At 70.7% G+C, this 57671-nt stretch carries 51 protein-coding genes, 1 pseudogene and 2 riboswitches (2 of these 54 cut by a window edge); of the genes and pseudogenes, 22 read left to right on the plus strand and 30 right to left on the minus strand.

Annotation, left to right across the window (positions count from 1 at the left end; translation table 11 throughout):
- A protein-coding gene (locus BJ982_RS04485) for an enoyl-CoA hydratase/isomerase family protein (RefSeq protein ID WP_184876814.1) crosses the window boundary here: on the minus strand, positions 1-378 show its start. It extends 639 nt beyond the left edge of the window; only the first 378 of its 1017 coding nucleotides appear in the window; its start codon is at positions 376-378; the stop codon falls past the left edge of the window.
- 549 nt (positions 379-927) lie between these two features.
- A riboswitch (cobalamin riboswitch) is annotated at positions 928-1122 on the plus strand.
- Between the two features lie 167 nt (positions 1123-1289).
- Here BJ982_RS04485 and BJ982_RS04495 point away from each other — a divergent pair.
- From BJ982_RS04495 to BJ982_RS04510, 4 genes are read left to right on the plus strand one after another with little or no spacing between them, the layout of a single operon-like run.
- The gene (locus BJ982_RS04495) at positions 1290-2492 is read left to right on the plus strand and encodes an ABC transporter substrate-binding protein (RefSeq protein ID WP_184876816.1); all 1203 of its coding nucleotides are present in this window, start codon (positions 1290-1292) and stop codon (positions 2490-2492) included.
- On the plus strand, positions 2489-3565 hold the full coding sequence (locus BJ982_RS04500) for an iron chelate uptake ABC transporter family permease subunit (RefSeq protein WP_184876818.1): 1077 nt from the start codon (positions 2489-2491) through the stop codon (positions 3563-3565). The genes BJ982_RS04495 and BJ982_RS04500 overlap by 4 nt, the downstream gene beginning before the upstream one ends.
- A 2-nt stretch (positions 3566-3567) precedes the next feature.
- The gene (locus BJ982_RS04505) at positions 3568-5379 is read left to right on the plus strand and encodes an ATP-binding cassette domain-containing protein (RefSeq protein WP_184876820.1); all 1812 of its coding nucleotides are present in this window, start codon (positions 3568-3570) and stop codon (positions 5377-5379) included.
- Positions 5376-5927: a DUF7676 family protein gene (locus BJ982_RS04510; protein WP_184876822.1), complete on the plus strand. Its 552-nt coding sequence runs from the start codon at positions 5376-5378 to the stop codon at positions 5925-5927. Before BJ982_RS04505 ends, BJ982_RS04510 begins: the two co-directional genes overlap by 4 nt.
- 25 nt (positions 5928-5952) lie before the next feature.
- On the opposite strand, the gene BJ982_RS04515 is transcribed toward BJ982_RS04510, so the two are convergent.
- The 3 genes from BJ982_RS04515 to BJ982_RS04525 are packed head-to-tail and all read right to left on the minus strand — an operon-like array spanning position 5953 to position 9613.
- Positions 5953-7692 carry an ABC transporter ATP-binding protein gene (locus tag BJ982_RS04515; RefSeq protein WP_184876824.1) on the minus strand — a complete coding sequence of 580 codons (1740 nt, stop codon included), beginning with the start codon at positions 7690-7692 and terminating at the stop codon, positions 5953-5955.
- Positions 7689-9404: an ABC transporter ATP-binding protein/permease gene (locus BJ982_RS04520; protein WP_184876825.1), complete on the minus strand. Its 1716-nt coding sequence runs from the start codon at positions 9402-9404 to the stop codon at positions 7689-7691. The genes BJ982_RS04515 and BJ982_RS04520 overlap by 4 nt, the downstream gene beginning before the upstream one ends.
- On the minus strand, positions 9401-9613 hold the full coding sequence (locus BJ982_RS04525) for a hypothetical protein (protein WP_184876827.1): 213 nt from the start codon (positions 9611-9613) through the stop codon (positions 9401-9403). The genes BJ982_RS04520 and BJ982_RS04525 overlap by 4 nt, the downstream gene beginning before the upstream one ends.
- A gap of 356 nt (positions 9614-9969) precedes the next feature.
- Positions 9970-10174: riboswitch (cobalamin riboswitch) on the plus strand.
- A 233-nt stretch (positions 10175-10407) separates the two neighbouring features.
- On the opposite strand from BJ982_RS04525, the gene BJ982_RS04530 reads away from it, so the two are divergent.
- The 11 genes from BJ982_RS04530 to BJ982_RS04580 all read left to right on the plus strand — a co-directional run bounded on the left by BJ982_RS04530 (position 10408) and on the right by BJ982_RS04580 (position 22489).
- Complete coding sequence (locus BJ982_RS04530) at positions 10408-10788, plus strand: (2Fe-2S) ferredoxin domain-containing protein (protein ID WP_184876829.1); 381 nt, start codon at positions 10408-10410, stop codon at positions 10786-10788.
- A 291-nt stretch (positions 10789-11079) separates the two neighbouring features.
- Complete coding sequence (locus BJ982_RS04535; protein WP_184876831.1) at positions 11080-11781, plus strand: (2Fe-2S)-binding protein; 702 nt, start codon at positions 11080-11082, stop codon at positions 11779-11781.
- A 327-nt stretch (positions 11782-12108) separates the two neighbouring features.
- A complete protein-coding gene (locus tag BJ982_RS04540) occupies positions 12109-13530 on the plus strand; it encodes a SagD/YcaO family ATP-dependent cyclodehydratase (protein ID WP_184876833.1) in 1422 nt (473 codons plus the stop codon).
- Between the two features lie 45 nt (positions 13531-13575).
- A complete protein-coding gene (locus BJ982_RS04545; RefSeq protein WP_184876835.1) occupies positions 13576-14598 on the plus strand; it encodes an LLM class F420-dependent oxidoreductase in 1023 nt (340 codons plus the stop codon).
- On the plus strand, positions 14595-15995 hold the full coding sequence (locus tag BJ982_RS04550; RefSeq protein WP_184876836.1) for an MATE family efflux transporter: 1401 nt from the start codon (positions 14595-14597) through the stop codon (positions 15993-15995). Before BJ982_RS04545 ends, BJ982_RS04550 begins: the two co-directional genes overlap by 4 nt.
- Before the next feature lie 325 nt (positions 15996-16320).
- Positions 16321-16815, plus strand: coding sequence for a MarR family winged helix-turn-helix transcriptional regulator (locus tag BJ982_RS04555; RefSeq protein WP_184876838.1), 495 nt, complete (start codon positions 16321-16323; stop codon positions 16813-16815).
- A 137-nt stretch (positions 16816-16952) separates the two neighbouring features.
- Complete coding sequence (locus tag BJ982_RS04560) at positions 16953-18581, plus strand: AMP-binding protein (RefSeq protein ID WP_184876840.1); 1629 nt, start codon at positions 16953-16955, stop codon at positions 18579-18581.
- A complete protein-coding gene (locus BJ982_RS04565) occupies positions 18578-19531 on the plus strand; it encodes an NAD(P)H-dependent flavin oxidoreductase (RefSeq protein WP_184876842.1) in 954 nt (317 codons plus the stop codon). The genes BJ982_RS04560 and BJ982_RS04565 overlap by 4 nt, the downstream gene beginning before the upstream one ends.
- Before the next feature lie 439 nt (positions 19532-19970).
- On the plus strand, positions 19971-20795 hold the full coding sequence (locus tag BJ982_RS04570) for a MoaF C-terminal domain-containing protein (protein WP_260413686.1): 825 nt from the start codon (positions 19971-19973) through the stop codon (positions 20793-20795).
- A gap of 137 nt (positions 20796-20932) precedes the next feature.
- Entirely contained in the window at positions 20933-21970 is a 1038-nt protein-coding gene (locus BJ982_RS04575) for an alpha/beta hydrolase (RefSeq protein WP_184876846.1), read from the plus strand.
- A 153-nt stretch (positions 21971-22123) separates the two neighbouring features.
- Complete coding sequence (locus BJ982_RS04580) at positions 22124-22489, plus strand: cupin domain-containing protein (RefSeq protein WP_184609287.1); 366 nt, start codon at positions 22124-22126, stop codon at positions 22487-22489.
- Between the two features lie 98 nt (positions 22490-22587).
- Here BJ982_RS04580 and BJ982_RS04585 read toward each other — a convergent pair.
- From BJ982_RS04585 to BJ982_RS04640, 12 genes and pseudogenes are all read right to left on the minus strand, one after another.
- Positions 22588-23433 (minus strand): annotated as a pseudogene (locus BJ982_RS04585) (ABC transporter ATP-binding protein); the annotation flags it as partial.
- 211 nt (positions 23434-23644) lie between these two features.
- The gene (locus tag BJ982_RS04590) at positions 23645-24703 is read right to left on the minus strand and encodes an ABC transporter ATP-binding protein (protein ID WP_184876849.1); all 1059 of its coding nucleotides are present in this window, start codon (positions 24701-24703) and stop codon (positions 23645-23647) included.
- A gap of 34 nt (positions 24704-24737) precedes the next feature.
- Entirely contained in the window at positions 24738-25625 is an 888-nt protein-coding gene (locus tag BJ982_RS40245; RefSeq protein ID WP_184876851.1) for an ABC transporter permease, read from the minus strand.
- Positions 25626-25743: 118 nt separating this feature from the next.
- Positions 25744-26682, minus strand: a complete 939-nt coding sequence (locus BJ982_RS04600) for an ABC transporter permease (protein ID WP_184876853.1) — start codon at positions 26680-26682, stop codon at positions 25744-25746.
- Positions 26682-27740 carry an LLM class F420-dependent oxidoreductase gene (locus BJ982_RS04605; protein ID WP_184876855.1) on the minus strand — a complete coding sequence of 353 codons (1059 nt, stop codon included), beginning with the start codon at positions 27738-27740 and terminating at the stop codon, positions 26682-26684. The genes BJ982_RS04600 and BJ982_RS04605 overlap by 1 nt, the downstream gene beginning before the upstream one ends.
- A gap of 39 nt (positions 27741-27779) precedes the next feature.
- Positions 27780-28523: an enoyl-CoA hydratase/isomerase family protein gene (locus BJ982_RS04610; protein ID WP_184876857.1), complete on the minus strand. Its 744-nt coding sequence runs from the start codon at positions 28521-28523 to the stop codon at positions 27780-27782.
- Between the two features lie 30 nt (positions 28524-28553).
- On the minus strand, positions 28554-30200 hold the full coding sequence (locus tag BJ982_RS04615) for an ABC transporter substrate-binding protein (protein WP_184876859.1): 1647 nt from the start codon (positions 30198-30200) through the stop codon (positions 28554-28556).
- 173 nt (positions 30201-30373) lie between these two features.
- A complete protein-coding gene (locus BJ982_RS04620; RefSeq protein WP_184876861.1) occupies positions 30374-31180 on the minus strand; it encodes an enoyl-CoA hydratase/isomerase family protein in 807 nt (268 codons plus the stop codon).
- Between the two features lie 71 nt (positions 31181-31251).
- A complete protein-coding gene (locus BJ982_RS04625; RefSeq protein WP_184876863.1) occupies positions 31252-32181 on the minus strand; it encodes a phosphotriesterase family protein in 930 nt (309 codons plus the stop codon).
- Entirely contained in the window at positions 32166-32879 is a 714-nt protein-coding gene (locus tag BJ982_RS04630; RefSeq protein WP_184876865.1) for a CoA-transferase, read from the minus strand. The genes BJ982_RS04625 and BJ982_RS04630 overlap by 16 nt, the downstream gene beginning before the upstream one ends.
- Before the next feature lie 107 nt (positions 32880-32986).
- Positions 32987-33742, minus strand: coding sequence for a CoA transferase subunit A (locus BJ982_RS04635; RefSeq protein ID WP_184876867.1), 756 nt, complete (start codon positions 33740-33742; stop codon positions 32987-32989).
- Positions 33742-34467, minus strand: a complete 726-nt coding sequence (locus BJ982_RS04640; RefSeq protein ID WP_184876868.1) for a GntR family transcriptional regulator — start codon at positions 34465-34467, stop codon at positions 33742-33744. Before BJ982_RS04640 ends, BJ982_RS04635 begins: the two co-directional genes overlap by 1 nt.
- A 158-nt stretch (positions 34468-34625) precedes the next feature.
- Between BJ982_RS04640 and BJ982_RS04645 the strand changes: the two genes are divergently transcribed.
- The gene (locus BJ982_RS04645; protein ID WP_184876870.1) at positions 34626-35381 is read left to right on the plus strand and encodes a GntR family transcriptional regulator; all 756 of its coding nucleotides are present in this window, start codon (positions 34626-34628) and stop codon (positions 35379-35381) included.
- A gap of 128 nt (positions 35382-35509) precedes the next feature.
- Here the strand turns inward: BJ982_RS04645 and BJ982_RS04650 are convergent, their stop codons facing one another.
- The 11 genes from BJ982_RS04650 to BJ982_RS04700 form a co-directional block, all read right to left on the minus strand.
- Positions 35510-36934, minus strand: a complete 1425-nt coding sequence (locus tag BJ982_RS04650; RefSeq protein WP_184876872.1) for an aldehyde dehydrogenase family protein — start codon at positions 36932-36934, stop codon at positions 35510-35512.
- Positions 36935-36974: 40 nt separating this feature from the next.
- Complete coding sequence (locus BJ982_RS04655) at positions 36975-38039, minus strand: LLM class F420-dependent oxidoreductase (RefSeq protein ID WP_203959505.1); 1065 nt, start codon at positions 38037-38039, stop codon at positions 36975-36977.
- 49 nt (positions 38040-38088) lie between these two features.
- Positions 38089-38853: an enoyl-CoA hydratase/isomerase family protein gene (locus BJ982_RS04660; RefSeq protein WP_184876874.1), complete on the minus strand. Its 765-nt coding sequence runs from the start codon at positions 38851-38853 to the stop codon at positions 38089-38091.
- 36 nt (positions 38854-38889) lie between these two features.
- On the minus strand, positions 38890-39822 hold the full coding sequence (locus BJ982_RS04665; protein ID WP_184876876.1) for an alpha/beta fold hydrolase: 933 nt from the start codon (positions 39820-39822) through the stop codon (positions 38890-38892).
- Positions 39823-39957: 135 nt separating this feature from the next.
- On the minus strand, positions 39958-40893 hold the full coding sequence (locus tag BJ982_RS04670) for a phosphotriesterase family protein (RefSeq protein WP_184876878.1): 936 nt from the start codon (positions 40891-40893) through the stop codon (positions 39958-39960).
- Positions 40878-41765, minus strand: coding sequence for a MaoC/PaaZ C-terminal domain-containing protein (locus tag BJ982_RS04675; RefSeq protein WP_184876880.1), 888 nt, complete (start codon positions 41763-41765; stop codon positions 40878-40880). Before BJ982_RS04675 ends, BJ982_RS04670 begins: the two co-directional genes overlap by 16 nt.
- A gap of 3 nt (positions 41766-41768) precedes the next feature.
- Entirely contained in the window at positions 41769-42554 is a 786-nt protein-coding gene (locus BJ982_RS04680) for a citryl-CoA lyase (RefSeq protein ID WP_203959504.1), read from the minus strand.
- A gap of 100 nt (positions 42555-42654) precedes the next feature.
- Positions 42655-43593, minus strand: a complete 939-nt coding sequence (locus tag BJ982_RS04685) for an SDR family NAD(P)-dependent oxidoreductase (protein WP_221482273.1) — start codon at positions 43591-43593, stop codon at positions 42655-42657.
- A gap of 1 nt (position 43594) precedes the next feature.
- On the minus strand, positions 43595-45100 hold the full coding sequence (gene tcuA, locus BJ982_RS04690) for an FAD-dependent tricarballylate dehydrogenase TcuA (protein WP_184876884.1): 1506 nt from the start codon (positions 45098-45100) through the stop codon (positions 43595-43597).
- Positions 45101-45739: 639 nt separating this feature from the next.
- On the minus strand, positions 45740-47215 hold the full coding sequence (locus tag BJ982_RS04695; RefSeq protein WP_184876886.1) for an MFS transporter: 1476 nt from the start codon (positions 47213-47215) through the stop codon (positions 45740-45742).
- A complete protein-coding gene (locus BJ982_RS04700) occupies positions 47212-47433 on the minus strand; it encodes a hypothetical protein (RefSeq protein ID WP_184876888.1) in 222 nt (73 codons plus the stop codon). Before BJ982_RS04700 ends, BJ982_RS04695 begins: the two co-directional genes overlap by 4 nt.
- Before the next feature lie 527 nt (positions 47434-47960).
- Here BJ982_RS04700 and BJ982_RS04705 point away from each other — a divergent pair.
- On the plus strand, positions 47961-48758 hold the full coding sequence (locus BJ982_RS04705; protein ID WP_275411782.1) for an SAM-dependent methyltransferase: 798 nt from the start codon (positions 47961-47963) through the stop codon (positions 48756-48758).
- A 126-nt stretch (positions 48759-48884) separates the two neighbouring features.
- Here the strand turns inward: BJ982_RS04705 and meaB are convergent, their stop codons facing one another.
- The 3 genes from meaB to BJ982_RS04720 are packed head-to-tail and all read right to left on the minus strand — an operon-like array spanning position 48885 to position 51782.
- Positions 48885-49889, minus strand: a complete 1005-nt coding sequence (meaB, locus tag BJ982_RS04710) for a methylmalonyl Co-A mutase-associated GTPase MeaB (protein ID WP_184876892.1) — start codon at positions 49887-49889, stop codon at positions 48885-48887.
- Between the two features lie 19 nt (positions 49890-49908).
- Positions 49909-50895 carry an aldo/keto reductase gene (locus BJ982_RS04715; RefSeq protein WP_184876894.1) on the minus strand — a complete coding sequence of 329 codons (987 nt, stop codon included), beginning with the start codon at positions 50893-50895 and terminating at the stop codon, positions 49909-49911.
- A complete protein-coding gene (locus BJ982_RS04720) occupies positions 50892-51782 on the minus strand; it encodes a carbon-nitrogen hydrolase family protein (protein WP_184876895.1) in 891 nt (296 codons plus the stop codon). The genes BJ982_RS04715 and BJ982_RS04720 overlap by 4 nt, the downstream gene beginning before the upstream one ends.
- A gap of 73 nt (positions 51783-51855) precedes the next feature.
- Here BJ982_RS04720 and BJ982_RS04725 point away from each other — a divergent pair, with 73 nt between their 5' ends.
- The 5 genes in view from BJ982_RS04725 to BJ982_RS04745 are tightly spaced (at most 53 nt apart) and all read left to right on the plus strand, a layout consistent with a single transcriptional unit that may run on beyond the window.
- A complete protein-coding gene (locus BJ982_RS04725; protein WP_184876897.1) occupies positions 51856-53256 on the plus strand; it encodes an amidase in 1401 nt (466 codons plus the stop codon).
- 53 nt (positions 53257-53309) lie between these two features.
- Positions 53310-54878, plus strand: coding sequence for an AMP-binding protein (locus BJ982_RS04730; RefSeq protein WP_184876899.1), 1569 nt, complete (start codon positions 53310-53312; stop codon positions 54876-54878).
- A complete protein-coding gene (locus BJ982_RS04735) occupies positions 54871-56049 on the plus strand; it encodes a thiolase family protein (protein ID WP_184876901.1) in 1179 nt (392 codons plus the stop codon). Before BJ982_RS04730 ends, BJ982_RS04735 begins: the two co-directional genes overlap by 8 nt.
- On the plus strand, positions 56040-56477 hold the full coding sequence (locus BJ982_RS04740; RefSeq protein WP_184876903.1) for a Zn-ribbon domain-containing OB-fold protein: 438 nt from the start codon (positions 56040-56042) through the stop codon (positions 56475-56477). The genes BJ982_RS04735 and BJ982_RS04740 overlap by 10 nt, the downstream gene beginning before the upstream one ends.
- Before the next feature lie 35 nt (positions 56478-56512).
- Positions 56513-57671, plus strand: the 5' portion of a protein-coding gene (locus BJ982_RS04745) for a methylmalonyl-CoA mutase family protein (protein WP_184876905.1). 407 nt of this gene lie beyond the right edge of the window; only the first 1159 of its 1566 coding nucleotides appear in the window; it begins with the start codon at positions 56513-56515; its stop codon lies off the right edge, out of view.

Genomic DNA, 57671 nt, shown 5'->3' on the forward strand with positions numbered 1-57671 from the left:
CTCGGTGACCACGCGGACGCCGCCGTGCGCCGACACCCCGACGCCGCCGCCCATGACGAGGCCGTCCATCAGCGCCACGTACGGCTTGCCGTACCGGGCGATGTGGGCGTTGAGACGGTACTCGTCGCGCCAGAACGCTGCCGTGGCGGCGCCGCCCCGCGGGATGTCGTGGTAGATGGCGCGGATGTCTCCCCCGGCGCACAGGCCGCGCTCACCGGCGCCGCTGATGAGCACGGCCTCGACCGCGTCGTCGTCCTCCCACGCGTGCAGCGCGGCGTCGAGGTCACGGACCATCTCGTGGGTGAGGGCATTGAGCGCCTTCGGCCGGTTGAGCAGAACCTGCCTGAGCCCGCCAGAGCGGGTGGTCTCGATGTCCATCAGGCGGCCCCGGTCAGTCCGCGGGCGACGATGACGTGCATGATCTCATTTGTCCCTTCGAGGATCTGGTGAACCCGCAGACCGCGCAGATCTTCCCGATGCCGTACTCGGTGAGGTAGCCGCATCCGCCGTGGAGCTGCAAGGCACGGTTGGCCACGGCGAACCCGGTGTCGGTGACGAAGCGCCAAGGAGATCCGAGGATGGGCACGCGACATGGGCGTGCGTGAGCGTGCACGGGGTCAGGGTTTTGTGGCCGCCGTCACAGTCGGATCACCAGGGTCGCGGGCGCGTGCTTCCTGCTGAAAATATAGTTGGACGTCCTACTAAGTCCACACCCGGGGCAGATTTCCCCCGGCGGCCAGACCCGCGACGACGGGGCCGCCGACGAGAGGTGAAGGTCCGCGGAGTGATCGCCATAGGGTGACCGGCACGGTCACGGCGGCTCCTCCGCGTTACGGAAGATTCGCGCCACCCCTGGCTAACGCGGTGTGAACTTCACATTCCTGACATCTCGCCATACAACGATGGTTCACGGTATTTCCCGTAAAGATACTCTTTATAGGTTGGCGTATCCATGCGACCATGACGGGAAAGGCGGCAGCGGATCGAGGAAACCGGTGAGAATCCGGTACGGTCCCGCCACTGTGATCGGCGAGCGCGTCCATCACACCATGCCCGGATGCGGAGCGGGCAGGCAAGGCGCGAACCGAGAGTCAGAATACTCACGCCGTCGCCTCCTCAAAAAATTTGGGGCGGATCTCCCCAGAAGAGGATGGTGGTTGTCGTGCCCAAATCCAGCTACGCCGCCTTTTCAAGCCCGGCATTCGGGTCTCTCCTGGTGATCCGATTTTCCGCCCGCTCCGATCGCCGTCGCGGAATGGTCATCGGGGCCAGTCGCCAGGAGAACGTCAATGGGCCTTCCCCGCCCGATCGGCGGCACGCTGATCACCGTCCTCGTCCTCGCCACCGCCTGCGCGATTTCCGAATCCACCGCGGCCCCGTCGCGCACGGCGCCCTCTGACGGCCGCTGCGTCACCTCCTACGATCCGGGAAAGGACTATTTTCCGGTCAAGCAGACGCTGAGGCACGCGACCAATTTCACGCTGACCTACGCCAAGAACTACCAGATCGTCACCGTCGAGCAGCCTTCTCCGCAGGCGAAGCCCGAGACCTACGTGCTGGTGCGCTGCGGCACCCCGGCACCCGGGCCGGCCGTTGCGCCGGCGGGCGCGATCGTGGTCGAGACACCGATCCGGACGCTGTTCTCCGCCTCCACCACGCACCTGCCGTTCCTCACCGAACTGGGCGTGCTGGACCGGCTCACGGGCGTCGCCTCTGCCGGGTACATCTCCTCCGCCCAGGTGCTGGCCCGTGTCGGAGCGGGGGCCGTCACCGAGTACGCCGCCGGGCGGGAGATCGATACCGAGAAGGTCGTCGCCGCCCGGCCGGACGTGCTGATGACCGGCGGCATCGAGGACAAGGTGTACGGCAGCCTGCGGCAGGCCGGGATCAAGGTCGTCGCCAACGCCGAGTGGCTGGAGTCCACCGCGCTGGGGCGTGCGGAATGGATCAAACTGGTGGCCGCGCTCACCGGGACGGAGGCCAGGGCCGGCGAGGTGTTCGGCAGGGTCGAAGCCGACTATGCCGCACTGGCCGCGAAGGCGAAGGGCGCGGCCCCGGTCAACGTGCTGCTGGGCCAGATGTACCAGGGCCAGTGGTCGATGCCCGGCGGTGGCAGCTACGTCTCGGCGCTGGTCAAGGACGCGGGGGGAACCCACGCTTGGGCGGGCACCCCGGGCGCCGGTAGCACGACACTGGACCTGGAGGCGGTGCTGTCCAAGGCCCGGGGCGCGAAGGTATGGCTGGCCACCGCCGACGAGTGGAGGACCTTGGCGGACGTACGCAAGGCCGACAGCCGATACGCCCGGTTCGCCGCCTTCACCGCCGGGGAGGTGTGGTCGGCCAACAAGGTGATCGGTCCCGGCGGCGGCAACGACTTCTACGAGCGCGGGGTCGCCCGCCCCGACCTGATCCTGGGTGATCTGGTCGCGATCCTGCACCCGGAGATCGCCCCCGGCCATGCCTTCACCTTCTACCGGAAGCTGGCGAAATGACCGCGGTGACGGCGGCGGCCGTTCCCACGGGGTATCGCCGCCACAGGGTCGTGCTGTCGGCCATGGCGGTGGCGGTGCCGATCGCGTTCACGCTGGCCGTCGCGCTCGGCTCGACCTGGATCCCGCTGGATGACGCGCTGCGCGCCCTGATCCACGACGCCACGGCCCTCCCCGGCGTCCAGGAGATCATCTGGACGGTGCGGCTGCCGCGTGCGATCACCGCCGCGCTCGCCGGAGCGGCGCTGGCCGCCGCTGGAGCGCAGATGCAGACGTTGTTCCGCAATCCGCTGGCCGAGCCGTACATCCTCGGGGTCAGTTCAGGGGCGAGCCTCGGGGTGGCCTTGGTCATCGCCGGCTGGGGCGGGGTCGCGGGCACCTTCACCGCCGGCGTCGCGGGGCTGGGCCGCGCCGGGGTCGTGGTGGCCGCCTCCGGTGGCGCCGCGGCCGTGCTGGGCCTGGTGCTGGCATTGTCGCGGCGCGTGTGGTCGGTGGTGACGCTGCTGGTGATCGGCGTGATGGTCGGCTCGGCCGCGACCTCGGTCATCACGCTGCTGCTGGTCTACACCGACCCGCAACGTGCCCAGCAGTTCATCAGCTGGGGGCTCGGCAGCTTCGCGGGCCCCACCTGGGCCGACCTGGCGGTGTTCGGCCCGGTGTGCGCCGCCGCGCTGGGCGGCGCACTGGCCGGGGTCAAGCCGCTCAACGCCTTGCTGCTGGGTGAGACCTACGCGCGCACCATGGGCGTGCGGGTCCGGCTGGTGCGCACCCTGACCCTGCTGACCTCGTCGGTGCTGGCCGGGGCCGTGACCGCCTACTGCGGGCCCATCGCCTTTCTCGGCCTGGCGGTCCCCCACGTGGCCAGGCTCGCGCTGGGCACCGCCGACCACCGGGTGCTGATGCCGGGCGTGGTACTACTCGGCGCGGTGACCGCGCTCATGTGCTGCGTGGCCACCCAGGCGCCGGGCAGCGGCGTCGTGCTGCCGCTGAACGCCGTGGCCACGATCCTCGGCGCACCCGTGGTGATCGCCGTGCTGGTGCGCAGCCGCGTGGCCCGCACCGGACTGGCGGTGTGAGGATGAGCGTTCACGACCGGGCGGAAGGGCTGCGCCTGCGAGCTCTCTGCGTCGGATACCCGGCCCGGCGCGGGCGCCCCGAGCGGCGCGTGCTCGCCGGTCTGGACGCCACCGCCGCCCCCGGCGAGCTGACCGTGCTCATCGGCCCGAACGGCACCGGGAAGTCCACGCTCCTGCGCACCATGGCCGCGATCCAGCCGCCGTTGACGGGCCGGGTCCTCGTGGACGGCATCCCCGTCGACTCGATCCCTCCCGCCGAACTCGCGCGCCTGATGGCCGTCGTACTCACGGAGCGTGACCTGCCCCCGCTGCTGAACGCCCGAGAGCTGGCCGGGCTGGGCCGTCACCCCCACACCGGGTTCATCGGACGGCTGTCGGCACGCGACCACGAGATCGTCGCGTGGGCACTGGCCTCGGTCCGCGCGTCGCATCTGGCAGGCCGGGCGCTGACCGAGCTGTCGGACGGTGAGCGCCAGCGTGTGCTGGTGGCGCGAGCTCTGGCGCAGCAGCCGTCGGCGATCCTTCTGGACGAGCCGACCGCCTTCCTCGACGTCACCTCCCGGGTCGCGCTCATGGGCCTGCTGCGCCGCCTCGCCCGCGAGAGGGACCTCGCCATCGTGGTGTCCACGCACGATCTGGAGCTGGCGCTGCGAGTCGCCGACCATATCTGGCTGCTCGACCCGGACGGCCGTCTGCACACCGGGACGCCGGAAGAACTGACCCTGCGGGGAGTGGTCGGCGCGTCCTTCGACGGCGAGGACCTGTCCTTCGACCCGGCTGCCGGAGTGTTCGCCCTCCATGTGACCACCGCCGGCAGGATGCGGGTGACCGCCGACGGCGTCCAGCGCCTGCTGGTGGAACGGGCGCTGGCGCGCGAGGGCTGGAGCACGGCCGGGGACCAAGCCGTCGACATGGCGGTGGAACACACCGAACAGGGCTACGAGGCCGCCTTCGACGGTGGGATCGTCCGGTTCGCGACCCTGCCCGAGCTTGCCGCCTGGAGCCGCGAGCCGGCGGCCAAGCTCGCCGCGGCACCGCCAGGACTGCGTCCTGCCGGCCGTGAGGCGATCGGCCACGCGGTCCTCGACACCTCAGGCGTCGGCGGGTTCTTCGCCATCGAACTCGTCCCGGTCGAGCCCGGGTGGCGGCCCCTCACCGACCTGTTCACCACCCCGGACGTCCTGAAGGACAAGATCGCAGAACTGGCCGCCCGGTTCGCCACCGCCGACATCCGTGCGGTCGCCTCGCTGCTGTTCCAGCACCTGGCCGCCCGCCTGTGGTCACCGTCCCTCGGCATCGCCGTGACGCACGACATGGTCGCCGACCTGACCCCAGGTCTGCACTGGCGGGCCGCCTCCGGAGGGCCGCTGCCCCTGCGCGCCGGTCGCCTGACCGGGTGGCAGGTCGCCGACCCGGCTCGTCTCGCTCCGGAGCTGTACCGCACCGTGGTCACCGACGTGCTGGAACCTCTGGCGGCGACGGTCCAGACGATCGTGAGGGTCTCGCCGCGCGTCCTGTGGGGCGACTCGACCTCCGCGCTGGCCAACGCCCTGCGCATCCTGGTGCTGCGCCGCCCGGCCCTCTCCGGTAAGGCCGCCGCGCTGGGCCAGGAACTGTTGGAGATGGGGCTGCTGAGCGACACCGGCCGCATGGCCGAGCCTGTGCCGGGCCAGTTGTTCTTCGCCCGCCGGAATTGCTGCCTCTACTACCGCCTGTGCGGTGGCGGGATCTGCGGCGACTGCGTCCGGCTCCGTCCCGATGACCTTCACGAGCACTGGGAAGAAGTCATACGAGAGTCCGAAGGAGCGCCATGAGTCACACCGTCGTCGAAGAACAGGGCACCGGCACCCTGCACGTCTGGGCGCTGCCCACCGACGAGCAGTCCCTTCTGTCCCTGGTCACCACCCTGTTCGAGAAGTATTGGCGGCACATCTGGTTCGGCGTGATCATCCAGGGCGCCGCCTGGGAGGTCGCCGCGCCCAACGCGCCGGAGCGGATCGGCATGTACGACGGGTACGTCACCGTCGACTTCGGCCGATGGCACTTCCACCTGTGCATCGGCGAGCACACCGCCAGCGGCCCCGAGCTGGGGCGGATCCGCCGCTGCGCCCGCGCCGAGCTCTACCGCTCCATCAACGCCGACGACGGCAGCCCCGTCTCCTGGGGCGTACGCCTGTTCAACGGCCTCGACGAGCAGCTCATGACCGTGCTCCTGCCCAACCCCTTCCTCACCGACCGCCAGCAGATCCTCCATCCACCGGACTTCACCAGGCTGGCCGCCTGGGACGAACTCCGCGCCACCTACCTCGACCTCGCCCCCGACCCACTCGACCGAGCGGGCAAAGGCTTCGAACACTCCTGAGCACCACTGCGTTCGTGCTGCCGGTTCATGTCCGTCCGGATCCGATGAGCTGGGAGGCCATCAGGGTGGTGTAGACGCCGGGCCGGTCGATCAGTTCCTGGTGGGTGCCCACGTCGGCCACGCGGCCGTCTTCCAGGACGACGATCCGGGTGGCGGTGAGGATGGTCGACAGGCGGTGGGCGATGACCAAGGTGGTGCGGTTGTGACGCACGCCGGCCATGGCCGCGGCGACCTCCTGCTCGCTTTCGGTGTCGAGGTTGGAGACCGCCTCGTCCATGATCAGGATCGGCGCGTCCTTGAGGATGGCTCGCGCGATGGCGATGCGCTGACGCTGGCCACCGGACAGACGGGCGCCGAGCTCGCCCGGCAGGGTGTCGTAGCCGTCGGGAAGGCCGACGATGAACTCGTCGGCCTGAGCGGCTCGCGCGGCGGCGACGACGTCCTCGCGACTCGCCTCGGGCCTGCCCAGGCGGATGTTGTCGATGAGCGGGATGTTGAACAGGTAGACGTCCTGCGGCACCAGGGTGATGAGCCGGCGCAGATCGTCTTGAGGGAAGTCGCGGATGTCGTGGCCGCCGATGGTGATCGATCCGGCGTCCACGTCCCACAGCCGCATGAGCAGGCTGGCGCAGGTGGACTTGCCCGCGCCGGAGTGGCCGACCAGTGCGACGGTCTCGCCAGGTGCGATGTCGAAGGAAATGTCGCTCACCGCGTCCGGCAGCGCCGTGCCGTACCGGAAGCGCACACCGGAGAAGGCGACGTGCGGCGAGATGGGGCCGGACGGCGGCGCGGTGACCCGGTCGGTCACCGGAGCAGGGGTGGTCAGAATCGTCATGATGCGGTCCCCCGCGGCGATGACGAGGTTGAGGTCGCGGGCGACGTCGGTGACGGCGATGACGGGGGCGAAGGTGGTCGCGGCCAGCACGACGGCGACGGGGAACAACGTCCTGTCGAGGCTTCCGGCGGTGACGAGCAGAGCCGCGGTGATCAGGACCGCGAGCAGGCCCAGAGTGGTGAACGCGTTGGTGACGGCGTGTTCCAGGCCCGAGCGGCGGCCGTGGGCGAGCTTGGCGGCCAGCAGCCGCTCGTCCTGTTCGGCGATGCGGTCGAGCTGACGGTCGCCGGCGCCCGAGGTGATCAGTTCGCGCAGGCCTTGGAGGGTGTCGACGGCCTCGGCGTTGAGCTCGCCGAGGCGGGCGCGCACTTCGGTGCCCTGGGCTTCGGCGTCGCGGCGCAGCCGGGCGGGGACGAGCGCCAGCAGGAGCAGTGCGGGCGTGAGCGCGAGGGCCAGCGCGGGATGGAAGACACCAAGAGCCGTGAGCGCGGCGACGGGGACGGTGACCGCGCTGACGAGCGGGCTGAGCGTGTGAGCGAACCACAGCTCGAGTTGCTCGACGTCGGAGATCGCGGCGGTGCCCAGGTCGCCTGAGCGGCGTTCGAGCAGGTAGCCGGGCGCGAGGCGATCGAAGGCGCCATAGACCCTGCCACGCACGTCGGCCAGGACCCGGAAGGCGGCCATATGGGCGAGGTAGGACTCCAGCCACGGCGTGACGGCGAGCAGCGGAAGAAGGACACCGAGTGTGATCAGCCCACCACGCAGATCCGCGGGCGAGGCGCCGTTGATGGCCTGGCTGACCACCCACGCGCCGACGCCCGCGGAGGCGAGGATCACGAGGTGCTGGGCGATGCCGCTGAGGATCGCCGCGATCAGCAGCCACCGGTGGGGGCCCAGCAACCGGGCGAGCGGGAGCAGGCGGCGGATCATGACGCGGCTCCTTCCTGGGCGGCGATCAGGCGGGTGTAAGCTCCGCCCCGGTCGAGCAGGCCGGCGTGGTCGCCCACTTCGACGATCCGCCCCTCGGACATGACGATGACCCGGTCGGCGTCGCGGACGGTGGACAACCGGTGGGCGATCATCAGGGTGGTGCGGCCTCCGGTCAGCGCGTCCAGAGCCTGCTGGATGCCGGATTCGTTGGCGGCGTCCACGCTGGAGGTCGCCTCGTCCAGCACGAGGATCGGAGCGTCCTTGAGCAGAGCGCGAGCGATGGCGACGCGTTGCCGTTCGCCGCCCGACAGCTTCAGCCCTCGTTCACCCACGACGGTGGAAAGGCCCTGGGGCAGGTCGTGGACGAACTCCGCGCGGGCCGCGCGGACGGCGGCCTCGAGCTCGGCGTCGGCCGCGTCGGGTCTGGCCAGGGTCAGGTTGTGCCGGACCGTGCCGTGGAAGAGATAGGTGTCCTGTGACACCACGGCGATGAGCGAGCGCAACTCTTCCAGGGGGAGGTCCCGGATCTCGGTGCCGTCGATCGTGATCCGGCCGTCGATCGTGTCGAAGAAGCGCAGCAGCAGGGCGGCGACCGTGGTCTTGCCCGCGCCCGATCGGCCGACCAGAGCGACACGCTCACCGGGCGCGATGTCCAAGGAGAAGTCGTCGAGGGCGGGCTTGGCCCGCTCGCGGTAGGTGAGCGTCACCGCGTCGAAGGTCACCGCCGGCGGCCCGGCGCGCTCGAGGACACGCGTTCCCTGAGGTTGTACCGGGGCGTCCAGCACCTCGAAGACCGCGGTCAGCGAGGGAACCGCGTTGTAGCTGGAGTGGTAGGCCGACTCCAGTTCACGTAGCGGCCGGAAGCACTCGGCGGTGAGCATGAGGATCAGCAGCAGCTCGGTCACGGTCAGCTCACCCGCGACCAGTCGCATCGCGCCGACGCCCAGTGCCACAGCCGTGCCCAGCCCGATGACGAAGGCCACCCCTCCCAGGTAGAGCACGACGATGGCCATCAGCCGGATGGAGTCACGGCAGAACGTCTCCGCCAGCCTCGCGAGCTCGGCGCCGCGCCGGCCGCTGGCGTTGAACGCCTTGAGCGTCGCCATGCCCTGCAGGGCGTCGAGGTTCTCGGCGTACAGACCTTTGTAGCCGCGGAACCAGGCGTCGTTGCGCTCCTTGAGCACCCGATCCGAGACCAGGGGCAGCACCGGCATCAGCGCCGCGCACGCCAGCACGACCACACCGATGACCGGGTCGAGCACGAACAGGAACGCGGTCACTCCGACGGCGCCGACCAGGGCCGCGACCATCTGCGGCAGGAATCTGCCGACATAGGCGTCCACGGTCTCGATCCCGTCGACCAGTGAGCTCTGCGTCGATCCGGTCCGCCCGCGTTGCGCCCAGCCGGGCCCGAGCATCAGCAGCTTGGCGGTCAGCCGCCGCCGCAGTTCCTTCTTGATCCGAGCCGATGTCCGCAGCGCGACGCCTTCCCGTACCGCGAGCGCCAAGCTGCGCACGAGTTGCAGGGCGACGATCCCGGCGACGGGCCAGACGATCGAGGCCGCGTCCTGGCCCGAGAAGATCCTGGCCAGGGATTGGGCGATCAGCACACCCTGGCCGACGTAGGTCGCGGTGATGGCCAGCAACAGGCCGACCAGCCCGGCCAGGCGTCGGCGCACGGACGGTGACAGGCGCAGCAGTCGGGCGATCACCGCTCCTCCTTGAGCTCGAAGACGAGCTGGGCGCGGGGTACGGCGCGCACGCCGTACCCCCGGGAGATCCGCTCGACGGTCAGCACCTCCTCTTGTGGACCGCAGGCCGGAATCGGGCCACTGTCCGTGCGGGAGAGCCGGTCGCGGTACGCGGCGGCCCGGTTGAGGTCGTGCGGCGCGGCCGGCGTGCTGATGCCCAGCGCACGCACCAGAAGAGGGATCTCCGGTTGGTGGCGCTGCCGATCAGGTGGTAGGCCGGCGCGCCGGCCGCGCCGCTTGGGGGCGCGGCCCGAACCCCGCACCTTGCCGGGACCAGCGAAGACACCAACAGGGCGAGCACCCCTCATGAGCCCGAACTCCTTGCAAGAGATTCACAGGCGGGAGGCATTCGCAAAATAGGCACGACTTCCCGGCGTGGTCAAGACCACACGCCAGGTGGCCCCGTGCTCCACCGCGGCCGGACGTGCCCTATGACTACGCCGCCCTGGAGCCGGATCACCGGGAGACCCGGAGCCGCGCCGAGCACCCCGCGGCCTACGCTCGATGGCCCGGTGAGCGGACACGGAATATCCGTGCCTTTGCGGGTGGTGCGGCTTGTGCGACCATGGGCGCGAAGGCGACGGCGGAACGAGGAAGCCGGTGTGAATCCGGCGCGGTCCCGCCACTGTGATCGGCGAGCGGACCCCGACAACGCCACTGCCCCGAGGGGTGGGAAGGCCGGGGCGAGCTTCGACCCGAGAGCCAGGAGACTCACGCGGTCGCCTCCTCACGGAATTGGGGCGGATCTCCCCAAGAGAGGAACGGTGATCGCCGTGCCGCATGTCCGGCATGTCCCTTTCGTTTATCCGCGCTGGTGCAAAAGCGGGCGTCCCCGTGTCGGGTTTGCCCGCCATCGAGGTACGGCGGCGGTCCGATCCTCACGGACCCTTGTACTCCGGCCAGATCCCCTGCCGTGGCCAGGCCCCGATGCGCTCGACCGCACCGGTAGAGGGTGCGGGCGCGCATGACGAGAATCGCCATCTGCCGGGGCTGCTGCTGCGGCACCGCGCGCAGGGTCCCCGGCCTTGACCACGACGCGCAGGTCGCGCGCCTGGCAGAGGTCGCCGAGGTGCGCGTCACCGACTGCCTGGACGTCTGCGACCAGGCGAACGTCATCGTGGTACAGCCCTCACCCGCGGGGCGGCAGGCGGGCGGGCGGCCGGTGTGGCTGGGCCTGGCCAACCAGCCGGAGGCGGCCGACGACATCGCCGCCTGGATCCGCGCCGGCGGTCCCGGCCTCGCCGATCTTCCTGGCATCCTCACCCTCCACGTCACGGCCCCGCCGCGGCGTATCCGCACCGCCGGCGTTGTGAGCGACTCAGGACATGCCGATCACGCGTCATGAGCGGCGCGGTGGTCGCCCTCGGCGCGCCCGGCGAGGTGCTCGCCCCGGCGCCGCTCGCCGAGGTCCATCGCGTTGAAGCCGAGGTGATCACACACCCGTTAACGGGAACTCCACAGGTGACTCTGATAACCCGCGGCCAGCCGCATCCGAGGAGTGATCCACCGGCCTGAACCTTTCTTTGGCCGGCGATGCCGGAACGAATGCACTTACCGCGTTCCGGCGTATTTCCCATGCACTCCAGTCCCTAATTCCACACAAATCCACCGAAACCAGAAAATGGAGTTATAAGCCATGGGTTCTCTTCGGCCGGCCTCGCCGGAATCGATCACCGCCGCCCTCGCGGACGTTGCTTCGGTCGGCTCGTTCTTCCGGATCGCCGTGTCGGGTGACGGCGCCGGATGGCATCCGATCGAGGAGGACTACGCCCGCGGCGTATCCGACCTGGTCACCAGTGTCGCCACCCGCTATGGCGCCAAGGAACCGCGAATCGGCGCCTCCATCATGCAGCTCGGGCACGCGGCCCGATTGTGGTCGCCCATGCTCGCGTGCGCCCTCGTCCACGGCGTCGTGCCCGACCTGACCCGCCTGCACCGAGCCGACGACGGGCCGGCCCTGCGGCTACCGGCCTCCTCCGGCTGGCATGTCGACGCGAACGCCCAGCTCACCCGAATTCTCTATCGATCGGTGGTGGTCACGCACCTGGAGGCGCTCGCCGCCGGGTTGCGCGTCAAGGTCGCGCCGCGCCTCCTGTACGGCAACGCGGCGTCCGCGCTGGCCGAGGCGGGCCGAGCCGTCCTCGCCGCGCGCCCGGACCTCGCCGGCCCGACGTACCGTCTCACGACGGACCTTCTCGGCATCGGGCGGCTGGCCGGGCTCGGCGACGTCACAGGCCCAGATCTGACGTTCCGGCGCAGAAGCTGCTGCCTTTATTACCGGGTCCCCGGCGGAGTCAAGTGCGACGACTGCTCTCTGGACGGAAAACACCGCCGATGAACCGGACCGCGTTCGGCATTGAGTTTCGCGCCGCGCCATGCATAAACTCGATGCAAGGAGTTCGCAGTTGCATAATGGTCGCAATAAGGGCGGCCATATGCCGAGCCGAAGGAGGACGCACATGGCGCACCACGGTTTCGTCGAGCCCGAAGACCCTCAGTCGGGCGTCAGGTCCCACACGCCGGCGGTGGACTCGCCGTTCGAGTGGCGTGAGGAAGCCGACAGCGAGTGACCAGAAGGCGGGTGGGCCGCCGGTTCGGCGGCCCACCCGCCGCGTACCGGCATCCGGGCCGATCCAGGCGTCCTTCCAGAGGGAGGAGCGATCACATGAGGAACCCGATGGCCGAGCCGGAAACACCGGCCGGCCCGGCCGCGGCGGACGAGGCCGAGGGCATGGAAGAGGTGGCCGCCCGTCTCGGCACGGAGGGTGGGCTGGGCCTCATCCGGCGCCTCACCAGGGATCACCCCCGCCTGGACCTCGTCGCGACCTGTGTCTCCTACAGCGCCCGCCTTTCCACCCCTCCCGGATCGGCCGCCGTCATCGACACCGTCACCGGCGGAGCCGCGTTGGCGGATCCGGCCCGTGCCCGGTACGCGGCCATCGGAGAGGCCGTGGAGCGGTACTGCGGCAACGCCGTCCCCGCCGAACTGCCGACCGGCTCCTACGAGCGCCTTGCCCGCGAGGGCCGGCCGGTCGCGGACCCGCGGACATTCGCGCTCTACTCCCGCGCCCAGCACGCCCAACGGGGGTTCCCGTTCGTCCCCATGACCCCCGACCTGGAGATCGCCTGGGCCCACGGCGAGGATCTGAGCGACGGGCGGCAGATCCTGGTTCCGGCGTCGCTGGCCTACGTCAACTACTTCCGCGGGACACGCGCCGCCGAGGCGCCCACCAACTACCCGATCCTGGCGGGGACCGCCGCCGGCCTCACCCCGGAGCGAGCCCGGTTCGCCGCGCTCCTGGAAGTCCTGGAACGCGACGCCGTCACCGTCTGGTGGACGAGCGGGGCGCCCGCCGCACCACTCGTGGCCGGCACGGGCGGCCGTCTCGGCTTCGCGCTGCGGGAGGCGGAGCAGGCCGGTCTGGACGTCACCCTGCTGCGCATCCCCTCGTCCTTCGACGTCCCCGTCGCCGGGGCGTTCATCGAGGACCGCGCGCGACGGCTGGTCGCCTTCGGCAGCGCCTGCCGTCCGACCGCCGAGGCCGCGGCCGCCAAGGCGCTCACCGAGGCCGTCGGCATGCACGCGACCGGCTTCGAGCTGCTCGACCGGGACGGCCCCTTCTGGCGGGCCGTCGACGCCGGCCGGATCAGCCGCCACCCCTACCGGGCGCACCGCGCCGACCGTGCCTATCTGGAGGACTTCCGGCCGGACTGGCGGGACGTCAACGACGTCCGCCTCCACGTCCAGGTCTACCTCGACGCGCGCATGCAGGACACCCGCCTGGACCGCCTGCGCACCCCTGCGGCTCCCGCGGCGTCGCCCGATGACGCGGGAGCGGCCGGCCCGCTCGGCTCGCTCACCGCCCATGGGCTGCGCGCGATCGCCGTCGATCTCACGACCCCGCAGGTGCGCGCCGCGGGCATGCACGTGGCCCGGGTCATGGTGCCCGGCCTGTACTGCAACGCCCCTGCCGCGTTCCCCTTCCTCGGCGGCGACCGGCTCCACCGCGAACCCGCCGCGCGTGGGTGGGTGCCCGGCCCGCTCACCGAAGACGATCTCGTACGGGATCCGCTGCCGTTCTCCTGACCACGACCCCTTCGACTCTCCGGCAGGCATACGGAAGGAGCGCGCATGCGCCTCGGGCTGGCTCTCGGCTACGGCGGGGAACCGATGGAACATCTGCTTCCCGTCGTCGAGCACGCCGAGCGGATCGGCGTCGACTCGATCTGGAGCGTGGAGGAGTACGGCCCCGACGCCGTCAGCGTCCTCGGGTACCTGGCCGCGCGCACCGAACGGATCGAGCTGGGCACCGCGATCATGCAGATCCCCGCCCGTACGCCCGCGGCCACCGCGATGACCGCCATGACCCTCGACGTGCTGTCCAAGGGTCGCTTCCAGCTCGGTCTCGGACTGTCGGTCCCGTGGATCGTCGAAGGCTGGCACGGCCAGCCGTACACCCGGCCCCTCCAGCGGACCCGCGAGTACGTCGAGATCGTCCGCAAAGCGATCGCGCACGAGGAACGCGTCGAGCACGGCGGTGAGATCTACCGGCTCCCCTACCGCGGACCAGGCTCGACCGGCCGGGCCCGGCCGGTGCGCTCGGAGATGAACCCGCTGCGTCCGCACATTCCGATCTATCTAGGGGCCATCGGCCCGCGCAACGTCGCCCTCACCGGAGAGATCGCCGATGGCTGGCTGGCCGGGATGTACGCTCCCGAGCACGAGAAGGCGCTCACCCGTCCACTCGACGAGGGAATCACCGGGGCGGGCCGGGCTTCGAGTGACGTCAAGATCTGCCCCATCCTGTACGTCTCCCGCGCCGCGACCCCCGGGGAGGGCCGTGACCGGCTACGGCCGCTGTTCGCGCATCTGATCGGCGCGGTCGCCCCCGGAGTGCGCAATACCTACTTCGACGTGGCCTGCCAGATGGGGTACGAAGGAGCCGCGCACGACATCCGCCGTCACTTCGCCGACGGTCACAAGACCGGCGCCGCGCAGGCCGTACCGGACACCCTGCTGGACGAGGTCGCCCTCGTCGGGCCGCTGCCGGCGATCGTCGAGCGGATCCTCGCGTGGAAGGACTCACGCGTGGACACTCTGATCCTTCTCGACCGCGACACCGAACTCATGGAAGCCGCGCGGGCGGTCCTGTGAGCCACGGCACGCCCCCGGCCTCTGCCGAGACCGGCGCGCGTCCGGCGATGGGCCAGGTCTGGGACCTGGCCCTTCCCCTTCTCGTCGCCGGGCTGACGCAGATCGTCGTCAACCTCGTCGACACCGTTCTGCTCGCCCGGCTGTCCCCCGTGGCGCTTGGGGCGTTCGCCCTGGCCGCGCCCGTCCATCTGATCGGCCTCGTCATCGTGCGGGGCTGGGCGACGGCCGTGCAGGTGCGGGTGTCCCGAGCGCACGGCGCTGGACGGCCCGGCGAGGTCGCCCAGATCGTGCGCGCCGGGCTCGCCACCTCCGTCATGGCCGGCGTCGCCGTCGGAGCAGTGCTCTTCGTCACGGCCGGTCCCGTGCTGGCGCTGCTCGGCGCCTCTGGGGAGCTGATCGGCCCAGGAGTCGCCTACCTGCGGGTGCTGGCCCTGGCCGTCCCGTTCGCCGCCGCCTCGTTCACGTTGCTGGCCGCGTGCTCGGGCATCGGCGTCACGCGCGCGTCGCTGTACAACGCCGTACTGGTCAACGTCGTCAACGTGCCGCTGGGCGTACTCCTGATCTTCAATGCCGGTCTGGGCCTCACCGGCGCCGCCCTGGCCACCTTCGCCGCGACCGCGGCGGGGACCGGGTTCTTGCTGATCTACTCCAGAGCCCGGTTGCCACGCGCCGCCGCGGGCGAGACCCCCGAGGGGGGTCAGGCACGCGGAGTGATCGCGGGCCTGTGGGCCATCGGCTGGCCGGAGATGGGCGCGATGGGCGTCGGATACGTCAACGAGGCGCTGCTCGCGGGGTTCGCCGCCCGCATCGGCACGCTCGACCTGGCGGCGTACCGCATCGTGGACAACCTGCTGCTGCTGGTGTTCACCATGCTGAGCTCCGCCGCCACCGCCATCACGATCCTGGCGGGCCAGGCGCTCGGCCGCGGCGACCACGCGCACGCGGAGGCCTGGCGCCGGACGGGAGCCCAGCTGTTGCTGATCATGCTGGCCGTCCCCTCGGCCGTGATACTCGTCCTCGGCCGGCCACTGCTCTCCCTGATCACCGGCGACGCGGTGGCCGCCCTCGCCTGGGCCGCGGTCCCCCTCGCGTTGCTCAGCATGGCCCCCATGGTGCTCGCCATGTCCCACGCCGCGCTGCTGCGCGCCGCCGGGGACAGCCGCGGCGTCATGATCGTGTCGGTGGCCTGTGACTACGCGGTGCTGATCCCCCTGGGGTGGGTCCTCGGTGTGCTCTTCGGGCTGGGGCTGCCCGGCCTCTACGCCGCGTGGATCGCCTTCGCCGTGCTGTTCGCCGCCCTGCTCCATATCCGTTCGCGGCACCAGGCCCGGCGCGACCGGCCACCCGCGGCGAGCGTCGAAGGCCGCGGACTCGCCGGTGAGGCGGCCGCGTCCTGAACCGGCGGCCGATTCGGCCCGCGCTCGCCGCTCCCGACGCCGCCCATGTCCATCTACCCGAGCGGGAGATGTTCCTCCACGAGTCGTTTCCGGGGCCAGGAGACCAATCGGAGCGCGAAGGCTTTCCCGTCAAGGGTGAGGGTGGGCAGGGTGAGGTCAAGGCACCGAGTTCGGTGAAGCGGGGGGGGAAGGGGGAAGGCTTGTGTGCGGCCCGGTGGAGGAAAGCGCCGGCGGGTCCGGGTGCGTGGCGATCAGAAGGCGGTCGCCAGGGATCGGCTAGTTGTTGATGATGCAACACAGGCCCCTGGCCCACTACGATCTGTCCATGCCCGATCGCGCGAACGTCAGGGATGTCCTCCCCATCGCCGAGTTGCTGTCCTATCGCCTGTCACGCACGTCGGCGGCCCTCTCCCGCAGTGCGGCGCTGCGCTACCGCCGCGAGTTCGACGTCACCCTCGGCGAGTGGCGGGCGATCGCCCTGATCGCGTCCAATCCGACGCTCACCCTCAACCGGCTGGCCCGGCGCGCAGGGCTTGACAAAGCGCAGATGAGCCGGGTCGTGACCAAGCTGACAGAACGGGGCTTGGTCAACCGGACCGCGGGGTCCGGACGGACACATCAGCTGGCGCTCACCGAGGCGGGCATAGAGGTCTACCGCGGGCTCATACGCGCGGCGAACGAGCGCGACGCGACGTTCCTCGCCGTCCTGTCAGCACAGGAGCGAAAGGTGCTGGTGCGCGCACTCGACAAACTCGCCGACCTGGCACTGGACGTGGAGCGTCAGGAACGTGAGCGCACAAACGACCCTCAAAGTAGTTGACAACATCAACAGGGTCGCGTACTCCTAGAGCCAGCACGAGGAGGTGGCTCGATGGCCGACGCGAGTACGATCCGCGCGTACGTCGCCCCGGGTGGACCACAGGTCCAGCGCACCGAATCCGGGACGGAGGAAGCTTGATGGATCTCAGAAGGGCGTGTCCCGTCACCGCGCACGAGGCGCTGGACCGCGCCGTGCTGCTCGCTCCCGACGTCGAGGCGGTAGTCACCGCCGATGACCGAATCACCTACGCCGAGCTGGCCGGGGAGGTCGCCCGCATCCGCGCGGCTCTCACCGCCGCCGGCATCGGGCACGGTGACCGGGTCGGCGTCTGGCTCGGCAACGGGCCACGCTGGGTCGCCCTGTTCGTCGCCCTCGGGAGCGTCGGCGCCGTCACCGTCCCGGTGAACACCCGGTTCACCGCCGGCGAGGTGGAGTACACGCTGCGCCACGCCCGCATCTCCACCCTGTTAATGGCGGACCGAGTCCTGCGCACGGATTTCATCGCGATGCTGCGCGAGCTCGGCATCGGTCACGACGGGACCCCGACCTGCCCGGCCCTGCCCGAGCTCACGTCGGTCGTCGTGCTCGGCGACGACGTCCCCGGCTGGGCGACCGCGTGGCCGGACTTCATCGACGCGGGGAGCGATGTGGGCGCCGTGCCGCCCGCCGCCGGTCCGGACGACGTCCTGCTGGTCCAGTACACGTCCGGCACCACATCGCGACCGAAGGGCGTGCTGCTCACCCATCGCAGCATGTGCGCCGACGCCTTCTTCGCCGGGGTACGGCTCGGCCTGCGCCCGGGCGATCGCTACCACAGTGCGCGGCCGTTCTTCCACGTCGCGGGGAGCACGCTCTCGGTGCTCGCGTCGATCCAGCACGCCACCACACTGGTGACCATGCCCCGCTTCGAGCCCGCCGAGGCGCTGCGCCTGTTCGAGGCGGAACGGTGCACGCACTTCTCCGGCAACGACACCATCGCACTGATGCTGCTCAACCACCCCGACCGCGCCCAGCGGACGCTGCACCTGCGGGGAGCCTGGGTCGCGGCGTCCCCCACGGTGATCCGGCGCGTGATCGACGAACTCGGCGCCACCGAGTGTGTCGCCGCCTACGGCCTGTCCGAGGCCTCCCCCAACGTCGCGTTGTCCGCCTGGTGGGAGGACGAGGCCGTACGTGCCTCGGGCGCGATGCGTATCCAGCCGGGTGTCGAGGTCCGGATCCGCGCCTTCGACGGCGGTGCCGACTGCGCCCCCGGCGAGCCGGGCTCGATCCTCGTCCGCGGCTGGAACGTCATGCAGGGCTACCTGGACGACGCCGAGCAGACCGCCGCCACCATCGACGCCGACGGATGGCTGTTCACCGGCGACGTCGGCATCCTCGACGAGGCCGGGCGCCTGCACTTCGTCGGACGCACGAAGGACATCATCAGAGTCGGCGGGGAGAACGTCGCGCCCGCCGACGTCGAGGATGCCCTGCACCGCCATCCCGGCGTCCGTCAGGCCGCCGTGGTCGGGGTCCCCGACGAGCGGTTGATCGAGGTTCCCTTCGCGTTCGTCGTACTCACCGAGGCCGGTAACGCCACCGAGGAGGAGTTGCTCGACTGGGCCCGCGCGCGCCTCGCCGGGTTCAAGGTCCCCCGTTACGTCCGCATCGTGGACGGGTTCGAGGACATCGGGATGACCGCGAGCTCGAAGGTGCAGAAGAACCAGCTCGCGGCCCACGCGCGCAAGCTGCTCGAGCAGGAGCGCAGCGAGGTGGGGGCGTGATCTCCACCTCGGTCACCCGCCTGCTCGGAATCGACCTGCCGATCATTCAGGGCGGCATGTCCTGGGCCTCGTCCAGCTCAGCCCTGCCGCTCGCCGTGAGCCGGGCCGGTGGACTCGGCGTCGTCGCCGTGGGCCCGATGCGGCTCGCCGACCTCACGCGCACACTCGACGAGATGGCCGCCGGGACCGACCGGCCCTGGGCCGTCAACCTTCCCCTCTACCGGCGGGGCGCCGACGAGGTGATCGACATCCTGCTCCAGCGCAGACCGCCGATCCTGATCGCATCCCAGGGCGGACCGCAGCGCTACCTCGAACGCTTCCGTGACGTCGGCACCACGTGCCTGCACGTCGTCGCCGGCACTGAGCACGCCCGCAAGGCCGCGGCGGCGGGCGTCGACGGGCTCGTCGTCGTCGGCGCCGAAGCGGGCGGCCACCCGCCACCCGCCATGGTCACCACACAGGTCCTCGTGCGTGCCGTCGTCACCGAGGTCCCCGACATCCCCGTCATCGCCTCCGGCGGCGTCGCCGACGGCGCGGGCCTCGCCGCGATGCTCGCGCTCGGGGCCGGCGCAGCGCAGTTCGGCACCCGATTCCTCGCCAGCCACGAGGCGACCGTCCACCCGAACTACAAGGCCGCCGTCCTCGCGGCGACCGTCGACGGCACCCGGGCCGTCGGACGCGGGCTCGGCGTCACCCGCGCGCTCGCGAACGAGTTCACCGCCCGCATGACCGAACTCGAAGAGTCCAACGCGGACATCGACGTGCGCCGCAAAGCGTTTCAGGCCGCGACGCTGAGGGACGCCGCACTGTACGGCGACGTCACCTGGGGCAAGGCCGAGGCGGGCCAGTCCGCCGGACTCATCCACTCGGTGCTCCCGGCGACCGAGATCATCGAGCAGATCGTCGCGGAGTACGTCGACGCCTGTGAGCGGGTCCGACCACCTCGGTAGCGGTCGCCCGGCGCGCTTCACAGCCTGTCGCCAGTCATCCGACGTGCGGCGATCACCCGATCTGGTGCGGGCTCAAGGCACCTTGACAGCACCGAACCTGTCGAGATCGGATATGGGATCCAAGCTTTGCCCTTGAGGCAGGGGAGGTAAGTCTTGAACGATACTGTTCAAGAGACGCGGACCGGCCACGTCACCACGGCGTTCGCCCATGACTTCGCCGAGTTCCACCACGGCGTCTCCGCCTCGTTCATCCCACTCCACGTGATCAGCGTTACACGTAACGATCGTCGTATACCCGCGCGCTTACTGACAAACCAGAGTCCGCCGCTGCGGGCGAACCCGAGCTTGATGAGCCGAGCGGGAGTCACAGGCGCTGCCTCATCCGCGCCCGCGGCGTCCTCGCTCGCCCTCGCCTCGTCTTCCTCCGGTGAGGAGAACCATGATTAGCGATCTTTCCGAAGCCTCGATCCGTCGACCCATCCACGGACTTCTCGCGGCCGCGGATATCGGCCTCACCAGAACCGATCCGCCGTCCGCCCTCGTCGGTCGCGTGGTCGTGCTCTACGACGGCCACGGCACCCGCGTCACGCACCGTTTCGGCGCGGACACCGTCACATGGACGCGTAGCCCGGGGCGCGAAGACGACGTCTCGGCCTCCGGAGAGGGCCGCTATGACGCGTTCCGGATCGCGGACGATCTCTTCTACGTGCAGTTCCGTCACACGCGGACGCCGGCGGAGTCCGTGAGCCTCACGCTCGACTTCACGAGTGGGCACGCACTGTCGGTGATCACCCTGATCAGCGACCCCTCGCCGGGCGGGCCTCGGGTCCGGCAGCGCTTCGCGACGGCGCGGATCGAAGGCATCGAGTCGACGATGCTTCCCCCCGCGCCGTCCACCGCGCTCACCGGCCGCCGTGTGCTGTGGGAGTACGGCCCCGACCGCGTGTACGAGCACATCTACCTCGGGCCACGACAGTACACCTGGCAGTGCCTGGCCGGTTCGGAGGAAGGGCTCGCGGACACCGACGAGTGCACTGCCTACGAACTGCGCCCCGGCATCTTCCTGTTCGCCTGGCGGGAGAAGGCGCTCCCCTGCGCGGCGGTGACGGTCACCGACCACCGCGACATCCGCAGCATCCGTTCGCGGGGCGTGCTGTTCGGGCTCGACGAGTCCCGGCAGGATCTCGCCCATTTCACGCTCGACGGGTTCGGCAGGCTGATCAGCACGACGGTCTATCCCGCCGAGTTCGACCCGGCGCGTTAGACCAGTTATCGCGGGCCGGACGGCATACGCTGTCCGGCCCGCGGTGCCCGCACCAGACGACCGCGCAGACTGATACATCACATCTAGTGTTTGTGGGCCGCCTCCCTCCGTCCGAGATCCAAAGGAGTAGCCACCCGATGACCGTGACGCCCGTCCCGTTCGATCCCGATCTCCTGCCCGTCTACCAAGCGCTCCACACCGGCGGGGGCCCGCCGCTCGGCCCGGAGACCGTACGCGCGGGGCGCGACGGCGGCGGGTCGATGACCAAGCCCATCGAGGAGATCCTCGGCGACCGCCCGGTGGAGTTCGAGGACCGGGTGATCCCGGGCCCGGCCGGAGCCCCGGACCTCACCGTCTCCATCCTGCGCCCGAAGAACGGGGTCACGACTCCGGCCGCGCTGTACAACATCCACGGCGGCGGGATGTGCATGGGCAACCGGTTCTGGTCCATGGAAAGCTTCGTGGAGCTCGTCGACGTCTACGGGCTCGTCGCGGTCTCGGTCGAGTACCGGCTCGCACCCGAGCACCCGCATCCCGCGCCGGTCGAGGACTGCTACGCGGGCCTGGTCTGGGTCTCCGAGCACGCCGGCGAGCTGGGCTTCGCCCCGGGACGGATCGTCGTGATGGGGCGCAGCGCGGGCGGCGGCCTCGCCGCGGGCGTGTCGCTGCTGGCGCGCGACCGGGGTGGGCCCGCCATCGCCGGGCAGGGGCTGTACTGCCCGATGATCGACGACCGGAACACCACGGCGTCGAGTTATCAGTACGACGGGATCGGCTGGTGGGACCGCGACAGCAACCTCTGGGGCTGGCGTTTCCTGCTGGGTGACGACACGGGCGGCCCGGAGGTGTCCCCGTACGCCGCGCCGTCGCGGGCGACCGACCTGTCCGGTCTCCCGCCCGCCTACATCGACGCGGGCGCCTGTGAGGTGTTCCGCGACGAGGCGGTCGACTACGCGACACGCATCTGGGCGGTCGGCGGCCAGGCCGAGCTGCACATCTGGGCGGGGGCGTTCCACGGCTTCACGGAGCAGGCTCCGGGCGCCGCGGTCAGCCGGGCGTCGAAGGCCGCCCGCGACTCCTGGCTGGAGCGCGTCCTCGGTCTCCCCCGGGCGACCGCTCGGCAGGCCGCAGGCGGCCGGCCGGCCGGCGTGCCGACGGGCGGGGCACACGGATGACGAGGGCCTCCGTCCTCGATATGCACCAGCTTTTACATCTGATATATTAGGATAAGAATCTAAAACAATCCTTCACGCAGCGCCGTCGTCATCGGCCCCGGCGAGGACCGGGGCCAGGCCGTCCGGCGATCATGAGGAAGTGAGGAGCGATCCATGACGATGAACTTTCGCCCCGCAGAGCTCGATCTGAGCGACGCGAAGCAGCGGCCGCTCGTGCCGCCGAGCGCCACGCCCATCGAGCCGGCCGAGATTCTCACCCGCAACCGCGTCCTGCACATGAGCGAGGACAAGAAGTTCATCATCGGCACCTGGGAATGCGCGCCGGGGTCGTCCCGTTGGGAGTACGACAACCGGGAAGAGTCCGTCTACGTGATCTCCGGCACCATGACCGTGCAGGAGGACGGCGGCGAGCCCGTCAAGCTCACGCCCGGGTCGAGCGCGGTGTTCCCCTTCGGCTGGAAGGGCACCTGGACCGTCCACGAGACCTTCCAGAAGGTGTACCACATCTACCGCCACTAGGTCGTGGCGCGTAGCAAGGCCCGGAAGCCGCATGGCTTCCGGGCCTTCCGCATTGTGCGCCTGGCACGGGCGGTCGCTCCGGGGTGGTAAGTCCCCTGCTACTCGTGGGCGGGGAAGTGGCAGGCGTTCAGTGCGCCGAGCCCGGTACGGTCGAGCAGTGCGGGTTCCTCCTGCGCGCACACGTCGGCGGCCTTCCAGCACCGGGTGCGGAACCGGCAGCCGCTCGGCGGATCGGTCGGGCTGGGGACGTCGCCCTCCAGGATGATCTCTTTCCTCCGGCCGCGGGAGGAGACGTCGGCCGAGGGGATGGCGCTCAGCAGCGCCTGCGTGTACGGATGGCCGGGCTCGGACAGCACCTCCGGGCCGGCCTCGACGATCCGGCCCAGGTACATCACCAGCACGCGGTGGCTGACGGCGCGCACCACGGCCACGTCGTGCGCGATGAGCAGGTAGGCCAGTCCCAGCTCGTCCTGCAGGTCCATGAGCAGGTTGATGATCTGGGCCTGGATCGACACGTCGAGCGCGGAGATCGGCTCGTCGAGCACCAGCACCCGCGGCTTCAGCGCGAGCGCGCGCGCGATGCCGATGCGCTGCATCTGCCCACCGGAGAACTCGTGCGGGAACCGGTTGGCGTACACGGGCTGGAGGCCGACCATCTCCAGGAGCTCTTCGGCCACGTACTTGTCCCGTGGGATCCCCTGCACGCGGAGGGGCTCCTCGATGATGTCCCGCACCCGCATCCGCGGGTTGACCGACGCGAACGGGTCCTGGAAGACGATCTGCACCTCCCGCCGCAGCATCCGCATCTGGCTCCGGCTCGCGGTCCTCAGGTCCATGCCCTTGTACCGGATGGACCCGGCGGTCGGGCGGACCAGCCCGACGAGCGACCGTGCGACGGTCGACTTGCCGCACCCCGACTCTCCGACGAGCGCGACGGTCTGACCCTTGTCCAGCGTGAAGTCCACTCCGTCGACGGCGTACACCGTCTCGGCGTACCGGCCGCGTACGCGCCTGCCGAGCGGAAAGTGGATCTTAAGTGCCTCGATCCGCAGCAGCTCCTCGCCGACCGGTTCCGTGGGGTCCACCACGTCTTGTTGTGTGCTGTGGAACATGGGCTACGGCTCCTCACCGTCGAGCACGAGCGCGGGGGCACGCTCAGGGAGTGACCTCTTCAAGGAAGTGGCATGCGGACCGGTGGTCGTCCGTCGGCGCCGGGCGCAGCTCCGGCTGTTCCAGGAGGCACCGCTCCCGGTCGCCGCGGAGGCTGCACCTGGGCGCGAAGGAGCATCCGGGGGGCAGGTCCGTCGGGTTGGGCGGAAGGCCGGGGATCGGTGTGAGCCGCCGCCGGACGGAGTCCGACGGCAGCCGGCTCGGCGTGCACCGGAGCAGGCCGACGGTGTAGGGGTGCTTGGGGTTTTCGAGCACCTCCTCGACGGTGCCCATCTCGACCACCCGCCCCGCGTACATGACCAGGACGCGGTCGACGTTCTGCGCCACCAGGCCGATGTCGTGGGTGATCAGCATGATCCCGACGTTGGCGCGCCGCTGCACCTCGCGCAGCAGCCGCATGATCTGCGCCTGGATCGTGGCGTCGAGCGCGGTGGTGGGCTCGTCGGCGATGAGCACCTTCGGGTCGCAGCTCATGGCCATGGCGATCATCACCCGCTGCCGCATGCCGCCGGACAGCTCGTGCGGATACTGCCGGGCGCGCCGCTCCGGCGCCGGCACCCCGACGGCCGCGAGCAGTTCGACGGCCCGGCGCCGGGCCGCCTCCTTGTCGGCCCTGGACGGCTTGCGCCGATGGGCCAGGATCCCCTCGGCGATCTGCGCTCCGATCCGGTGGACGGGGTTGAGCGAGGTCATCGGATCCTGGAAGATCATCGCTACGTCGGACCCGCTCGCCGCCCGCAGGCTGCGGCGATCGAGCGCCAGCAGGTTCTTCCCGTCCACCCAGATCTCGCCGGACACGACCTTGCCGGAGGGCTTCGGGATCAGCCCGAGGGTCGACATCGCGGTCACGCTCTTGCCCGACCCGGACTCGCCGACGATGCCCAGCGTCTCCCCGGCACGCAGGTCGAAGCTCACATCGTTCACCGCCGCCACGGTCCCGCGTTTGGTGGTGAACACCGTCGTCAGGTTCCGCACGGACAGGCATCCGTCCGACGCCGGGGTCTGCGGACGTTCGTGGATTTCGGACTCGGTCACGTCGGTCATCGACACACCTTCGGGTCGGCCGGTCTCCGGCAGGTCAACTGTTCGCGGTCCGGGGATCCAGCGCATCCCGCAGTCCGTCACCGAGGAGGTTGAAGCCCAGGGCGGCGACGAAGATCGCCAATCCGGGCACCAGCGAGAACAACGGGTCTGTCTGCAGGTAGGTGGTGCCGTCGCGGAGCATTCCACCCCAGGTGGCCGTGGGCGGCGGCAGGCCGAGGCCGAGGAAGCTCAAGCCCGCCTCGATCCGGATCGTCACGGCCGCGGTCATGCTGGCGATGACCACCATCTCGCTGCGCAGGTTGGGCCAGATGTGCTTGTACAGGATCCACGGCGCCCGCGCGCCGAACACGATGCTGCTCTTCACGAACTCCCGCTCCCGGAACGCCAGGGCGGGACCGTGCGCGAGCCGGGCGAACACCGGGACGATGCCGATCACGATCGCCAGGGTGATGTTCCAGGTTCCCTGTCCGAACAGGGCGACGAAGAGCAGGGCGAGGATGAGCCCGGGGAACGCCATCAGCACGTCGACGATCCACAGGATCACGCGCTCGGTCTTCCCCCGGAAGTAGCCGGCGATCATCCCGACCGGAATGCCCAGGGCCATCCCCAGCAGCACCGACGACACCCCGATGAGCATCGAGGCCCGCGTGCCGTGGATCAGCCGCGTGTAGATGTCCCGGCCGAACTGGTCGCGGCCGAGCCAGTGCGCGGCGCTCGGCGACTCCAGCTGTGCCGCCAGATCCTGGCGCGCCGGGTCCTGGGAGGTGAACAGGGTCGGGAAGAGCGCGACGAACACCAGAAAGGCGATGATCAGCCCGCCGATGATCAGCAGCGGATTGAGCCGGCGCAGTCCCCGCCTTCCGGGCTTCAAGAGATCTCGTGAGCCGCCCGTGCCCGTTGGGGGGACGACGGCGGTCACCACCGCTCCCGAGTCGTTCGTCGTCATGCTCGCACCGGCATTCGTGTCGTCTCGACGTCACTCAGGCGCCGAGTGCTGTGGATACGGAGCGGCCGGAGGGTCATCGGATCCATGGAGGACCTCACGCCGTCTTGGTTCGGGGGTCGAGGACGTGGTAAAAGGCGTCGACGGCCGCGTTCACGAGGACGATCACCGTGGTGACCACGATGATGCAGCCCTGCACGGTCGTGTAGTCACGTGCCTGCATGGCGTGGACCATCAGGCTGCCCAGCCCCGGGCGGGCGAACACCGTCTCGATGAGCACCGCGTCCCCCACCAGGGTGATGAACGAGATGCCGGCGATCGGGACGAGCGGCAGCGAGCCGGGCTGGAGCACGTGGCGCACCAGGACGCGGCCCTCCCGCACCCCTTTCGCCCGCGCCGTGCGGACGTGGTTCTCCCCGATGATCTCGACCATGAGCGAGCGGGTGACCCGGGAGGTGTAGGCGGTGCTCACGATTCCCATGGCCAGCGCGGGCAACAGGATGCGTTGCAGGTTGGCGCCGATCTCGGTGAAGGGGGCGACCCCGTTGGTCGGCAGACCGAGCGGCAGCGCGATGAACAGGACCAGCAGCACGGCGACGAAGAAGCTGGGGAAGGACAGCCCGATCAGCGACATGATCCGCCCGATGATGTCGGGCGACCTGTCCTTCCACACCGCTTCCACGATGCCGAGGGTGATCCCGCCGAGCTTGCCGATGATGAGTCCCGCCACCGCGAGCTCCAGCGTGTGCGGGAGCACGCTCAGGATCGTCCCGCTCACCGGCAGGCCGTTGGTGAGCGACTCGCCGAGGCTGCCCCGGAGGAGCTGCGTCAGGAAGTTCCAGTACTGCGTGAGCAGCGGGTCGGTGAGCCCGAGCTTCTCGTTGAGCCGCGCCACCGCGTCCGGGGACGCGTCCTGGCCCAGCATGGCCACGGCGGGGCCGCCGGGGGTGAGCCGGATCAGGAAGAACACGGCGGTGGAGACCACCCCGAGGGTCAGCAGCAGCCGCCCGAACAGCTTCAGGGAGTAGCGCGCCATCAGCCGTTCTCCGCTCGTGAGGCCACGGGTGCGCCGCAGGCGGCTCGCGATGCCGCGAAGACGCGGGCGAGCACCGGAAGGTGTCGCTCGGAGGTCCGCGCGATGAGCGTCGTGGCGACACAGTCGTGCCACCGCGTCTCCAGATCCCGCTGAACCTTCTCGGGCGGACCGACCAGCGCGATCGCCTCGACCATCTCCGTGGGCACCGCGGCCGCCATGCCCGCGCGGTCCCGGGCCTTGAACCGCGCGACGATCTCCTTGCAGGGCTCCTCGAAGCCGAGCCGCGCGATGGAGTTGTAGTGGAAGTTCATGCCTTCCGCGCCGTTGGCCGCGACCTGGAAGGCGATGCCCGGCCGGAGCTCGTCGGCGGCCGTCTCGACGTCCGGTCCGAACGCGACGGCCACGCCGGGAGCCACCTCGAAGTTCTCGGGGCGGCCTCCGGGCCGGCGGCTGAACCCGATCTCCAGGCGTTCCCGGTACCAGTGGTCGAACTCCGGGGAGAAGTTCGTCGGCAGCCAGCCGTCGGCGATCTCGGCGGCCAGCGAGATGTTCTTCGGCCCCTCCGCGCCCAGGTGGATGGGAATGTCGGTGCGGGCGTCCCGGATGCCCGGGCGGATCGAGCGCCCCAGCCCGGTTCCGCCGGTCACCGGGAGCTTGTAGATCTCGCCGTCGTAGGCGACCCGCTCCCGCTTGAACGTGTCGCGCATGATCGCGATGTACTCGCGAGTCCACCGCAGCGGCCGTTCGAAGGGCATGCCGTACCACCCCTCGACCACCTGCGGGCCGGACAGCCCCATGCCGACGACCACGCGCCCGCCGGAGAGCCGGTCCAGCGTCATGGCGGCCATCGCGGTCGCGGTCGGGGCACGGGCCGCCATCTGCGCGACGCCCGTGCCGAGACGCATCGTCCGGGTCTTGGCGCCCCACCAGGCCAGGGGGGTGAAGGAGTCGGTACCGTACGACTCCGAGGTCCACCCCGACTCGTACCCCGCGGCCTCGGCGGCCTCGGCGGCGTCGGCGCCCAGCGTGTAGATCGAGCAGGCGAGCTTATCGATCACCCGACGCTCCTTCCGGCCCGACCACCGCCCGTGGCGTGGTCACCACTGGAAGTTCGCCCCGTTCTCCCGCCTCGCGAGCTGCGCGGTGCGCATGACCCGGTAGCCCGCCTGGACGGCGGCGCCGTAGGGGATCTCGGCGGACTCGTAGAAGAACCTCTTCGCCATGTGCACCGCGTAGGCCTGGTTCGCCGCGATCTGCCGCGCGACCTCCATGGCTCGTTCCTCAAGCCGCTCGGCGGGCACGACCTCGTTCACGAGGCCGATCCGCAGGGCCTCGTCCGCCGGCACGCGCCGGCCGGTGACGAGCATCGACATCGCCGCTCGCGTGCCGACGACCTCGCACAGCCGCGGGATGCCGTTGCCCTGGACGAGGCCGTGCGTGACTTCTGGATGCCCGAACACGGCGTCCTCGCTCGCGATCACGAGGTCGGTGAGGTTCACGACCAGCGTCCCGAGACCCAGCGCGTAGCCCTGCACCGCCGCGATGATCACGGGCCGCGCGTACCGGAAGTTGTGCGACATCTCGCTGCCGGTGGACACCTCGAACGTGGGCGTCCGGCTCCGCCCCAGCTGGTTGCCCAGCTCGCTGAGGTCGGTGCCGCCGCAGAACGCCCGGCCCTCGGCCCGCAGCACGACCGCGCGGCAGTCCTGCAGCTCGTCGCCGGTGAGCACCGCCGCCAACTGCCGGTGCATTTCGAAGTTGAACGCGTTGAGCTTCTCCGGCCGATTCAGCGTGATGACGCCGACGCCATCGGTCACGACCTGGAATTCGACCTCGGCCACTACAGCACCTCTCTTCCGCACAGAACGGGATCAGCAGTCTTTGGCTTGGGAATCGATGGTGGCCTTGTAACTCGGCTGCCAGTTGCCGGGAATCGCGACCGTCGGCTCGGCGCCGCCCATGGTGAACCCGCAGACCGCGCCGTACGCCTGGTAGGACACATAGAGCGGCTTCGCCGCGGCGTCCTGCAGGATCTTGTCGTTGATCTCCTGCCACAGCTGCGCCTGCTCCTTGGAGTCGGACGTCTCGGACGCCTTCTCGATCAGGGAGTCGGCGCCGTCGTATCCGCCGAAGTTCTGCGCGGGGTGCTTACCGCCCCGGACGGCCGAGGGTCCGTAGAAGAAGTCCGTGAACGGGATCTGCGGCGTGGGCCGGTAGGAGATGAGACTGAGCATGAGCGGCTCCTGGCCGGTCATGATCGCCGTCTGCCAGGTGGGCACGTCCACGTTCTTGATCTTGACGTTGACGCCGATCTCCTTCATCTGGGCCTGAAGGATCTGGAAGGAGGTCGCGTTGCTGGGCGCGGTGACGGTGACGTCGAAGCCGTTGGGATATCCCGCCGCCGCCAGCATCTGACGGGCCTTCGCCACGTCGAAGTCGTACGCCAGGCCGGCCTCCTGCACGTGCGAGTCGGGGATGCCGCCCGGCAACTGGGCCCCCCACACGCTGAGCGTCGGCTTCGCGGTCCGCTGCCCGGCCGAGGCCACGTAGTCGGCGCGGTTCACCGCGTACGCCAGCGCCTGGCGCACCTCCGGCTTGGCGGTCGGGCCGACCTTCGTGTTGAACAACAGGTACCAGGTGCCGAAGAGCGGAGCCTCGACGACCTTGAACCCCTGCCGGGAGTCGATGACCTCAAGGCCCTTGTCGCCGGTCGCGGTGGGCGCCGCGACGTCGAGGTCGCCGCCGAACAGGGCGGCCTGCCGGGCCGTGTCGTCCGCCATGAACCGGATGTCCCACCCGGCGGACAGCGGCTTGCCCAGGTAGTAGTCGTCGTTCGCCAGCAGCTTGATGTTCTGGCCCGGGGTCCAGCTCTCGAACTTGAACGGCCCCGGCCCGACCGGGTGCTTGCCGAAGTCCTGGCCCTCGGCTTCCGCCGCCTTCTTGCACACCACGAGCCCGCCCTGCCAGTTCGAGATCGTCGGCAGGAACGCGGCGGGTGACACCGGGTGCTTCATCGTCACCTTCACGGTGCCGGGGTCCACCGCCTCGACCTTGTCATAGGCGGTGAACACCGAGGCGAACGTCGAGGTGTCGGGGCTGGAGGCACGCTTCAGCGAGAACACCACATCGTCCGACGTCAGATCGTAGGCCGGGGTCTTCTGGCCGGCGGGGCACTTCACGCCGGTGCGGAGCGCGATCGTCCACACCTGCTTGCCGTCCTGCGTCGCGGCCTGGGGGATCTCCTTGGCGATCCCCGGCTCGAACGGCGCCGTCGAGTTGCCCGGCTGATAACGGACCAGTCCGTCGAACAACATCATCGACAGCGTGCGATCGACCGGCTGTACGGCACGGACCGGGTCCATCGACGTGATGCCCTCGGTGGCCACGCCCCATCGGATGGTCGGCCGCTCGTTCGTCGCCGAACCGCTGCCGGCATCGGCACTACAGCCGGTGGCGGCCAATACCGCGACGAGCGCGGCAGGGCCGGCCACGCGGGCCTGAACCCTGGATACCTTCATCGTTCGCTCCCATGTCCCGGGCACTGACCCGATTCCGAAGGTTTAGGAATTGCTGCTACGGGTCGTGCCGAGACGGCGGCGATCCCGTCCCCGAGTGGTGGAAACCGCGCTGGGCTGATTTCGCCTGCGATATAACTTTGGATGTTACACCTGAAATATCACATATGCAATAGTCATTGCGTCGGGCGGGCGGCCACTGCCCCGTTCCCCGGGCCTGCCGGCGAGCCCGCCGCCCCGCGGCCGCCGGACATCCCCTCGCGGGTCATCAGGCTGACGTCGCGGGCGTACTCGAAGGCGTGGTCGAAATCGAGCTCCTGGACGGCCCGGAAGACCCGCTTGGTGAGGCGGATCGCGGCCGGCGACTTCTCCGCCAGGGCCTGCGCGTAGCCGACGGCCTCGGTCATCAGGTCGGCGGCGGGCACGATCCGGGTGACCATGCCCATCGCGTGGGCCTCGGCCGCTTCGACGAACCGGCCGGACAGCAGCAGGTCGAGGGCCTGGAGGCGCCCGACCGCGCGGCTCAGGCCGACCGCCACCGTGACCGCGGCGATCCCGTGGTTGGTCTCCGGATAGCTGAACCGCGCCGTGTCGGCCGCGATGACGACGTCACACGACACCGCGAGCGCGCAGCCGCCGCCCACGGCGAACCCGTTGACCGCGGCGATCACCGGCTTGGGCACCCGCGACAACCGCTCGTAGATCCGGTCGTTGTCGATCGCCTGCGAGTACCGGCCCCACAGGTCCTCCGGCCGGGGGCTCGTCCCGGCCTCCTTGAGGTCGGCGCCCGACGAGAACGCGGAGCCGTTGCCGGTGACGACGATCGCGCCCACATCCGGGTCGGCGACGGCGTCGTCCACCGCCTGGTGGAAGCGCCGCATCATCTCGCTGTTCAGCGCGTTGCGGACCCGGGGACGGTTGAGGATGATGACGCGCACCCTGCCGTCGGTCCGGCACAGCACCACCTCGGCGTTGTCGGCCACTTCGCTTTCTCCTGACGTCGATGGGACCTGACTGGAATAGGGAATCGGCTGGATCGGCTGGATCGGCGCGGTCAGGAGCCGACGAGAAGGCGCGCGGGGTTGTCCACCATGATCGCTTCGACGACGTCGGCGGGAACCCCGGCCTTGTGCAGATCGGGCACGACCTGCTTCAGCACGTACGCGTATCCGGGTCCGCCCGCGCTGCCGCGATCCCCCGGGATGCACACGTCGTGGGAGATCAGCAGATGTGACGCCCAGCCCCGGCGGATGAACTCCGCCATGGTGCGGATGCGCCGTTCCTGCTGGTGGGGGTTGCGGGGGCCGTTGCGGTCGTAGCTCACCATCGCGCCGCGTTTCGCGAGCTGCTCGTGGTAGTCGAGGTAGGGGTACATGTCGCAGTGGGCCACGGCGACCCGCCGCAGGTCGCAGCCCTCTTCCTCAAGCACGTCGAGCTGCCATCTCCCGACGTCGCTCTTCACCGCGTGCAGGACGAGCCCGAGACCGGTCTGCTTCTGGGCTCTGGCCGCGGCGCGCAGCACCCGCTCCTCGGCCGCGGACAGATAGCCGTGGTCGGCCCCGATCTCCCCGATCACACCGGGCCGAACGCCGTGCACCCCGGTCCTGATGTCCTCAAGCAGGACCTCGGTCAGCTCCGCGACGCTGACCTTGTTCATGTCCTCCTCGTAGAAGGACTCGCGGTACCAGCCGCAGCCCATCACGATGTGCACGCCGGTCTGCTCCGACACCGAACGCAGCAGACCCGGGTTCCTCCCCAGGCCGTTGTTCGTGCAGTCGATGATCGTGCCGCCGCCCGCCGCCTTGAACTCCATGAGGTCGGGCACGGCGTCCTCGGACTCGTCCAGGGTGGGATCGGGCCGCGGCCGGTCCTTGATGAGGTCGCAGACCACGTGTTCGTGCGGCATGATCCGCCCCAGGTCCGACGCCGGGACCGGCCCGCACACGGTCTGGACGGTCCGGCCGCTCGCTACGCCGCGGTCCACAGGTCGTTCCTGTCGCTCTTGAGCGTCACCTCGGCGATGCCCTCCGGCGCGGCCACGAGCTCCACCTCGGTGAGCCGCTGGGCGTCCTCAAGGCTCCAGCCGGGCACGAGTTCGCGCACGATCGCCGTGCCGTCCTCCAGATCGATCACGCCGATGTCGGTGACCAGCCGGTCGACGCACCGCGGCGCGGTCATCTCCAGGTCGAGCCGGTTGACGAACCGCCGCGGGCGCGGCAGCAGCTGCATGGCGACGACCACCCGCCGGGCGCAGAACGCGAGGTCCTGGGCGCCGCCGATCGCGCCCGCCACCGCCCCGGGCAGCCAGAAGTTGGCGAGGTCCCCCTGCGCGCTCACCTGGAACGCTCCGAGGATCGTCGCGTCGAGGTGACCGCCCCGGATCAAGGCGAAGGACTCCGCGTGATCCATGACGACCATCCCGGGACGGGGGATGATCGGCTGCCGGCCCGCCGTGGCCAGCGACGGGTCGACCTCGTCCTGGGTGCGGGCCTGCCTGCCGTGCCCGAGGACGCCGTGCTCGCTGTGCAGCAGGATGTCCTCGTCCTCGATGAAGAGGCTGCACAGCATGGGCACACCGACGCCCAGGTTGATGACGTCTCCCTCGCGGAAGTCCTGTGAGATGCGTCGCGCGATTCCGACCCTGGTCAGCGATGGCGCGGAGGGGTGTTGAGCTGACGTCATAGCCTGGCCGGGGGTCCGGGCGTAGTGTCCCCCGAACTCCTTTCCCGAGGATGGATGCACCCGAGGCCGCCCGACCGCCTCGGTCCTGGAACTCACTGGACCGTTGGTCACCTCACCATGAGGCGCCTGTCGCTCAGTACGATCCGGTCCACGTACGGACCGGGAGTGACGATGTGCTGCGGGTCCAGGTAGTCGACGACTTCCTCGACCTCCACGATCGTCACCTTGCCGCTGCCGGCCACGACGGGGTTCGTCGTCCGGGCGCCGTGCCGGTAGATGAGGTTGCCGAACCGGTCGGCCTGGTATGCGGAGATGATGGCGAAGTCGGGGCGGAGCGCCGTTTCGAGAACGTGCGGCACGCCGTCGAAATGACGGATGTCCTTTCCCGCACCGATCTTCGTGCCCGCGCCGACCGGGGTGTAGACGCCGCCGAGACCCGCGCGCCCGCAGCGCAGCCGCTCGCACAGGCTGCCCTGCCCGATCAGCTCGATCTCCACGTCGCCCCGCCGGACACCCGCCTCCAACGGGCCGTCGGCGTTCGCGTTGTTGATCGACGAGAAAGTGGTGATCGCCTTGCGCACCTGGCCGAGCTCGGCGAGGTACCCGACGGGGTAGACGCCGTCCTCCGGCTCCGGGATGTACGGCTGGTCGCCGCGGTAGGTCCCGTACGACTGCGCGCCGGCGCGGCCGCGGCCGGACTCGCACGCGATGATCGTCAGGTCGCGCAGTCCGCGTTCGGCGATTGCCTTGATCAGCGTGCTCGGGACACCGGGCACTCCGACGAAGCCGCCGAAAGCGATCATGGCGCCGCTTTCGATGTCGACAACGGCCTTGGCCGCCGACTCCACGACCTTGTTGATCATCAGTCACCTTCCGTGCGTTGCGACAACTTCGAGTAGGCGGTGGGCGCCGGCGCGCCGTTCGGGTGCGCCGTCACCACGAGAAGGCGCACCCGTGCGGTGGCGTCCAGCATGTGATCCCGCATGGCGATGTAGGCGGCGTCGGGGTCACCGGCCTCGATCGCCTCCGCGATGGAACGGTGCTGAGCCGCGGACTCGATGAGCCTTCCGGGCTGGCTGAGGTTGCGGAACCGCAGCAGGCGCACCCGCCCGTCGAGCACCGCGAACGAGTCCCGCAACCCGTCGCTCCGGGCCATCGCGAGAAGGGCTTCGCGGCGTTCTTCCAGCGCCCGCACGTATTCCTGGACGTTGTCGGAGCGAGCCAGCCGTTCGAGCTCGTCGAAGGCCCCGCGAAACGCGGCACGTTGTTCCGGGGTGCCGCGTTCGGCGGCCCACGCGGCCATCATGGGTTCCAGCGCGGTCTTGATCTGGTAGACGTCGGTGATCTCCTGCGGGCTGATCTCCCGGACGAAGACGCCGACGCGCGGGGTGATGGTGACGAGACCCTCCACGCTCAACTGCTGCAGAGCGTCACGCACCGGTGTCCGGGAGACGCCGAACCGCTCGGCGAGTTCGTCGGTCGAGATCCGCGCGCCGGAGGCCATCGTGCCGTTGTAGATCAGCGCGCGGATCTCCTCGATGACGACGTCCTTCGCCGAGAGGACACGGAGTCTCAGGGGAGTGCGCACAACCTCAAGTGTGAGCGCTGATGTACTACATGTCAAGGATCAGCATCTCAGTGCCGCTCGGTGACGCCGCTCCGATCAACACTGGCCGGCCCTGTCGTACGGCTACGATTACGTCAGGGGAGTTCTGCACATCAGCGCTAATGGAGTAGGTGACATCGTTGGATTCACAGGTCCGGATCCTCTCGGCCAAGGATGTGGTCGCCGAGGAGATCCGCGCGCTGATCTACAACGGCACGATGGCCTCCGGCGCGCGGATCTCGACCGACGAACTCGCCGAGCGGTTCGGCGTGTCCCGGACACCGGTGCGTGACGCTCTGCAGCAGTTGAGCGTGGAGGGTCTCGTCACCATCACCCCGCGCGTCGGCGTCTTCGTCCGGGAGATCAGCCCGCAGGAGATCACCGACGTCTACCAGATCAAGACCGCGCTGGAACCCATGATGGCCGCGTGGGCCGCCGTACGCGGCACCCCGGAGCAGCGGAACGCTCTGCTGCGGTCGGTGACCGATCTGGAGCGGGTGGCCGAGGCCGAGGACATCCCCGCGTACGTCCGCATGATCGAGGAAAGACACGAGATGATGCTGACGATGGCCGGGAGCGGCGGGTTACGCGACGCGCTGGGCGTTCTCGACGGCCGCGTGCGCCTGCTGCGGTTCCGCAACCTCAGCCAGCCCGGCAGTCTCGCCGAATCCGTCGCGGGACACCGCGCCGTCGCCGAAGCGATCGCCGCCGGCGACCCGCAGGCGGCGTACAACGCGATGCAGGCCCACAAGGCGCGTTCGACCGCGAAGGTCGAGGCGCTGATGCCGGCGACCGTCAGCGACACGCCGTCGATCACCCAGTTGGCGGCGGGCCGGCGCGGGACGTCCCGGTCGACGCGCGCGCCCAGAAAGCGCTCGCCTTCGACCTCGAAGTAGGCCCCCCGGCCCGCATCAGGCCGGGCGGGTCCTCCGACATCCCTCGTTCGCGCCGCCCCGCCGCCTGCCCTCGTTCACCGAGGGTCGCCGGCTCGGCCGGCCGTGCATGTCACGAGTTGTGGCCGCGCCTACCCGCCACTCGCGCTCTTCCCGATCCGGACCGACACGAACTTCGCCTGGGTGTAGTGCCGTAGCGCCTCGACGCCCTTCTCCCGGCCGTGGCCGCTGTTCTTGTAGCCGCCGAACGGGCCCTCGATCAGCCCGGCCGTCCACTCGTTGACGTAGACCTGTCCCGCCTGCAGGGCGGCCGCGACGCGGTGAGCCCGGCCGAGGTCCGCCGTCCAGAGGCCCGCCGCGAGACCGTAGTCGGAGTCGTTGGCCTTGGCGACGGCGTCGTCCTCGTCGTCGAACGGGATGACCACCAGGACCGGGCCGAAGATCTCCTCGCGAGCGATCCGCATCTCGTTCGTCACCCCGGTGTAGATCGTCGGTTCGATCAACCAGCCCTCGCCGGTGGCCCGCCCGCCCGTGACCAGCGTGGCCCCCTCCTCGTGCGCGACGTCGAAGTAGGACAACACCTTCTCGAACTGGGCCTTCGTCGTCTGCGACCCGTAGTCCTCGCCCGGTTTCACCGTCCGCACCCGTTCGGCCAGCCGCGCCACGAACTCGTCGTGGATCTCGCGGGCCAGCAGCAGACGGGTGCCGTTCGAGCAGACCTGCCCGGCGTTCCCGACGAACGCCCTCGTCGCGCCGGCGACGGCCGCGTCGAGGTCGGCGTCGGCGAACACGATGTTCGGCGACTTCCCGCCCAGTTCGAGCGTGACAGGGATGATCTTCTCAGCGGCGGCCCGGCCGACTATGCGGCCGGCGCGCACCGAACCCGTGAACGCGACCTTCCGGACAAGCGGGTGCTCGACGATCGCGCTGCCCACGACGTCGCCCATGCCGGTCACCACATTGAGCACCCCCGGCGGCAGCCCGGCCTCGGCGGCGATCCGCCCGAGCTCCAGCGTGGTCGCCGACGTGAACTCCGATGGCTTGCAGACCACGGCGTTGCCGACCGCCAGCGCCGGCGCGACCCCCCTGGCCGCCTGGTTGAGCGGGACGTTCCACGGGGTGATGACCCCGACCACGCCGAACGGCTCGTGCCGCGTGTATCCGTGGTAGCCGTCGCCGAGGTCGAGGATCTCCCCCGTCGGCACGTTGACCAGGCCCGCGTAGAACTCGAAGAACGCCGCCGCGCCCCTGATCTCGACGTCGGCCTGCCGCAGCGGCTTGCCGGTCTCGGCGGCCTCCAGCTCGGCGAGCCGCTTCCGCTCGCGCCGCAACCCCGCCGCGATGCCCATCAGGACCCGGCCGCGGCGGATCGGCTTCTCCGCCGCCCACCCGGCGAAGGCGGCGTTCGCGGCGGCCACCGCCCGGTCGGCGTCCTCGCGGACACCCGACGGGATCTCGCACACGACCTCGTCCGTACCGGGCCTGGTCGACGTGAGCCGCTCTTCACCCGCCGACGGCGCCGGACTGCCGTTGATCCAGTGCTCGTACCTGATCATTATTTCGCGAACTCCTCACCGACCGAACCGGTCGTACGAATCAGGCGGGCCGCCGTCGCGCGGCGCCCGTGGTCGTGCGGAACACCTCGGCCAGCTGGAGCAGGTCGTCGAAGCGCGCCCGGGCGATCAGGCTCGTCGCGACGCACTTGTTCCACTTCGTCTCCAGGTCGGCCCGGATCTTCTCGGGCGGCCCGACCAGCGCGACCGCCTCGATCATCTCGGTCGGCACCGCGGCCACCATGCCTTCGCGGTCCCCTGCGATGAACTTGGCCTGGATCTCGCGGCAGGGCTCCTCGAACCCGAGCCGCGCGACGGCGTTGAGGTGGAAGTTCATGTTCACCGCCCCGTTCGCCCCGATCTGGTAGGCGAGGAACGGGCGGATCCGGTCAGCGGCGGACTCCACGTCCGGGCCGAACGCCACCGACACCGCGGGCGCGATCTCGAAGTTCTCCGGCCGGCCGCCGGGCCGGCGGGCGAAGCCCAGCTCCAGCCGCTCCCGGTACCACTCGTCCGCGCTGGGCGAGAAGTTCGTCGGCAGCCAGCCGTCGGCGATCTCCGCCGCCAGCGAGATGTTCTTCGGCCCCTCCGCGCCCAGGCAGATCGGGATGTCGGTACGGCCGCCACGCAGCGTGGAGCGGATCGGGCGGCCGAGCCCCGAACCTCCCTCCGCCGGAAGCCGGTAGGTCTTGCCCTCGTGGGCGACGCGCTCCCCGGCGATGGCCGCGCGCATGATCGCGACGTACTCCCGGGTCCAGCCCAGCGGGCGTTCGAAGGGCATCCCGTACCAGCCTTCGACGACCTGCGGGCCGGAGAGCCCGAGCCCGATCACGGCCCGCCCTTCGGAGAGCTGGTCCAGGCTCATCGCGGCCATCGCCATCCCCGTCGGGGGGCGCGCCGCCATCTGGGCGATGTCGGTGCCGAGCCGCATCGCGCGCGTATGCGCGCCCCACCAGGCCAGCGGCGTGAAGCAGTCCGCGCCGAACGCCTCATAGGACCACGCCGACTCGTAGCCCGCGTCCTCGATCGCCCGCACCGTCGCGGCGACGTCCCCCGGATGTTCCGGGTTGGCCAGCCCGCCGATTGCGCATCCCAACCTTTCGATCACCGTACATTCCTTTCGTCACCGGCCTGGTCATTGGTCTCGTTGCCGGCCGTCATCGGCCGCGGAACCGCGCGGGCCGGCCCTCGCGCGCCGCGGCCAGCCCTTCGAGCCGGTCCTCGCTCATGAGGAGCCGGTCGTACAGCTCGGCCTCCAGTCGAACCCCGCTGTCGATCTCCAGCTGGGTGGACAGGTCGATGGCGCGCTTGGCCTGCGCGACCGCCAGCGGCGCCGCCGCGCTGATCTCGGCGGCGAGCGCGCCCACCGTGGCTTCGAGGTCGGCGGCGGGCACCGCATGGTTCACCAGCCCCCACTGCCGGGCCTCGGCGGCGGTGAACCGGCGGCCGGTGAAGATCAGCTCCTTCGCCCTGGGGAGGCCCACGAGCCGCGGGAGCAGCTGCGTGCCGCCGCCCGCCGGCATGCTGCCGAGGGTCGTCTCGACCAGCCCCATGACGGTGTCCTCGGCGGTGACCACGAGGTCGCAGCTGAGCGCCAGCTCAAGACCACCGCCCAGCGCGTAACCGTGCACCTGTGCGATCACCGGGCGCGGGCAGTGATACATCGCCGAGAACACCCGGGGCACGAGCCGGCGCCGCCGCCGCAGGTCCTCGACCGTCATCGTGGTGCGTTCGGTCCGATCCGCGCCGACGCTGAAGGCTCTGCCCCGGCCGCGCACCACGACGCACCGGACGTCCGCCTCTTCCTCGATCTTCGCGAAGACCGCCAGCAGGCACCGGTACATCGGCGTGCTGACCGCGTTGAGCACGCAGGGCCGGTCGAGCGTCACGGTCGCGACGTGACCCGAGATGCTCAGATCCACGAGCTCCTCGGCCCCGGTGCCTGCCGTTTCCATGGTCTACCGCCGGTGCTCGCCGAGGAACGACAGCACCGTCTCGTTGAACGCGCGGTAGGACTCCCAGTGCGGAGCGTGCCCCGCCTCACTGAAGATCGCCACCTCGGCGTTGCGGACGTGCCTCGCCATCTCGCGCAGGCGCGTCGGCGGGAGGTACAGGTCGCAGTCGCCGGTGAGCAGGAGCATCGGCGTCCTGATCGACTCGATCGCCGGCCACATCAGCGCGTTCTGCGGGGGCTGCTGCACGGTAGTCACCGGCAGCTGCGCCTGCTCGGTCCACTGCGTCATCGCCGCCGGCTTCGCCGCCCGGTAGGACGGGCCGAGCTCGCGGAACGTCTCGGGCAGCGCGGCCCAGCCCGGCGGCAGGATCGCCGTGGTGCCCTCGTTCCACGCCGGCTCCTGGATCCCCGCCAGCGTCGAGCCCACCGTGCAGCTCAGTAGCCGGTCCGGGACCGACAGGCCCGCGTCGAACGCCGCGAACGCGCCCGCGGCCAGGCCGACCAGGTGGAACTTCCCGACGCCGAGCGCGTCCATCAGCGCCACCAGGTCTCCGACGACCGTGCCGGGCCGCTCCGCCGGCCCGGCCTCCGACCCGTGGTATCCGCGTCGTGAGTAGCTGATCACCCGGTAGCCCGCGGCGGCGAAGGCGGCCTGCTGGTAGCCCCACGAGCCGCCGTTGCCGGTGTGCGGGTGCATGAGCACCACGGCCTGACCCTTGCCCCGGCGCGCGTCGCCGGTGTCCCAGACCGCCAGCTTCACGTCGGGGATCTGCACCTGCTTCCTGCCGGTCATCGCGGGCACCGGGCCCCACGACGTCTGCGCGGGCAGCACGGTCTCGCGCCCGCCCGGCTTCCCGCCGCGCGCCCGCTCCGCCGCCGCGAACGCGGCCGACGGGGCGAGCGCGGCGACACCGGCCCCCGCCACTCCGGCGAGCACGTGGCGTCGATTGATCCTCCGACCGGTCCTGTCTTGCATGGCTTCCTCACACTTTCTTGGAACTTGACAGAACAGGCGCCAACGCATCCGGCAGCGGTCGTCCCCGAACGTTCGGGCCGGGAGTAATGGCGTCGCTCAGTTGTCTCCCGGGCGGTGCCCGACGAGCAGTTGCAGCGGGTTCACCCGGAAGATCGTTTCCACGACGTCCTCAGGAACCCCGGCCGCGATCAGGTCGGGACCGACCTGCCGCAGCACGTACGAGTAGCCCGGCCCACCGCGGCGCTCGCGCATTCCCAGCACGCAGACGTCGTGGGACAGCAGCAGGCTCTTGCCCCATCCGCGGCGGATCAGCTCGGCCGCGTTGGCGACCCGCTGCTCCTGGAGCAGCCGGTCGCCCGGGCCGTTGCCGTCGTACATCACCATCGCGCCGCGCCGGGCCAGCCGCTCGTGGTAGTCGACGTCCGGATAGGTGTCGCAGTGGCCGACCGCGACCCGGCTCAGGTCACAGCCCTCGTCCTCGAGCACGTCGAGCTGCCAGGCGCCGACCTCGCTCTTGACCGCGTGCAGGATCAGTCCGAGCCCGGTCTCCCGCTGGGCGCGGGCGGCGGCGCGCAGCACCCGCTCCTCGACCCCGGACACCCACTCGCGGTCGGCGCCGATCTCGCCGATCACTCCCGGCCGCACGCCGTCCTCGCCCTCGAAAATGTCGATCAGCAGGCGCTCGGTGAGCTCGGCCGTGCTCACCTTGTTCATGTCCTCTTCGTAGTAGGGCTCCCGGTACCACCCGCAGCCCATGACGATGTGCACGTCGGCGCGTTCGGACACCGACCGGAGCACGCCGGGCTTACGGCCGAGCCCGCCGCTGGTGGCCTCCACGACGGAGCCGCCGCCGAGTTCCTTGAAGACGGTCAGGTCCCGGACCGCCTCGTCCGGGTCGTTCAGCGCGGCGAGACCCATCTGTCGTGTCACCCGGAACAGGTCGCAGGCCACGTGCTCGTGCGGCAGCACGCGCCCGAGTTCGGACGCCGCGACCGGTCCGCGTACCGTCTGAACCGTCAGTCCCTCAGCCACTGCCCGTCCTCTCCTTCGGTTCGCTCGATCACGGCACGGCCGAGAGTGCTCACCATGCCGTCGGCGGAGACGCCGTAAAGCGTGAGATGACGCGAGGGCCCGTCCCCCGCGCCGTCGTCCGTCCGGGCGAGCACGCGGAACGGCGCGCCGACCCGGTCCATCCCGCGGTAGGAGGCGCTCAGCTCCCGCACGAACGTCCCGCGGCCGCCCCACTGCACGGCGGCGCGCGCCAGGTAAGCGAGCTTGAGCAGGCCGTGGGTGATCGTCCCCGGCAGACCCCTCGCCCGCGCGAACGCGTGGTCGTAGTGCACTTCGTAGAAGTCGTCGGTGGCCGCGGCGTACCGCACGACCTCGCGGCTGCTCGGCACGACCTCGATCACCGGCATGGCGTCGGAGGGCGGCCTGGTGCGATGCCCGGATCCGCCGCGCCCCTGCCGGGCGCCCGTGCGGATCGTCGTCGTGGACGTGCGCGCCACCACGTCGTGCGTCATGCGGCGCCGGTACGTCGTCGCGAGCTGGTAGAACGTCAGCTCGCTGTCTCGGCCCGGCTTCGTGGTGACCGACTCGATCACCGTGCGCCGCTCCAGGATCTCGCCCGGCATCACGGGCGCCTCCCATCGGCACCAGTTGCCGGCGTTGAGCCGGACCGGCGCGTCCGGGACGCCCATGGCCGCCGGGTCGGTCCGATGGGCCACCAGGAACGTCGGGGGCAGCAACGCGGGGAAGGGCACGTGACCGTCGGCGTACGGCGGGCCGTCCAGGCCGGTGATCTCCTGGAGCACCCGCGCCCGCCACTCGTCGCAGACGAAGATCTCCCAGCCCGTTTCCGCCTGCGGCCGCGACTGCGGCTGCGACTCCACCGCCTCTGACACCGCTCACACCTCCGGTTCGATGCGGCTCGCGGCCCGCAGCGCGGCGCGCACGGCAGGGGTGACGGGCGATTCGAGCTCCTCGCCGATGTGCGCGACCAGGCCGGCCGTCCGGCTCATCAGGGCGAACCCGCGGTGCAACCGCCAGGGCACACCCGCTTCGAGCAGCAGCGCGGCGGCGGCTCCCGTCGCGTTGAGCGGGAGCGGCTTGCCGGTGAGCGCCGCGGCCCGCTCGACGACGAGTTCGAGGTGCTCGACGTGCCGCGCCGCGACCTTCTGGGCGCGCGCGACGGCGAGCAGCTTCCCGGCGCGCGGGTCGCCGTCGCGGTGCAGGCTGTGGCCGAGGCCGGGGATCCGCTCGCCCGCGTCCACGATGGCGCGCAGCCGCGCGTCCACCGCGTCGCCGGCCGCGTCGCCGGCGGCGACATCGCCGGCGACGTCCGTGAGCAGGCGCCCACAGCCCTCCATCGAACCGAGCAGGACGCTTCCCGCGCCCAGCAGGCCGGCCGCGACGGCGCCCTGGATCGCCTCCGGAGCCACCCAGAACGTCAGCCGCGCGGCGAGCGCGCTGGGCGTCAGCCCGTGGTCGAGCAGGCTCACCAGCACCGCGTCGACCACCTTGGCCTCGGCGGGGGTCGGCCTGCGTCCGGTCACCGCGAGCAGCGCGACCTCGGTGTAGGTCAGCTCGCCGATCAGGTCGTCGACGAGATCCAGTCCGCGCACCCGCACGTGGTGCTCGTTCGCCGCTCCCACCGCGGTGCCGATCTCCAGCGGCACGCTGCGCCCGCTCACCGCGACGTCTCCTCGGCGCGCGTGGCGGAGCACGCGTGCTCGTCCCGGATGGCGGCCGGATCGTGCGGATCGTGTGGGGAGCTCGCTGTCGACCGAGCGTTCATGTTCCGTCTCCCACCCCGAGGGTGTCCATGGTCTGGTGGTCGGACTCGGCCGGCGTCGGCAGCCCGAGCGCCGCGAACCGGCGCAGCGGCGTGGCCCCGAGCCGCCGCCGGACCGCGTCGGTCACGTCGGAGTATGTGAACTCGTCAGCGAGGCGCACGCTCTCCTGTTCCTGAGGAGGCTCCCACCGGGCGAGCCGGCGGCCGGCCGCGGTGAAGGTCTGCCCGGTGATGTGGCGGTTGGCCGGGTCGAGCAGCACGCGGATGAGCTCGGCGATCAGTTCGGGGCCCTGTCGCTCGGCGTCGGGCCTGCTGGCCTGCATCCGGTCGCTGAGCCGCGAGGTCATGCGCGTCGCCGCGGAGGGGACGACGACGTTGACGTTGACGCCGTAGCGTCCCATCGCCAGCGCCGTGCTCTGCGCGAGGCCCACGACGCCCGCCTTGGCCGCCGCGTAGTTGGCCTGCGCCGGGCTGCCCTCCAGGCCCGCCGCCGAGCTCAACAGCACGATGCTCCCGCTACGCTGGCGGCGCATCTGCTCGGTGGCGAAGCGCACGCAGTTGAACGTGCCCTTGAGATGCACGGCGACGACCGAGTCCCACTCGTCCTCCGCCATGTTGAAGATCATGCGCTCGCGCAGGATGCCGTGGCAGGTCACAAGGCCGTCGAGCGAGCCGAACTCCTCGACCGCGCGCCGGACCAGGTCGGCCGCCGCGTCGAACGAGACGACGTCGTGCTGGTGGGCCACGGCGCGGCCGCCTCGGGCCCGGATCTCCTCGACCACGGACTCCGCCACCTGCCGGTCCGGGTCGTGGCCGTCGACGGAGACCCCCAGATCGCTCACGACGACGCCGTAGCCCGCGGCCGCGACGCACTTGGCCACCGCGGCTCCGATGCCGCCACCCGCGCCAGTTACGATCACTCCGCCCGGCACAGCCACCTCACGCGCTCACTGACGACGCGGCGGAGCGGTCGAGCGCACCCGAGGCCGTCGCCCCGGCGATCCGCCCGAACACCGAGCCCGCCGTGAGCCCGCTGCCCCCCGGGTAGTTGAAGTAGAAGATCCCGCCGACGATCTCCCCGCACGCGTACAGCCCGGGAATGGGCTCCCCGGTGACATCGATCACCCGCGCCGACGTGTCGATCTTCAGGCCGCCGAAGGTGAACGTGATTCCACACGTCACCGCGTAGGCCTCGTAGGGTGGCGAATCGAGCGTGTTGGCCCAGTTCGACTTCGGCACCGCCAGCCCGGTGGTACCCCGCCCGTCCTTGACGTTGGGGTTGAACGGGACCGATCGGTCGACCGCCGCGTTGTACTCGCGGACCGTCCGCAGGAACTGCTCCTCATCGATGCCGTCCATCCTCCGGACGAGTTCCTCCAGGGTCGGCGCCACGATCTTCGTGACCTGCCGGATCCGGTACTCGTCGCGCAGCAGGTGGGTCACCTTGCTGTCGAAGACCTGCCAGGCGATCTGGCCCGGCTGCCGCAGGACCTCCTGGCCGTACTTCGCGTAGGTGTAGTTCCGGAAATCCGCGCCTTCGTCGACGAACCGCTCGCCGCGGCTGTTGACGATGACCCCGAAGGGATAGCTGTGCTTCTGGAACCCGTCGCCGACCACGCGGTCACCGAACGCGGGCGCGTTGCTGTCCCAGCCCACCGCGTGGCAGCCCGACCAGTTGCCCCACGACATGGCGCCGATGTCCATCGCCATGCGGTGTCCGTCGCCCACGTCGAACTGGGTGCCGCGGACCTTGGCGAACTCCCATCCCGGTCCCAGGTAGCGGGTGCGCCACTCCGCGTTGGCCTGGAATCCACCGCAGGCCAGCACGACGGCGTCAGCGGAGATCGTCCGGATCTGCCCGCCGGCCCGGGCCACGACGCCGGTCACCCTGCCGCCGCCCTCGGTGAGGCCGATGGCCCGGTGGCCATAGAACACCTTGCCGCCCGCCGACTCGAACGCGTCGAACAGCGAGTCGACGAGCCCGGGGCCGCCTCCGTTGGCCTCCAGCGTCAGGCCTCCCCAGAAGGTGAACTTCCCGTCCACCTGGAACGCCTGGCGGCCGTAGATCGGCAGGAACCGGACTCCCTTGTCGCGCATCCACTTCAACGTGTCGAAGCTGCGCGTCACGAGCAGGTCGACCAGGTCGGGGTCGCAGCGGTACTGCGTGACCCGGGCCATGTCGTCGAAGAACTGGTCCTTCGAGTAGCTGCCGAAGTCGGTCTTCGCGAGCTGTTCTTCCGACAGGTCGGGGACGAGTTGGAGGATGTCCGCCCTGCCGTCGTAGGCGAAGCGCATGGCTCCCGCGGTGAATCCGGAGTTCCCCCCACGCTCGGACTCCGGGGCGGCTTCGAGCAGCGTCACCTCGGCACCACCCTCGAGGGCGGCCAGCGCGCTACACAAGCCGGCGTTACCGCCGCCGATGACGACAACTCGACTCTGACCCATGCCTGCCCCTCTCCTTGCATGTGCAACGTAAACTCTAATATATCAGATGTCAATGCTCCGACCGAGCGGCCCCGGTCGCGCGCCGGGTGGTGCGCGGACGGGCTGAGATGCCGTCATGGGTGAGCCTTCGCGTCGCGAAGTGCCACCGCGAGGCGAACCCCGGCCTCCCCGACGGACGTCAGTGGTGGCGTGCCGAAACGCCGTCCGCCGAAGTGACACCGAGCCGGCGGGAGGGGATTACGGCAGGTGTGAGCCAGACGTTCCAGCGCCGCCTGCGAGGCGCGGGCGGGGCGAGGCCGGGGATGGCCGGTGTCACCGGTCCCGTTCGGGGTGTCCTCGGCCGTGTCGCCGAGGTCACGGCCACGGGCCGGGGTTCGGGCGGTGCCCGGTGAACCCGTGGACGCTGACCTACGACCGCTTCGACCCGGTGGAGGACGCGCACCGCGCGCCGCGGCGGCGTCAGAACCGCGCCGGCCACCAACACGAGCAGGCGTACCAGGGGGATCCGCATACCGGGCAGGCGGATCATGAGCCATGACGCGTCGTAAGATCGACTTCCTGCGGGACACAGTGCCTTGCTTACAAGCGTCCACACCTCCTGCGGAAGGCGGGGGTGCCGCGCTCAGGTCGTGAAAGGGCTCAGTGTCCGGGCGAGGGTGACGGGGAGGGGCCGCCCGTGGTGCGGCGGCGGATGAGCAGGGATACCGCACCGCCGACGGCGATCGTCAGGCCGACCGCGAGATACGCGCCGTCGAAGGCCCCGGTGGTGTAGATCGGCCGGCCGCCGACCACCTGGGCGATGTTGCTGTTCATGACGACGAACACCACCGGGGTGACGATCGACGCGATGAGCGTGCGGCTGACCTCGACGATGCTGGAGCTGATCACCTGGCGTTCCGGCGGGACGGACTCGATCACCAGGTTCGGAATCGCGGCGGAGCCCACGCCCAGGCCAAGCGCGGCGATCGTGGTCGCCACCATCAGCATGGCGTAGTCCGCCTTGAACAGCGCCGAGGCGATCGTCCCGAGGACCAGCACGCCGGAGGCGATGATCAGGTGCCGGCGGGCTCCCTGCCTGGCGGTCAGGCCCACCAGCAGGCCGCCGACGACCAGGCCGGCCCCGGAGACCATCCCGAACATCGCGTAGCCGGTGGCGTTCAGGCCGAATCCGTAGCCGACGCCGATCTCGCGCGGTGTCATCGCCAGAATCGGCAGGACCAGCGTGATCGACGCGCCCGCCCCGTACACCAGGCCGCCGCCCGCCACGATGGGCAGCAGGCCGCGGCTGCCCAGCAGTCGCAGGTCGATCAGCGGCTGGGCGACCCGCCGCGCCTGGAGCACCCAGCACACGACGAGCGCCAGACCGACGAGGACCAGCGCCACCACCGGCAGGGACACGAACCCGAGTTCCGGCGCGATGCTCACCCCGAGCAGGATCGCCGCGACGCCGAAGCCCAGCAGCGCGGCTCCGGCGAAGTCGGGCCGGGACTCGGGGGCCCGGACGCCGCTCTCCGGGACCACGGCCGCGGCCAGCGCCAGCAGCACCGTGGTCAGCACGGCGAGGAACCAGAAGACGCCGCCCACGCCGTAGCCGTCGATCAGCCGGCCCGCCAGGAACGGCTGGCCGATGACGATGAGTCCGGTGCCCGTGACCGTGACGCTGACCGCGAAGGTCACCAACCTCGGGGGAAAGAGGTCTCTGATCAGCGAGTAGCACAGGAAGACCAGCGCGAACGCGGCGCCCTGCAACGCCCGGCCGATCGCGAACATCAGGAAGGAGGGCGCGAGCGCGGAGACCACCGATCCGATCGTGGTGACGCCCAGCACGATGAGCAGGATCTTCTTCTTGCCCACGATGTCGGCGATCTTGCCGATCAGCGGCATGGCGACCGCCGCCGCCAGGAAGGCGGCGGTGAGCGTCCAGCTCGCCTGGGTGGTCCGGTACTCCCCGCTGATCGCGGGCAGCGCCGTACTTGCGAGGCTCATCGACACCGGAATGACCTCGGAGACGAGCACCAGGACGATCAGCCGTCCGACCCAGCGGGCCGACCAGCGTACGTCAGGATCGCCGGCATGCGCGCCGGTGTGCCCGCCGGCCACCTGGTTCGCGGTCATCGTTCCCCCCGCACGGCCAAGCCTGCCCGGGTGTGGTCCAGCGCCAGGGCGTTCTCGGTGGTCTCGTAGCCGACGTCCTTGCCGCCGACGTCGTGGGCGCCGTTCCCGCGCGAGCGCAGGGCGCCTTCGGCGGGGTCGGCGATCGTCCCGGCGAAGGTCTGCCACCGCTCGACGCCGATGGCGTCGAGCCGGAGGTGACCGGGGGAGCGGATGGGCATGCGCGGTCCTTTCGGGGGGTGGGCCAGGGGGAGCCGTAGGGCGGATGTCATGCCGCCGACGCTGCGATCAGGTGGCCGCCGAGATCCGCCGACCTCGGGGTCGCGTCGAAGCTCCTTGCTGAGGTGACGGTAGGAAACGGCAGGTGCCGCCGCATCGCGGATCCCGTTCATCGGGACGAGTCCCACCACCGCCCGCTTGGCGCGCGACACCCGTTCGTGCCCGCCGGCCATGGTCGTCACCGGATCACGCCCACCTGTACCGCCGTAGAGACGGCCCCGCCGCGGCCGGTGGTGGAAATGTCATGCGATCAGCGGCGAAACAGTGAAGGCGTACCGAGCTGTCTCGCCGGTGGCCGCCGCGGTTCGCGCTTTGGCGACCTCCCCGCCTCCCAGCCGGTCGTCATGACCGGCGTTCGTGTGTTGATGTGGACGGGGAATTCGCGAGATCCTGATACCTGAATCCCGCTAACGTGGGGCATGTGGCGGTAGATCTACGCGGAGGTACGGGGTTGGCCGGCGACAAGCAGGTGGGAGTCAATCTCAGGACGAACGTGCCGCATTCGGCGCGCGTCTATGACTACCTCCTGGGTGGCAAGGACAATTTCGAGGCCGACCGCACGGCGGCCGAGGACGTCATCAAGATCGCGCCTTACATGCCGACGTCCGTACGCGCCAACCGCGACTTCATGGTCAGGGTGACCCGCTACCTGGCGGCCGAGCGTGGCGTCGACCAGTTCATCGACATCGGAACCGGGCTGCCCACCTCGCCCAACCTGCACGAGGTGGCCCAGCGGGCCAATCCGGCCGCGCGGATCATCTACGTGGACAACGACCCGCTCGTCCTCGTGCACGCCCGCGCCCTGCTCACCAGCACTCCGGAGGGCAGGACCCGCTACATCCAGGCCGACCTGAACGACCCGGACGCCATCATCGGCTCGTCCGAGGTGCGCGACACCTTCGACTTCTCCCGTCCCGTCGCGCTGTGCCTGATCGCCGTGGTGCACTTCATCCATGACGAGGACGCCGTACGCTCGATCATCGAACGCTTGATGAAGCCGCTGCCCGCGGGCAGCTTCCTGACCCTGTCCACCATCGCGCTCGACAGCGCGCCGGGCGACCTGGTGCGCGAGGCCGTCGCCCAGTACAACCGCCGCGGCATCATGTCGAAGGCCCGCACCAGAGCGCAGATCGAGGAGTTCTTCGCCGGGTTCGAGCTGATCGAGCCGGGCGTGGTGCCGGTGCACCGATGGCGGCCGGACGAGCAGGCGTTCCTCGTGAGGGACTCCATGGTGTCGATGTACGGCGGGCTGGCCGTCAAAGGCTGAGCCCTGACCCCTTTAATGAGACAAATAGCCGTAATAGCCATGAGTGTAATAAATCAGCCCCGACGGATAGCACGTATGTTCGAATAGCATAAGAAAGCTACGCCCGAGTTCGGTGATCAGCCATACCTAAAAACGGTTGATTTCAGGTCGAATCCGTAAAATGGTGGCGATGATGTCGTCGGCGGCGGTGTAGAGGTCTACCTCGCCGGTGAGCAGTTGCCGTGCCAGGGCGTCGAGGCGGTCGCCGTGCAGGTCGGTGAATCTGGACCGGAGCTGTGCCAGGGCGGCGTTCTCGATCTCTTCGCGGGCTCGGGTCAGGCGGCGGCGGTGGTCCTCGCCGGACTTCTCCAGGTGGGCCGCGTGGTCGTCCAGTGCGGTCAGGAGATCGTCGGCGCCGTCGCCTCTGGTGGCGACCGTGGGCACCGTCGGAGGGCGCCACGGCCCCTTCGCCAGGCTCGTCATCCTGCGGAGCTCGCGGATGGTGGCCTGGGCGCCGTCGTGGTCGGCCTTGTTGACCACGAAGACGTCGGCGATCTCCAGGATGCCCGCCTTTGCGGTCTGGACGTCGTCTCCCATCCCGGGGGCGAGCAGTACCACGGTGGTGTCGGCGAGCCTGGCGATGTCGACCTCGATCTGCCCGACGCCGACCGTCTCCAGCAGGATCACGTCGTACCCCGCCGCCGCCAGGACCCGCAGCGCCTGCGGGGCGGCCCAGGCCAGGCCACCCAGACGCCCCCGGCTGGACATGCTGCGGATGAAGACGTCCGGATCGGTGCCGTGATCGCGCATGCGCACGCGGTCGCCGAGGAGCGCGCCGCCGGTGAACGGGCTGGAGGGGTCGACGGCGAGCACGCCCACCCGGTGGCCGCGCCCGCGCAACCCCGCGATGAGCATGTTCGTGGTGGTGGACTTCCCCACCCCGGGCGCACCCGTCAAGCCGATCACACGTGCGCGGGACGGCCCGCTCGCGCCGACGGCCAACGCGGCCATGACGTGGCGCAGCACCCCGCCCCGGCCGGGGACCGCGGCGGCATCCTCGGCCAGCGAGATCAGCCGCGCCACCGCGCGCGGGCTGCCCCGCCGCACCGCGTCGGCGAGCTCCTGGACATCCGTGTTCCGCTCGGACGGCACCGGTGACCTCCCGCGAGCCTCAATCGTCCAACAGCTTCATGCGGTCCGGCGCGTAGCGTTCGCCCATGACGGCGCCGGCCGGGACGGCGCCGGCGGCCGCGGCGATGTCCGCGGCGGTGAGCGTGACCGTGGCCGCCGCCAGGTTCTCCTCAAGATGGGTGCGCCGGGTCGCCCCTTGGATCGGCACGACGTCCTCGCCCTGGGCGAGCAGCCAGGCCAGCGCGAGCTGGGCCGGTGTGAGCCCGAGCCGTGCCGCCTGCTCGGTCAGGGCGTCCACGATCGCGAGGTTGTGCCGCAGGTTCGCTTCGGCGAAGCGGGGCTGGGCCACCCGGCGGAAGTCGTCGCCGTCGAGGTCACCGGCCGAGCGGTACTTGCCGGTGAGGAAGCCGCGGCCCAGCGGCGAGTAGGGCACGATCCCGATTCCCAGCTCGCGGCACAGGTCGAGCTGGTCGTCCTCGATGTCACGCGACCACAGCGACCATTCGTTCTGCAGCGTGGTGATCGGGTGTACCGCGTGGGCGCGCCGGATCGTCTCCGTGGACGCCTCCGACAGCCCGACGCAGCGCACCTTGCCCTCGGCGACGAGTTCGGCGAGGGCGCCGACGGTGTCCTCGATCGGCACCGCCGGATCCACGCGATGTTGCTGGTACAGGTCGATGTGATCGACGCCGAGGCGTCTCAGCGACGCCTCGCAGGCCGAGCGGACGTAGTCGGGCCGGCCGCAGACGCCGATCGTCTGCCCGCCGCGCCGCACCACGCCGAACTTGGTGGCGAGCACGACCTGGTCGCGGCGGCCGGCGATCGCCCGGCCGACCAGTTCCTCGTTGGAGCCCGACCCGTACGCGTCGGCGGTGTCGAGCAGGGTCACGCCGAGGTCCAGCGCGCGGTGGATGGTGGCGAGGGATTCGGCTTCGTCGTGGGCGCCGTAGTAGTCGCTCATCGCCATGCATCCCAGACCGAGGGCGCTGACGTCGAGCGGGCCGAGGCGCCGGAGCGGCACTGTCATGTCGAGGCCTTCCCCGTCAGCGTCGTGGCCGGGTCCGACAGCGGCGCGGTGATCGGTGCGTACAGGTCCGGGCGGCGGTCGCGGAACAGGGTCAGGTAGCGGCGCTGCGCCGACAGCCGCTCGGCCACCAGGGTGGCGCGGACGCTCTCCTCGCGATCGCTGCCCGAGGCGGCGAGGGTGCTGCCGTCCGGGCCGGCGATCGCGCTGTGCCCGAAGAAGACCTGGCCGTCGTCGGTGCCGGTCCGGTTGCAGCCGGCGAAGAAGAGCGCGTTCTCCATCGCCCGGGTCGCGCAGCGGGCGATGATGCTGCCTTCGGGCACCCGGCCCGGCTGCACGGCGGCCGCCCACAGCGACAGGATGATCTCGGCGCCGTCGAGCGCCTGGACGCGGGCCAGTTCGGGGAACCGGACGTCGTAGCAGAGCTGGAGCCCGATCCGGCCGAGCGCGGTGGGGTAGGTGGCGACGCGGTCGCCGGGCACGTAGTACTCCTTCTCGTCCCGGCAGGCGTGCACCTTGTGCTGCACGCCGACGATCGCCCCGCTCGGATCGATCAGCACGGCGGCGTTGTACAACAGTTCGGGGATCCGCGGGTGCCGCTGCGAGATCCCGGCCACCACGTGCGCCCCGGACTGCCGGGCCGCGGCGGCGAGCCGCTCGGTGGTCGGGCCGGGCACCGTCTCGGACGCGGCGTAGAGGCGGCGGGCATAGTCGTCGTCGCGCGCGGACCGCACGTAGCCGGTGTTGCTCAGCTCGGGGAAGACCACGAGCTCGGCGTGGTGCCGGCCCGCTTCGGCGAGCACCAGCTCGGCCATCCGCTCGGCGTTGCGTTCCGGCGCGAGCATCTCGCTGCTGAACTGCACGAGCGAGACCTGTACGTTCTCCTTCACGGCACCCCCTTCTCCGGCAAACCATATCGCGATACTTTCGTTTCATCTAGTGGTCTACCTAGAGGAGGCGCCGATGCGGCAAGACGAGGTGGTGCGTGCCTCGGCCGGTGATCTGGTCGCGGCATATCGCGGCGGCCGGGTGAGCCCCGTCGAGGTGACGCGGGCCGTGCTCGAACGCATCAGGCGCGACAACCCGGAGCTGCGCGCCTACTGCCTGGTGGACGAGGACGGCGCCCTCGTCCAGGCCGAGGCGTCCCACCGGCGGTGGCGGCGTGGCCAGGCTCTCGGCCCGCTGGACGGGGTGCCGACATCGATCAAGGACCTGTTCCTCACCGCCGGCTGGCCGACCCGGCGCGGCTCACGGCGCGTCGACGCCGACCAGCCGTGGACGGTGGACAGCCCGGTCGCGGCGCGGTTGCGCGAGGCGGGTGCCGTGCTGCTGGGCAAGACCACCACCCCGGAGTTCGGGTGGAAGGCGGTCACCGACAACCCCATCGACGGGGTGACCAGGAACCCGATCGATCCCAGTTTGACCGCGGGGGGATCCAGCGGCGGCAGCGGCGCCGCCCTCGCCGCCGGGATGGGGGCGCTCTCGGTGGCGACCGACGCGGCCGGCTCGACCCGCATCCCGGCCGCGTTCTGCGGGGTCGTCGGCCTCAAGCCGACCTACGGCCGCATCCCCCTTTACCCGGGCAGCGACCTCGGGTGGCTCGGGTGCGCCGGGCCGATGGCGCGGACGGTCGGCGACGTCGCGGCCCTTCTCGACGTGCTGGCCGCCCCGGACGACCGCGACCCGAACGCGATGCCGGCGCCCACCGGCTCGTACCGCGCCGGGATGCGCCGGCCGGTGCGCGGGCTGCGCGCCGCCTACTCCCCCACGCTGGGGTACGCGCGGGTCGACCCCGAGGTCGCGAAGGTGGTCGAGGCCGCGGTGGCGGCCCTGGACGATGCCGGCGTCGTGGTCCAGGCGGTCGATCCGCCGTTCTCCGACCCGCTGGACGTGTTCACCGTGCTGTGGTCGACCGGCATGGCGCCGCTGCTGCATTCGCAACTGGGCGGTTCACCAGACGGTATCGATCAAGGCTTGGCGGAGCTGATCGAGCAGGGCTCCCGTTACTCGGTCACCGACTATCTCGCCGCGCGCCGGGCCGCGCTCGGCATCGGTACCGCGATGGGCGCGTTCCACCGCGACTACGACGTGCTGCTCACCCCGACGGTGCCGATCGAGCCGTTCGCGGCCGGTCACGACGTACCACCAGGCAGCGATGCGCGCAGTTGGCTGGAGTGGACGCCCTTCACCTTGCCGTTCAGCCTGTCCCAGCAACCGGCGCTCAGCGTCCCGGCCGGCATGACGTCCCGTGGCCTGCCGGTGGGGTTGCAGATCGTCGCGGCCCGGCACGCCGAGGACCTGGTGCTGGCCGTCGGCGCCGCAGTCGAGGAGGCGCTCGGGTCCACGGTGGGCCCGACCAGATGATTGTGCCCGAGGCGGCTTCGAAGTATCGTGGCGCGAAACGGTCAAACTGCACAATGAAACGAGGGACTGTTCTGGACATCGCGTACCTACTGCGCAGAGCCGCCCGGATGTACCAGGACGTGCTCGCGGTCGACGACGGCCGGACCGCCCGCACCCACGCGCAGCTGATCCGGCGAGGCGAACGCCTGGCGAACGGGCTGGACCGCTTGGGCGTCCCGCCCGGCGCGGCGGTCGGCATCCTGTCCGGGAACCGCACGGAATACGTGGAGGCGGACGTCGCCCTGGCTCTCGGGCGGCGGGTGCGTGTCGCGCTCAACGCGCGGCTGCACCTGGACGACTTCCGCTACATGACCGCGGACGCGGGCCTGGCCGCGCTGTTCTACTCGGCGGAGTTCGAGGAGCACGCCGCGACGCTGGCCGACGAGCTGGGTGTGCTGCCCATCGCCTTCGACGCCGCCGCCGACGGACCGAGCCAGGGACACACCATCGAGTCCCTGGTCGCGGACGCGCCGGCCGCCGCCCGGGTCCGCGACACCGACCCCGAGGGCATCGCCTGGATCTCCTACACCTCCGGCACGACGGGCCGCCCCAAGGGGGTCATGCTCTCCCACCAGGCGATCCGGGAGGTCGCCCTCAACCTGCTCCTCGAACTCGGCCCGGTCGTCCCGGGCGAGCAGATCGTGCTCACCCAACCCATCTCCCACGGCGCCGGATACTTCGTGCTGCCGTACCTGATGTCCGGCGCGGGCGTCCATGTCATGCGGCAGTTCGATCCCGAACAGGTGTGGCGGCTCTCGCGGAACCCGGCCATGCGCACGCTGAAAGCCGTGCCGGCCATGCTGGAGGCCATTCTGGCCGCCGAGCCGTCCGCCGGACGCGCCGCCGACTGGGGTTTCGAGTCCATCGTGTACGGCGCGTCCGGCATCGCCCCGGCGCTGCTGAACCTCGCGGTGGAGCGCTTCGGCGCCACACTCGTGCAGGACTACGGCCAGTCCGAGGCGCCGGTCACCATCACGTGCCTGCAGAAGCGCGACCACCTCGATCCGTCGGCGCGGCTGTCGGCCGGCCGGCCCTGGCGCAGCGTCGCGGTGGAGATCCGCGACGGCGACGGGGCACCGCTGGGCCCCGGCGAACTGGGCGAGGTCTACGTGCAGGGCAAGCATCTGATGCACGGCTATCACGGCAAGCCGGCCGAGACCGGCGAGGTGCTGCGCGACGGCTGGCTGCGCACCAAGGACCTCGCGATCACCGACGAACGCGGCTTCGTGTTCCTGCGCGGGCGCCGCGACGAAATGATCAACACAGGAGGGTTCAACGTGGCGCCGCGTGAGGTCGAGGACGTCCTGGCGACCTTCAGGAACGTGGAGGAGGTCGTGGTGCTGGGCATGCCGGACGAGCGCTGGGGGGACGCGGTGACCGCGGTGGTGCGCCCCTCCGCGGGCGCCCAGCTCGACGTCGAAGAGCTGCTGGCGTTCGCCCGGCCGCGCCTGGGCATCCGCGTGCCCCGACGCGTGGCCGTCTGGTCGCGGATTCCCCGCAACGCCTACGGCAAGGTGGACCGCAACGCCATCCGCGCGGCCCTGGACGGGTCCGGCCAGTCGGCGGAGTCGGTCCATGGCTGAGGACGTGATGGTCGCCGGCGTGGGCATGCACCCGTTCGGCCGGTATCTCGACAGCTCCCTCAAGGACCTGGTCCGGGTGGCCGGGTTGCGCGCGCTGCTCGACGCCGGCATCGGGCCGAAGGACGTGCAGATGGTGTACTCCTCCAACGCGATGGCCGGCATGCTGCAGGGCCAGGAGATGGTGCGCGGGCAGACGGTGCTGCGCGAGATCGGGATCGAGGGCGTGCCGGTCGTCAACGTCGAGAACGCCTGCGCGGGCGGCTCGACCGCGTTCGCCCAGGCCGTCATGGCGATCCGGTCCGGCGCGGCCGACGTCGTGCTGGCGATCGGCTTCGAGAAGATGTTCGTCGCCGACCGTTCCCGGACGCTGGACGCGCTGGAGTCGGCCGCCGACCTCGACGTCGTCGCCGGTCTCGGCATCCAGTTCACCGCCGTGTACGGGCTGCGGCTGCGGCTGCGGCTGGCCGACGGGTCGATCACCCGGCGGGACCTGGCCGAGGTCTCGGTGAAGAGCCACGCGAACGGCGCCCGTAACCCGTACGCCCAGCACCAGGTGACGGTCACCGCGGAACAGGTGCTGGAGTCGCGGTGCATCGCCGATCCGCTCACCTTGCTGATGTGCAGTTCGATCTGCGACGGCGCGGCGGCCGTGGTGCTGGCACGCGGCGGGGTACTGCCGCGGTCCGAGCGCCCGGCGGTGCGCGTCCTGGCCTCGGCCTCGGGGTCCGGCTTCACCCTGGACCCGGCCGGCGGCCCGTCGGGCGCGGACCTCTGCGCGCGACGCGCCTACGAACAGGCGGGGATCGGGCCTGGCGACGTCGATGTCGCCGAGGTTCACGACGCCATGGCGCCGGCCGAACTGCTCTACGCGGAGGCGTTGGGCTTCTGCCCCCCCGGTGAGGGAGGCCGGTTCTTCCGCAGCGGCGCGACCGCCCTGGACGGCAGCCTGCCGATCAATCCCAGCGGCGGGCTGGCCTCGCGCGGGCATCCGGTCGGGGCCACCGGGCTGGCGCAGCTCGCCGAGCTGACCTGGCAGTTGCGCGGCGAGGCCGGCGACCGGCAGGTTCGGCGTCCGCGCATCGCGCTGGCGCAGAACAGCGGCGGCTGGCTGGAAGGAGAGTCGGCCGCGGTCAACGTACACCTTCTGGAACGGATGCGACCATGGACCTAGCGGCAGCACTCGACCGCGCCCCGACCGGCGAGCGCCCGCGATTCGATGTCGCGGCCGGCGCGCTGGTCGGGGGGCGCTGCGCGGACTGCGGGACCACGGCGTGGCCGGCCCGCGCGGTGTGCCATCGCTGCGGTGGCGCGGACGTGCGGCTCGGCGCCTTCGCCCGCAGCGGCACGCTGGTGAGCTGCACTCGCGTCATGGTGCCGCGCCCCGGGCTGGAGACGCCGTACGTGCTCGGCCAGGTGCGACTCGACGACGGGCCGGTGGTGTTCGGTCAGATCCTCGGGCTGGACGATTCGGAGGCGGTGCCCTGCCCGGTCACCGTGCGGGTGAGCGCGGCCCGGTACTGGTTCACCCCCGATTCCGAGCCGGGCCGGCCGGAGGATGACGCGGGCTTGCACGCGCCGACCGACGAGCGGCAGACTTGAAACGTGGGTATCGGCTAACGAAATGGGCGGCTGACATGGACGACGGCAAGGCCGGCCTCGGCGAGGTGCCGACCCGGGCCAACGATGGCGAGGTGCCGATCCGGCGCAGATACGGCGGCGGCGGCTCGGCCGCGCTGGAACAGTGGGCCGGCCGGCTCGCCACGTCCCCCGGGCCGTACCGTCCCCGGTTCATGGTCTACTCCGGGCTCGGCACCCCGGACATGACCGCCCGGCGGCTGGCGATCCTTCAGGACCTGGGAGCCGAATCGTTCCTGCTGGCCGCGGACCTGCCCTCCCAGCTGGGCTTCGATCCCGACCATGAGCTGGCGCACGCCCAGGTCGGTCGCGCCGGGGTCTCCTGCACGACGCTGGCGGACTTCGCCGAGATCTGCTCCGAGCTGGACCTCACCCGCGTGGACAGCGTCGGGCTGCTGGCCAACTCGATCGGGCACATCGGGCTCGGCATGGTGCACTGCGTGCTGACCGACGCCGGGGCCGACCAGGTGCGCCTGGTGATGCAGAACGACCCGCTCAAGGAGTTCACCGCGCGCGGCACGGAGATCTTCACGCCCGAGCAGGCGGTGCGCATCGCCTGCGACTGCGTCGCCTTCGCCATCGACAACCGGTTGCCCGGCGCGGCGCTGACCGTGTGCTCGAACCACCTCGACGTCGCCGGCGCCGGGCCGGTCGTCGCGACCGCGATGGCCTTCGCCAACGCCCAGGTCTACCTGGACGAGCTGGTCGGCCGCGGCTACGCGGTGCGCGACGCGCTCCCCCACATGATGTTCTTCCTCAACGAGCGAAGCGACCTCTACGTCTCCGCGGCGCTGTTCCGCACCGCCCGGACGGTGTGGGCCGAGCTGGTCGAACAGCGCTACGGCCTGCCGGTCGGCGAGCAGCCGGCGATGACCTTGATGGGCTACGCGCACGGGCTGGAGTCGGCGGACGAACCGCTGGTCAACGTCCCGCGGATAACCCTGGCCGTGCTCGGTTCGATGCTCGGCGGCGTCGACTACCTGTGCGCCAGCGCCTACGACGAGGCGCTGCGCATCCCGTCCGTCGACGCGGCGGCGTTGGCGCTGCGCACCATGGAGGTGGTGGCCTACGAGCACGGCGCGATGGCCAGCGTGGACCCGCTCGCGGGCAGCCACAAGCTCGCCGAGCTGGACGAGCACGTCGCGGCGGGCATCAGGG

This window comes from Sphaerisporangium siamense (assembly GCF_014205275.1).
Classification (GTDB): Bacteria; Actinomycetota; Actinomycetes; order Streptosporangiales; family Streptosporangiaceae; genus Sphaerisporangium; species Sphaerisporangium siamense.

Excerpts from the sequence above, each read along its gene's own strand:
- BJ982_RS04630 (WP_184876865.1), bottom strand. The coding sequence starts at position 32,879 with ATGACGTCAGCTCAACACCCCTCCGCGCCATCGCTGACCAGGGTCGGA.
- BJ982_RS04500 (WP_184876818.1), top strand. The coding sequence starts at position 2,489 with ATGACCGCGGTGACGGCGGCGGCCGTTCCCACGGGGTATCGCCGCCAC.
- BJ982_RS04530 (WP_184876829.1), top strand. The coding sequence starts at position 10,408 with ATGACGAGAATCGCCATCTGCCGGGGCTGCTGCTGCGGCACCGCGCGC.
- BJ982_RS04495 (WP_184876816.1), top strand. The coding sequence starts at position 1,290 with ATGGGCCTTCCCCGCCCGATCGGCGGCACGCTGATCACCGTCCTCGTC.
- BJ982_RS04695 (WP_184876886.1), bottom strand. The coding sequence starts at position 47,215 with ATGACCGCGAACCAGGTGGCCGGCGGGCACACCGGCGCGCATGCCGGC.
- BJ982_RS04715 (WP_184876894.1), bottom strand. The coding sequence starts at position 50,895 with ATGACAGTGCCGCTCCGGCGCCTCGGCCCGCTCGACGTCAGCGCCCTC.
- BJ982_RS04615 (WP_184876859.1), bottom strand. The coding sequence starts at position 30,200 with ATGAAGGTATCCAGGGTTCAGGCCCGCGTGGCCGGCCCTGCCGCGCTC.
- BJ982_RS04575 (WP_184876846.1), top strand. The coding sequence starts at position 20,933 with ATGACCGTGACGCCCGTCCCGTTCGATCCCGATCTCCTGCCCGTCTAC.
- tcuA (WP_184876884.1), bottom strand. The coding sequence starts at position 45,100 with ATGGGTCAGAGTCGAGTTGTCGTCATCGGCGGCGGTAACGCCGGCTTG.
- BJ982_RS04535 (WP_184876831.1), top strand. The coding sequence starts at position 11,080 with ATGGGTTCTCTTCGGCCGGCCTCGCCGGAATCGATCACCGCCGCCCTC.
- BJ982_RS04560 (WP_184876840.1), top strand. The coding sequence starts at position 16,953 with ATGGATCTCAGAAGGGCGTGTCCCGTCACCGCGCACGAGGCGCTGGAC.
- BJ982_RS04510 (WP_184876822.1), top strand. The coding sequence starts at position 5,376 with ATGAGTCACACCGTCGTCGAAGAACAGGGCACCGGCACCCTGCACGTC.
- BJ982_RS04590 (WP_184876849.1), bottom strand. The coding sequence starts at position 24,703 with ATGACCGACGTGACCGAGTCCGAAATCCACGAACGTCCGCAGACCCCG.
- BJ982_RS04555 (WP_184876838.1), top strand. The coding sequence starts at position 16,321 with ATGCCCGATCGCGCGAACGTCAGGGATGTCCTCCCCATCGCCGAGTTG.
- BJ982_RS04600 (WP_184876853.1), bottom strand. The coding sequence starts at position 26,682 with ATGGCGCGCTACTCCCTGAAGCTGTTCGGGCGGCTGCTGCTGACCCTC.
- BJ982_RS04735 (WP_184876901.1), top strand. The coding sequence starts at position 54,871 with ATGGCTGAGGACGTGATGGTCGCCGGCGTGGGCATGCACCCGTTCGGC.
- BJ982_RS04545 (WP_184876835.1), top strand. The coding sequence starts at position 13,576 with ATGCGCCTCGGGCTGGCTCTCGGCTACGGCGGGGAACCGATGGAACAT.
- BJ982_RS04570 (WP_260413686.1), top strand. The coding sequence starts at position 19,971 with ATGATTAGCGATCTTTCCGAAGCCTCGATCCGTCGACCCATCCACGGA.
- BJ982_RS04650 (WP_184876872.1), bottom strand. The coding sequence starts at position 36,934 with ATGATCAGGTACGAGCACTGGATCAACGGCAGTCCGGCGCCGTCGGCG.
- BJ982_RS04580 (WP_184609287.1), top strand. The coding sequence starts at position 22,124 with ATGACGATGAACTTTCGCCCCGCAGAGCTCGATCTGAGCGACGCGAAG.
- BJ982_RS04540 (WP_184876833.1), top strand. The coding sequence starts at position 12,109 with ATGAGGAACCCGATGGCCGAGCCGGAAACACCGGCCGGCCCGGCCGCG.
- BJ982_RS04725 (WP_184876897.1), top strand. The coding sequence starts at position 51,856 with ATGCGGCAAGACGAGGTGGTGCGTGCCTCGGCCGGTGATCTGGTCGCG.
- BJ982_RS04700 (WP_184876888.1), bottom strand. The coding sequence starts at position 47,433 with ATGCCCATCCGCTCCCCCGGTCACCTCCGGCTCGACGCCATCGGCGTC.
- BJ982_RS04740 (WP_184876903.1), top strand. The coding sequence starts at position 56,040 with ATGGACCTAGCGGCAGCACTCGACCGCGCCCCGACCGGCGAGCGCCCG.
- BJ982_RS04505 (WP_184876820.1), top strand. The coding sequence starts at position 3,568 with ATGAGCGTTCACGACCGGGCGGAAGGGCTGCGCCTGCGAGCTCTCTGC.
- BJ982_RS04515 (WP_184876824.1), bottom strand. The coding sequence starts at position 7,692 with ATGATCCGCCGCCTGCTCCCGCTCGCCCGGTTGCTGGGCCCCCACCGG.
- BJ982_RS04730 (WP_184876899.1), top strand. The coding sequence starts at position 53,310 with ATGAAACGAGGGACTGTTCTGGACATCGCGTACCTACTGCGCAGAGCC.
- BJ982_RS04635 (WP_184876867.1), bottom strand. The coding sequence starts at position 33,742 with ATGATCAACAAGGTCGTGGAGTCGGCGGCCAAGGCCGTTGTCGACATC.